At 69.3% G+C, this 57,671-nt stretch carries 50 protein-coding genes, 1 pseudogene and 1 riboswitch (1 of these 52 running past the window's edge); of the genes and pseudogenes, 36 read left to right on the top strand and 15 right to left on the bottom strand.

Translation table 11 applies throughout. The annotated features are described in order from the left end of the window. The 4 genes in view from G3I56_RS37675 to G3I56_RS37660 are tightly spaced (each overlapping or abutting the next) and all read left to right on the top strand, a layout consistent with a single transcriptional unit that may run on beyond the window. Positions 1–707 carry the 3' portion of an LLM class flavin-dependent oxidoreductase gene (locus G3I56_RS37675; RefSeq protein WP_164417129.1) on the top strand. Its footprint begins 394 nt before the window's first position, so the window shows 707 of its 1,101 coding nt (coding positions 395–1,101); its start codon lies off the left edge, out of view; it ends in the stop codon at positions 705–707. Beyond that, entirely contained in the window at positions 707–1,993 is a 1,287-nt protein-coding gene (locus G3I56_RS37670; protein ID WP_164417127.1) for an MFS transporter, read from the top strand. The genes G3I56_RS37675 and G3I56_RS37670 overlap by 1 nt, the downstream gene beginning before the upstream one ends. Then, a complete protein-coding gene (locus G3I56_RS37665) occupies positions 1,990–2,526 on the top strand; it encodes a flavin reductase family protein (protein ID WP_343240175.1) in 537 nt (178 codons plus the stop codon). The genes G3I56_RS37670 and G3I56_RS37665 overlap by 4 nt, the downstream gene beginning before the upstream one ends. Further along, complete coding sequence (locus G3I56_RS37660; protein WP_164417125.1) at positions 2,523–3,518, top strand: NAD(P)-dependent oxidoreductase; 996 nt, start codon at positions 2,523–2,525, stop codon at positions 3,516–3,518. Before G3I56_RS37665 ends, G3I56_RS37660 begins: the two co-directional genes overlap by 4 nt. A 127-nt stretch (positions 3,519–3,645) precedes the next feature. Here the strand turns inward: G3I56_RS37660 and G3I56_RS44895 are convergent, their stop codons facing one another. Further along, entirely contained in the window at positions 3,646–3,771 is a 126-nt protein-coding gene (locus tag G3I56_RS44895) for a hypothetical protein (protein WP_275406943.1), read from the bottom strand. Positions 3,772–4,035: 264 nt separating this feature from the next. On the opposite strand from G3I56_RS44895, the gene G3I56_RS37655 reads away from it, so the two are divergent. The 4 genes from G3I56_RS37655 to G3I56_RS37640 all read left to right on the top strand — a co-directional run bounded on the left by G3I56_RS37655 (position 4,036) and on the right by G3I56_RS37640 (position 9,751). Beyond that, on the top strand, positions 4,036–7,137 hold the full coding sequence (locus tag G3I56_RS37655) for a bacterial transcriptional activator domain-containing protein (RefSeq protein ID WP_164417123.1): 3,102 nt from the start codon (positions 4,036–4,038) through the stop codon (positions 7,135–7,137). Between the two features lie 10 nt (positions 7,138–7,147). Beyond that, entirely contained in the window at positions 7,148–7,981 is an 834-nt protein-coding gene (locus tag G3I56_RS37650; protein ID WP_164417120.1) for an A24 family peptidase, read from the top strand. A gap of 112 nt (positions 7,982–8,093) precedes the next feature. Then, positions 8,094–9,287, top strand: coding sequence for a cyclic dehypoxanthinyl futalosine synthase (mqnC, locus tag G3I56_RS37645; RefSeq protein WP_164417173.1), 1,194 nt, complete (start codon positions 8,094–8,096; stop codon positions 9,285–9,287). Between the two features lie 17 nt (positions 9,288–9,304). Next, positions 9,305–9,751: a hypothetical protein gene (locus G3I56_RS37640; protein WP_164417118.1), complete on the top strand. Its 447-nt coding sequence runs from the start codon at positions 9,305–9,307 to the stop codon at positions 9,749–9,751. 97 nt (positions 9,752–9,848) lie between these two features. On the opposite strand, the gene G3I56_RS37635 is transcribed toward G3I56_RS37640, so the two are convergent. Next, the gene (locus G3I56_RS37635) at positions 9,849–10,910 is read right to left on the bottom strand and encodes a chitinase (RefSeq protein ID WP_164417116.1); all 1,062 of its coding nucleotides are present in this window, start codon (positions 10,908–10,910) and stop codon (positions 9,849–9,851) included. A 366-nt stretch (positions 10,911–11,276) separates the two neighbouring features. Between G3I56_RS37635 and G3I56_RS37630 the strand changes: the two genes are divergently transcribed. The 4 genes from G3I56_RS37630 (at position 11,277) to G3I56_RS37615 (ending at position 16,350) form a co-directional block, all read left to right on the top strand. After that, positions 11,277–11,732: a hypothetical protein gene (locus G3I56_RS37630; RefSeq protein WP_164417114.1), complete on the top strand. Its 456-nt coding sequence runs from the start codon at positions 11,277–11,279 to the stop codon at positions 11,730–11,732. An 18-nt stretch (positions 11,733–11,750) separates the two neighbouring features. Next, entirely contained in the window at positions 11,751–14,216 is a 2,466-nt protein-coding gene (locus G3I56_RS37625; protein ID WP_164417112.1) for a bifunctional polysaccharide deacetylase/glycosyltransferase family 2 protein, read from the top strand. Then, positions 14,213–15,550: an acyltransferase gene (locus tag G3I56_RS37620; protein WP_164417110.1), complete on the top strand. Its 1,338-nt coding sequence runs from the start codon at positions 14,213–14,215 to the stop codon at positions 15,548–15,550. The genes G3I56_RS37625 and G3I56_RS37620 overlap by 4 nt, the downstream gene beginning before the upstream one ends. 104 nt (positions 15,551–15,654) lie before the next feature. Then, positions 15,655–16,350, top strand: a complete 696-nt coding sequence (locus G3I56_RS37615) for a demethylmenaquinone methyltransferase (protein ID WP_164313565.1) — start codon at positions 15,655–15,657, stop codon at positions 16,348–16,350. A 47-nt stretch (positions 16,351–16,397) separates the two neighbouring features. On the opposite strand, the gene G3I56_RS37610 is transcribed toward G3I56_RS37615, so the two are convergent. Both G3I56_RS37610 and G3I56_RS37605 read right to left on the bottom strand, forming a co-directional pair. Then, the gene (locus G3I56_RS37610; protein ID WP_164417108.1) at positions 16,398–16,736 is read right to left on the bottom strand and encodes a PASTA domain-containing protein; all 339 of its coding nucleotides are present in this window, start codon (positions 16,734–16,736) and stop codon (positions 16,398–16,400) included. Positions 16,737–16,906: 170 nt separating this feature from the next. After that, the gene (locus tag G3I56_RS37605) at positions 16,907–17,413 is read right to left on the bottom strand and encodes a GNAT family N-acetyltransferase (protein WP_164417106.1); all 507 of its coding nucleotides are present in this window, start codon (positions 17,411–17,413) and stop codon (positions 16,907–16,909) included. Between the two features lie 99 nt (positions 17,414–17,512). On the opposite strand from G3I56_RS37605, the gene G3I56_RS37600 reads away from it, so the two are divergent. Further along, positions 17,513–18,796: a geranylgeranyl reductase family protein gene (locus tag G3I56_RS37600; RefSeq protein ID WP_164417104.1), complete on the top strand. Its 1,284-nt coding sequence runs from the start codon at positions 17,513–17,515 to the stop codon at positions 18,794–18,796. A 175-nt stretch (positions 18,797–18,971) separates the two neighbouring features. Here the strand turns inward: G3I56_RS37600 and G3I56_RS37595 are convergent, their stop codons facing one another. Then, a complete protein-coding gene (locus G3I56_RS37595; RefSeq protein WP_164417102.1) occupies positions 18,972–19,838 on the bottom strand; it encodes a C40 family peptidase in 867 nt (288 codons plus the stop codon). Positions 19,839–20,559: 721 nt separating this feature from the next. Here G3I56_RS37595 and G3I56_RS37590 point away from each other — a divergent pair. Genes G3I56_RS37590 through nuoN form a run of 14 tightly spaced genes read left to right on the top strand, consistent with a single transcriptional unit; the run spans position 20,560 to position 36,547 of the window. Continuing rightward, entirely contained in the window at positions 20,560–20,919 is a 360-nt protein-coding gene (locus G3I56_RS37590) for an NADH-quinone oxidoreductase subunit A (protein WP_005476348.1), read from the top strand. Between the two features lie 14 nt (positions 20,920–20,933). Beyond that, complete coding sequence (locus G3I56_RS37585) at positions 20,934–21,488, top strand: NADH-quinone oxidoreductase subunit B (protein ID WP_006382209.1); 555 nt, start codon at positions 20,934–20,936, stop codon at positions 21,486–21,488. After that, complete coding sequence (locus G3I56_RS37580) at positions 21,485–22,246, top strand: NADH-quinone oxidoreductase subunit C (protein WP_164417100.1); 762 nt, start codon at positions 21,485–21,487, stop codon at positions 22,244–22,246. Before G3I56_RS37585 ends, G3I56_RS37580 begins: the two co-directional genes overlap by 4 nt. Then, positions 22,243–23,565, top strand: a complete 1,323-nt coding sequence (locus tag G3I56_RS37575) for an NADH-quinone oxidoreductase subunit D (protein WP_164417098.1) — start codon at positions 22,243–22,245, stop codon at positions 23,563–23,565. Before G3I56_RS37580 ends, G3I56_RS37575 begins: the two co-directional genes overlap by 4 nt. A 29-nt stretch (positions 23,566–23,594) precedes the next feature. Then, positions 23,595–24,413 carry an NADH-quinone oxidoreductase subunit NuoE gene (gene nuoE / locus G3I56_RS37570; RefSeq protein WP_164417171.1) on the top strand — a complete coding sequence of 273 codons (819 nt, stop codon included), beginning with the start codon at positions 23,595–23,597 and terminating at the stop codon, positions 24,411–24,413. Then, positions 24,410–25,759 carry an NADH-quinone oxidoreductase subunit NuoF gene (gene nuoF / locus G3I56_RS37565; protein WP_343240174.1) on the top strand — a complete coding sequence of 450 codons (1,350 nt, stop codon included), beginning with the start codon at positions 24,410–24,412 and terminating at the stop codon, positions 25,757–25,759. Before nuoE ends, nuoF begins: the two co-directional genes overlap by 4 nt. Continuing rightward, complete coding sequence (locus G3I56_RS37560; RefSeq protein WP_164417094.1) at positions 25,756–28,260, top strand: NADH-quinone oxidoreductase subunit G; 2,505 nt, start codon at positions 25,756–25,758, stop codon at positions 28,258–28,260. Before nuoF ends, G3I56_RS37560 begins: the two co-directional genes overlap by 4 nt. Next, complete coding sequence (gene nuoH, locus G3I56_RS37555) at positions 28,257–29,621, top strand: NADH-quinone oxidoreductase subunit NuoH (RefSeq protein ID WP_164417092.1); 1,365 nt, start codon at positions 28,257–28,259, stop codon at positions 29,619–29,621. Before G3I56_RS37560 ends, nuoH begins: the two co-directional genes overlap by 4 nt. Further along, positions 29,614–30,225: an NADH-quinone oxidoreductase subunit NuoI gene (gene nuoI / locus G3I56_RS37550; RefSeq protein WP_164417090.1), complete on the top strand. Its 612-nt coding sequence runs from the start codon at positions 29,614–29,616 to the stop codon at positions 30,223–30,225. The genes nuoH and nuoI overlap by 8 nt, the downstream gene beginning before the upstream one ends. Beyond that, a complete protein-coding gene (locus tag G3I56_RS37545) occupies positions 30,222–31,088 on the top strand; it encodes an NADH-quinone oxidoreductase subunit J (protein ID WP_164417088.1) in 867 nt (288 codons plus the stop codon). Before nuoI ends, G3I56_RS37545 begins: the two co-directional genes overlap by 4 nt. After that, a complete protein-coding gene (nuoK, locus tag G3I56_RS37540; protein WP_046585936.1) occupies positions 31,085–31,384 on the top strand; it encodes an NADH-quinone oxidoreductase subunit NuoK in 300 nt (99 codons plus the stop codon). The genes G3I56_RS37545 and nuoK overlap by 4 nt, the downstream gene beginning before the upstream one ends. Before the next feature lie 14 nt (positions 31,385–31,398). Next, a complete protein-coding gene (gene nuoL, locus G3I56_RS37535) occupies positions 31,399–33,300 on the top strand; it encodes an NADH-quinone oxidoreductase subunit L (RefSeq protein ID WP_164417086.1) in 1,902 nt (633 codons plus the stop codon). A gap of 5 nt (positions 33,301–33,305) precedes the next feature. Then, positions 33,306–34,901 (top strand): NADH-quinone oxidoreductase subunit M, encoded by a 1,596-nt coding sequence (locus G3I56_RS37530; RefSeq protein ID WP_164417084.1) that lies wholly within the window; start codon positions 33,306–33,308, stop codon positions 34,899–34,901. Then, positions 34,898–36,547, top strand: coding sequence for an NADH-quinone oxidoreductase subunit NuoN (nuoN, locus tag G3I56_RS37525; protein WP_164417082.1), 1,650 nt, complete (start codon positions 34,898–34,900; stop codon positions 36,545–36,547). Before G3I56_RS37530 ends, nuoN begins: the two co-directional genes overlap by 4 nt. A gap of 63 nt (positions 36,548–36,610) precedes the next feature. Here nuoN and G3I56_RS37520 read toward each other — a convergent pair whose 3' ends face one another. Then, on the bottom strand, positions 36,611–37,252 hold the full coding sequence (locus G3I56_RS37520; protein ID WP_164417080.1) for a hypothetical protein: 642 nt from the start codon (positions 37,250–37,252) through the stop codon (positions 36,611–36,613). Between the two features lie 312 nt (positions 37,253–37,564). Between G3I56_RS37520 and recQ the strand changes: the two genes are divergently transcribed. Beyond that, positions 37,565–39,607 (top strand): DNA helicase RecQ, encoded by a 2,043-nt coding sequence (recQ, locus tag G3I56_RS37515; RefSeq protein WP_164417169.1) that lies wholly within the window; start codon positions 37,565–37,567, stop codon positions 39,605–39,607. Positions 39,608–39,728: 121 nt separating this feature from the next. Here recQ and fahA read toward each other — a convergent pair whose 3' ends face one another. Continuing rightward, a complete protein-coding gene (gene fahA / locus G3I56_RS37510; RefSeq protein ID WP_164417078.1) occupies positions 39,729–40,943 on the bottom strand; it encodes a fumarylacetoacetase in 1,215 nt (404 codons plus the stop codon). A 229-nt stretch (positions 40,944–41,172) separates the two neighbouring features. On the opposite strand from fahA, the gene G3I56_RS37505 reads away from it, so the two are divergent. The 3 genes from G3I56_RS37505 (at position 41,173) to G3I56_RS37495 (ending at position 44,928) form a co-directional block, all read left to right on the top strand. Next, a complete protein-coding gene (locus tag G3I56_RS37505) occupies positions 41,173–42,405 on the top strand; it encodes an ATP-grasp domain-containing protein (protein WP_164417076.1) in 1,233 nt (410 codons plus the stop codon). Between the two features lie 59 nt (positions 42,406–42,464). Continuing rightward, positions 42,465–43,823 (top strand): FAD-dependent oxidoreductase, encoded by a 1,359-nt coding sequence (locus tag G3I56_RS37500; protein WP_164417074.1) that lies wholly within the window; start codon positions 42,465–42,467, stop codon positions 43,821–43,823. A gap of 283 nt (positions 43,824–44,106) precedes the next feature. Then, the gene (locus tag G3I56_RS37495; protein WP_164417073.1) at positions 44,107–44,928 is read left to right on the top strand and encodes an HAD family hydrolase; all 822 of its coding nucleotides are present in this window, start codon (positions 44,107–44,109) and stop codon (positions 44,926–44,928) included. Between the two features lie 32 nt (positions 44,929–44,960). On the opposite strand, the gene G3I56_RS37490 is transcribed toward G3I56_RS37495, so the two are convergent. Next, positions 44,961–45,452 carry a transglycosylase SLT domain-containing protein gene (locus tag G3I56_RS37490; protein WP_164417071.1) on the bottom strand — a complete coding sequence of 164 codons (492 nt, stop codon included), beginning with the start codon at positions 45,450–45,452 and terminating at the stop codon, positions 44,961–44,963. 3 nt (positions 45,453–45,455) lie between these two features. Continuing rightward, a riboswitch (cyclic di-AMP (ydaO/yuaA leader) is annotated at positions 45,456–45,622 on the bottom strand. A 561-nt stretch (positions 45,623–46,183) separates the two neighbouring features. Here G3I56_RS37490 and G3I56_RS37485 point away from each other — a divergent pair. The 4 genes from G3I56_RS37485 to G3I56_RS37470 all read left to right on the top strand — a co-directional run bounded on the left by G3I56_RS37485 (position 46,184) and on the right by G3I56_RS37470 (position 50,798). Beyond that, on the top strand, positions 46,184–47,194 hold the full coding sequence (locus tag G3I56_RS37485) for a polyprenyl synthetase family protein (protein ID WP_164417069.1): 1,011 nt from the start codon (positions 46,184–46,186) through the stop codon (positions 47,192–47,194). 332 nt (positions 47,195–47,526) lie between these two features. Beyond that, complete coding sequence (locus G3I56_RS37480) at positions 47,527–48,861, top strand: outer membrane lipoprotein carrier protein LolA (protein ID WP_164417067.1); 1,335 nt, start codon at positions 47,527–47,529, stop codon at positions 48,859–48,861. 46 nt (positions 48,862–48,907) lie between these two features. After that, complete coding sequence (locus tag G3I56_RS37475; protein ID WP_164417064.1) at positions 48,908–49,900, top strand: ABC transporter ATP-binding protein; 993 nt, start codon at positions 48,908–48,910, stop codon at positions 49,898–49,900. Continuing rightward, positions 49,887–50,798, top strand: a complete 912-nt coding sequence (locus G3I56_RS37470) for an ABC transporter permease (protein WP_164417062.1) — start codon at positions 49,887–49,889, stop codon at positions 50,796–50,798. The genes G3I56_RS37475 and G3I56_RS37470 overlap by 14 nt, the downstream gene beginning before the upstream one ends. Here G3I56_RS37470 and G3I56_RS37465 read toward each other — a convergent pair. From G3I56_RS37465 to G3I56_RS37440, 6 genes are all read right to left on the bottom strand, one after another. After that, the gene (locus G3I56_RS37465; RefSeq protein ID WP_164417060.1) at positions 50,788–51,354 is read right to left on the bottom strand and encodes an NAD(P)H-dependent oxidoreductase; all 567 of its coding nucleotides are present in this window, start codon (positions 51,352–51,354) and stop codon (positions 50,788–50,790) included. The genes G3I56_RS37470 and G3I56_RS37465 overlap by 11 nt on opposite strands. 179 nt (positions 51,355–51,533) lie before the next feature. After that, positions 51,534–52,760 (bottom strand): amidase, encoded by a 1,227-nt coding sequence (locus G3I56_RS37460; RefSeq protein ID WP_164417058.1) that lies wholly within the window; start codon positions 52,758–52,760, stop codon positions 51,534–51,536. Between the two features lie 178 nt (positions 52,761–52,938). Beyond that, the gene (locus tag G3I56_RS37455; protein WP_164417056.1) at positions 52,939–53,913 is read right to left on the bottom strand and encodes a M28 family metallopeptidase; all 975 of its coding nucleotides are present in this window, start codon (positions 53,911–53,913) and stop codon (positions 52,939–52,941) included. Positions 53,914–54,076: 163 nt separating this feature from the next. Beyond that, entirely contained in the window at positions 54,077–54,580 is a 504-nt protein-coding gene (locus G3I56_RS37450) for a VOC family protein (protein ID WP_164417054.1), read from the bottom strand. 62 nt (positions 54,581–54,642) lie between these two features. Then, complete coding sequence (gene rarD / locus G3I56_RS37445; protein ID WP_164417052.1) at positions 54,643–55,611, bottom strand: EamA family transporter RarD; 969 nt, start codon at positions 55,609–55,611, stop codon at positions 54,643–54,645. A gap of 168 nt (positions 55,612–55,779) precedes the next feature. Then, complete coding sequence (locus tag G3I56_RS37440) at positions 55,780–56,631, bottom strand: NAD(P)H-binding protein (protein WP_164417050.1); 852 nt, start codon at positions 56,629–56,631, stop codon at positions 55,780–55,782. Between the two features lie 222 nt (positions 56,632–56,853). Between G3I56_RS37440 and G3I56_RS37435 the strand changes: the two genes are divergently transcribed. After that, positions 56,854–57,210, top strand: coding sequence for a helix-turn-helix domain-containing protein (locus G3I56_RS37435; protein ID WP_203691584.1), 357 nt, complete (start codon positions 56,854–56,856; stop codon positions 57,208–57,210). Between the two features lie 26 nt (positions 57,211–57,236). On the opposite strand, the pseudogene G3I56_RS37430 reads toward G3I56_RS37435, so the two are convergent. After that, positions 57,237–57,671: pseudogene (locus tag G3I56_RS37430) on the bottom strand (2-oxoacid:ferredoxin oxidoreductase subunit beta); the annotation flags it as partial.

The raw sequence follows: 57,671 nt of genomic DNA, 5'->3' as shown, positions 1-57,671 counted from the left end.
GCGCCGCCGAGTTCCTGGAGATCGCCCACCGCTTCTGGCGGGACCCGGCCACCCCCTTCGACTACGAAGGCGCCCACTACCAGCTGAAACAGGCCCAGTTGGGCCTGGGGTACCACGAGGGCGGCCGTCCGGAGATCTACGTCAGCGGTGCCTCGGCCGTCGCCCAGGCCAACGCCGTCAGATACGGGGACTGCTGGTTCCGCTATGCCGACGTCCCCGCGGCGATCGCGAAATCGGCCGAGCCCGTCCTCGCGCAGGGCTGCCGGGTCGGCCTGCGTATGCAGGTGCTGGCCCGCGAGACCCGCGAGGAGGCCCTGGCCGACCTGGCCGCGGTCGTCGCCGGCGGCGACGAGAAGCACCGTGAGTGGGTCGCCGAGTTCGTGGAACAGGGCGACTCCCAGGCCGTGAAGAACTCCTTCCGTCTTGCCGAGGAGGCCGGCCACGGCTGGCTCGACCCGGTGCTGTACTCGGGCGTCGTCGCCTACCGCGGCGGCCCGGCGCTGTGTCTGACCGGCAGCTACGAGGAGGTCGCCGAGGCCCTTCTCGCGTACAAGGCCGCCGGTGTCGGCGAGTTCATCCTCTCCGGCTGGCCCGCCCGTGACGAGATGCGGCGCTTCTTCACCCGCGTCCTGCCCCTGGTGCGCGCACTCGAACAGCGGGAACAGCGGGAGCCGACCGGGGCCGCGTCCGAACGGCAGACGGTCTGATGGCAGGCGAACGGGCCCGGCGTTCGCTGTTCTCGGGCGGCGTGCTGATCGGGCTCATGGCCCAGCAGATCGTGCTGTTCGCCGTCCCGCTGATCATCTACCGCGACACCGGCGAGGTCGCCGCGCTGGGACTGGCCTACGCGCTGGAATGGCTGCCCAACCTGGTGGCCTACCCCTTCGCCGGGGTGCTCGCCGACCGCGACGGCGGGGTACGGCTGTTCTCCCGGGCCAACCTCGGCCGGGCCGCGCTGCTCGGCATCGCGGTGGTGCTCTGTCTGGCCCTGCCCGGCTGGTCCACGCCGGTGCTCCTGGTCAACGGCGCCCTGCTCTCCACGCTGATGGCGGGCGTCCACATGTCCGTGGAGAAGGTCGTCCCGCAGATCGCCGAGGGCGAGAACCTGGCGAAGACGCAGTCCCTGGTGCAGAACATGGAACTGCTCGCCATGGCGCTCGGTCCGGGCCTGGCGGTCGTCGCCGTCCTCGTCCTGGGCAAGGTGGGGCTGCTGGGTCTGGCCGGCGCCATGTTCGCCACCGCCGCGGCCTGCTGGCTGCCGCTGCCCTGGCAGCGCCCCGAGCCGGTTCCTCGGCCCGCTACCGAAAGCTCCGGCGCCCTGCGGGACTCCGTGGCCGAGATACGACAGGGCTGGCGGCTGCTGGTCGGCAACCGGCCCGTGCTGATGCTCGCGGGCTTCAACTTCCTTATCAACCTGGTGGCTTCGGTGGCCCTGGCCACCAACGTGGCCGTCGTCACCGGTGTGTTCGAGGCCCCCGAGTCGACCTTCGCCCTGCTCAACACCTGTGTCGGCGTGATGGGCCTGATCAACCTCCTGCTCATCCCGCTGCTGCTGCGCCGATTCCAGATCAGTGCGCTGGGCGTGATCGGCTTCACCGGACTGTGCGGCGCGCTGCTGCTCCTCGGTTTCGCGTCGTCCCTCGCCGTCTACGCGGTGGCGTTCGTCGGGATGTGGGTCGCCGCCGCGTACTTCAACGTCTACAACCGCACCCAGCGGGTGAAGGCCATCCCCCGGGAGCATCTGGGCAAGGTCACGGGCTCGTTCTTCATCATCAACGACCTGGCCTTTCCGCTCGCCGGAGTACTCGTCGCGGTCGGCGGCGACGCGATCGGGCCGCAGCGGCTCACCGCCGTACTGACTCTGCCGCTGGCGCTGTTCGGGGTGGTGTTCCTGCCCCTCACCATCCGCGGTTTCCAACGGGCCCTGGCGGACCGCCCGACCGGCGCTGAGCCGGCTGCCACCACGACGGCCGTGACGGGAGGGCAGGCGTGAGCGCGCCGGTCCGCCGCCTGGCGGCACCTCTGGACGCGGACACGTTCCGCGAGGCCATGTCCCACCTGGCCACGGCCGTGTCCATCGTCACCACCACCGACGACCGGGGGCGTCGCCGGGGTTTCACCGCGGGCTCCGTCGTCTCCGTCTCCCTCGACCCGCCGCTGCTGCTGGTCGGCGTTGACAACCGCTCCAGCTGTCTGAACGCACTGACCGGCTCCCGCGAGTTCGCCGTCAACGTCCTGGGGGAGAGCCACCGCGGCCTCGCCGCCCTCTTCGCCCGGCACGGCGCCGACCGCTTCGACACCGCCGACGCCCACGAGTTCGCCCCCTGGCCCGGCTCTCAGGACGGCCCGCCGCTGCTCGCGGGGACCAACGCCGCCTACCGCTGCACGACCGTGAACAGCGTGCCGGCCGGCGACCACCACCTCGTCATCGGTCGGCTGACCGGCGTCGTCATGAACGAGCACGCCGAGCCGCCACTCGTCTGGTACCGCAGAGCCTTCGTCGCCACGGGAGATCCCCACCAGTGAACACCCCCGCACCCGCCCGAGACTTGCGCCGGATCGTCGTCACCGGTGCTCCCTTCCCCGAGCCCTCGGTCCGCGCACTGCACGCCGCCGGCTTCGAGGTCACCACTGCCCCCGGCGACCTCGACGAGGAGGGAGTGATCCAAGCACTCGACGGCGCCTGGGGTTACGTCCTCGGTGGCAGCGAGCAGGTGTCCGCCAAGGCCTGGGACAGGCTGCCGGACCTGGCCGTCGCCTGCTTCCTCGGCACCGGATACGCCTCCTTCATGGAGCTGCCCGCGGGCCCCTCGCCCATCCGCTTCGCCTACACCCCGCACGCCAACGCGGTCGCGGTCGCCGAGATGTCCCTCGCCCACATCCTCGACCTCGTCCGGGCTGTCACCCGCACCGCCACCGAGGTCGCCGAGGGCCGGTGGAGCGAGCGGTCCACTCCCTCCCTGGCCGGGGCCCGCCTGGGCATCGCGGGCATGGGCCACATCGGCCGCGAGCTGGCCCGGATGGCGCACGCCGCCTTCGGCACGGAGATCCTGTACTGGAACCGCACACCCCGGCCCGAGCTGGCGGCACTGCCCTACAAGGCGGTCGCGTCCCTCACCGACCTCTTCCACTCCGCCGACGTGGTGAGCCTCAACCTCGCCCACGAACCCGGCGTGAACGACGGAGTCGTCACCGCCGAACACCTGGGTGCGCTGGGGCCCTCCGGTTACCTCGTCAACTGTTCGCGCGCCGCACTGGTCGACCCGGCGGCCCTGCGGTCCGCCCTCGCCGAGGGCACCATCGCGGGCGCGTCCATCGACGGCTACTACACCGAGCCCACCCCCTCGCCCGCCGACGACCCCCACGGCCTGCTCGCCTTCGCCCCGACCCGCCTCCTTGTCACACCCCACAGCGGCTTCCACAGCACGCAGGCGATGACCAGGATGGCCGACATGGCGGTGGAGAACCTCCTGGCCGTACGACGCGGATCGACTCCGCCGCACGCCGTACCGGTGTAACCGGCTTCCATTCCCGCTGCCGGGACAGCGAGTTCAGGCGGTGTACGCGGTGTCCACCCTGTTGCCCTCGGCGCCGCCGGAGAAGGTGGACTTCCGGCAGTTGGGGGACTGGGCCATGGTGGGCGCCTCACAGTGCCTTCGACAGCCGGTGGATGAGGTCTCGGGACGCGGTGGGATCCAGCGTTGCCTCCCCACCCTCCGGAAAGCACGAACGGATCTCCCGGACGGCGATGTCCTGCGCCGTCTCGGACATGTCTGCCGCCGGACGACCGTGTGGGGACCGTGAAGAGTGTGTCGTGGCGGTTGTGAACGATCCGGATGCGGAGTGGCATTGGCCCTCTTTGTCTCCCCCGGCTCAGACCTGGTGGGCGGTATCCGACGAGTTCCGTACGCCCGGACACCTCCTCCTCGTCTCGGCCCTCCACCGCCCCCTACACCCGAAATAAGTTCCCGATAGGCTCAGCGCACCCCCATATCTCCCTCCCACCCCACACGACACGAACCCAGGACACCCGCCATGCCGCGACGCAGCACTTCAAGCCGGACGGGAAGCTCGTCGGGAGACCCGTCGGGAGATCCGTCGGGGCCCAGGAACCGCACGCCGCAGCCCCTGCCGAGGCGGCGGCGCAGCTTCGGTGACTTCGTCAAGGCGTTTCTCGCGTTCGTCGCCCTCGCCGGCCTGCTCGTGGGCGTGCCCTACGCGCTCGCCGTGGTCATCGGCTGGCCGTTCCCGGACGGATCGCCGTCCCTGGACTGGCTGCAGGAAGAGATCACGGTCAAGACGTTCACCGGTGTCCTCGGGGTCATCGTGTGGATCGCCTGGGCCCAGTTCACCGCGTGCGTGCTCGTCGAGGTGAAGGCCGCGCTGTCCGGGGTCGGGATGCCGGGACGGGTGCCCGGGGCCGGGCCGAGTCAGCTGCTCGCGCGGCAGCTGGTCGCCGCGCTGCTGCTCGTGGGTGCCACGGCGGCCTCCCTCACGCCGGGGCTTTCGCAGCTCGGACACAGCATGGACGGGAACCAGCAGGGCACCGTGGCGTCCGCCCAGGCCACGCCCGGCGGTTCGCTGACCGGGATGTTCGCGCAGCAGCAGGAACAGGCGGCCAGTACCGCAGCCGCGCTCGGCCGGCAGGCCGCCGATGCCGCGAGTCACGCGGAGGTCGGGGGGCCGTCGGTCAAAACCGGTGATACGAAGTACTACCGGATCCAGCCTCCCGAGGGCCGGCACCACGACTCCCTGTGGGAGATAGCGCAGCGCCACCTCGGCGACGGGCGCCGGTACGGCGAGATCTACCAGCTCAACAAGGACCGTGTGCAGCCCGACGGTTCGCGGCTCTCCGAGGCCAGTCTGATCCGCCCCGGCTGGATCATGGAGATGCCCGGCGACGCCCGCGGCGGCGACCTCGTCGAGATGCCCAGCACCGGCACCACAGCTTCCGGGGTCAGCACCACCGCTCCCGGCACCGACACCAGTGCCCCCGACGCCGGTTCCACTGTCGCCCCGCAGGTCGCGCAGCAGATCAACCAGTACGCGCAGACCGGCGACCACGCTCAACGAGCAGGCGGCGGCCGACAGGGCGGCACCGCCTCCCTCGACACCGACACCACCCGCATCAGCCTCACCGACCGGCGCGCCGCAACCGGCTCCCAGGCCACCCCCGCCGCACAGCAGGAGCAGCACGCCGAAGCCGCGACCGCAGCCTCCGCCGAGTCCGCCGAATCCGGCGCCGGCTTCTCCTTCGGTCTCCCCGAAGCCCTCGTCGGCGCCCCCCTTCTCGCCGCCGGTCTCCTCGGCGCCCTCGGACGTCGGCGCCGGCAGGCCCTGTGGCAGTCGGCGATCGGTGCGGTCGGCGGGCGGCGCGGTATGGAGCCGCCCACGCCGACCGGTGCCGCCGCCGACGCCCAGGACGCGCTCCTCATCGGCGCCGACCCCGAAGGCGTACGCCTGCTGGACCGCTCGCTGCGCGGCCTCGCCGCCTCCCTCGCCGGAGAGTCCCGCCCGCTCCCCACCGTCTACGCCGCCTGGCTCAGCAACGGTGACCTGCATCTCCAGCTCGCCCAGCCCGCCGGGAAGCCCCCGGCCCCGTGGCAGCTCGGGCAGGACCAGACCTTCTGGCTGCTGTCCCGGACCGATGCCGAGCGGTACGAGGATGTCGACACCGCCGCTCCCTACCCGGGCCTCGTCAGCCTCGGGACCATGGACGACTCACGCCTGCTGCTCAACCTGGAGTCCGTGCCGGGCATCGTCTCGCTGAGCGGGAGCGAGTCCGACCGGGCCGCCGTGTTCGCCTCCGTCGCCGCCGAGTTGGCCACCAACGGCTGGTCGGACCGGATGACCATCACCCTCGTCGGATTCGGCCAGGACCTCACCGCCCTCGCCCCCAACCGGCTGCGCCACCTCGACGACATCGAGGCCCTCGTCGAGACGATGGAGGCCGAGACCAGGCAGCGGCGCGGTGCGCTCGGTGCCGCCGGTCACGACTCGGTCCTCACCGGCCGCACCGGGCCCGCCCAGCACACCCGTTGGGCCCCGCACCTCGTCCTCCTCGCGGCCGAACCCTCCGCCGACGACGCCGTCAAGCTCGCCGAACTCGCCGCCGAGGCGAGCAGGTTGGGCATCGGATACCTCGTCGGCACCGACAGCGGTGATCTGCCCGGCGCCGCCTGGGAGTTGGAGATCACCGGCGAGGGCAAGCTCCTCGCGCCCCTCCTCGGGCTCGAACTCGACGCTCAGTTGCTGCCCGTTGCCCAACAGCGGGCGATCGTCGAGCTGTTCGTCGGCGCCGACCCCGAACACGCTCCGGACGGACCGGCGACCACGCCCCCCTTCCTCGTCGACATCAGCGAGCAGGGGCGGCCGGCGGTGTACGCCCGGCTCGTGGGCCCGTACGAGATCATCGGCCTCGACACCCCCGACGGGGAGCGCAGCCCGCTCCAACACGAGGCGCTCGCACTGCTGTTGCTGCACCGCGAAGGTGTGCACCCGCGTGTACTGGCCTCTGCGCTCTGGCCGCGCGGTGTCACCGACGACGTACGCGAGGCGCTCCTCGAGCGGCTGCGTGTCTGGCTCGGCACCGACCCCGACGGCGCCCCCCGACTCGCCACCGACGCGGGCGGGCGGCTCACGCTCGCCAAGTCGGTCGTGTCCGACCTGGATGTGCTGCGCTCCCTCTACCACGAGGCCACGCAGGGCAAGGGCGTCGACAGCCGCGTCGTACGCGGCAGGCTCCTCACCGACGCGCTCGTGCTGGTGCGCGGGCCACTCCTCGCCGACCGTCCCGAGGGCCGTTACGGCTGGCTCACGCACGAGATCATCGACGCCCAACTCCCGCTGCTGGTCGCGGACATCGGGCTCGCGCTCGCCGAGTTCCACCTCGTGAAGAACCGGGCGGAAAGGGCCATCGAGGCGCTCAACGCCGCCCTCAACTCCGCCCCCGGCGACGAGCGACTGTGGCACGAACTCCTGCGCGCCACGCACTCCACCGGCGACACGGACAAGCTCCAGCAGGTCGCCGTCGATCTGATCCGCCGCAGCGGCGCACGCGGGCTGCCGCCCCGCACCGAGGCGCTCCTCGACGAACTGCTGCCGACGTGGCGCGACGACACGGCGGCTGCGGGATGAGCGCTGCGGGATGAGCATCGACCAACTGCTCGTGGTGGTCGCCGCGCTGTGGGGCGCGGCGGCCGGAACGCTCGTACCCCGCGCCGCCCACCGGTTCTCCGTCCCGCCCGAGGAGCCCTGGCGGGACAGCTGTCCCCAGGGCCATCCCCTGGGCGGCCGGTTGGGCGGCTGGCTGGGCCTGGCCCGGTGCACGACCTGCGCCGGTCCGGGCACCAAGGGCCGGCCGGACGCCGGGCACGTGACAGCGAACGCGGCCGACACCTCGTCCGATGGAAGCCGGTCGTCCGACGCAAGCGCGTCGTACGGGCCCAGCACTCCACTCCTCGCCCTCGCCACCGGGCTCGTCTGTGCCGCGCTCGCCACTGCGACCGGTACCCGGCCCGAGCTCGGGGCCTGGCTGCTGCTGGCGCCCGTAGGGGTGCTGCTCGCGGTCGTGGACTTCCGGGTGCAGCGGCTGCCCGACCCGCTGACCCTGCCGCTGGCCGCCGCCGCCCTCGTCCTGCTGGGCGTGGCCGCGCTGCTGCCCGAGCACGCCGGCGACTGGCCCACCGCCCTGCTGGGCGCTCTGGTGCTCGCGGGCGTGTACTTCGTGCTCTTCCTCATCAGCCCCGACGGCATGGGCTTCGGCGATGTGAAGCTCGCCCTCGGCCTCGGGGCGGTGCTGGGCTGGTACGGCTGGGGGAGTGTCGTGCTCGGCACCTTCGCCGGGTTTCTGTTCGGCGGGGTGTACGGGATCCCGCTCGTCATCGCGCGGCGGATCGGTCGCCGTACGTCCATCCCGTTCGGGCCGTTCCTGATCGCGGGCGCGTTCGTCGGGCTGCTGATCGGGGCTTACGCGGCCTGAGGTGAGGCGTGACAGGACGCTGACGTGAGGCGCGGCAGGGCACTGACGTAGGCTGGAACGGTCCGCCCCACGCCTTCCGAAAGGACGCCCGGTGACCGAGAACGCCGACCATATGTCGTTTGATGTCACAGCCGTCCTCGAACGTGCCGCGGCGGGCGGGCGGATCACCCCCGAAGAGGCGCTCCACCTCTACCGCGACGCCCCGCTGCACGCCCTCGGCTCGGCCGCCGACGCCGTACGCCGCCGCCGTTACGCGGGTACGGAGCACATCGCGACGTACATCATCGAGCGCAACATCAACTACACGAACGTGTGCGTCACGGCGTGCAAGTTCTGCGCCTTCTACGCCGCCCCCAAGGATACGGCCAAGGGCTGGACCCGCGACCTCGACGACATCCTGCGCCGGTGCGCGGAGACCGTCGAACTCGGCGGTACACAGATCATGTTCCAGGGCGGCCACCACCCGGACTACGGCGTCGAGTACTACGAGAAGCACTTCGCCGCGATCAAGGCCGACTTCCCGCAGCTCGTCATCCACAGCCTGGGGGCGAGCGAGGTCGAGCACATGGCCCGGATCTCGAAGGTGTCGGTCGAGGAGGCGATCACCCGTATCCACGAGGCCGGTCTCGACTCCTTCGCCGGCGCCGGCGCGGAACTCCTTCCCGAGCGTCCCCGCAAGGCCATCGCGCCCCTCAAGGAGTCCGGCGAACGCTGGCTGGAGATCATGGAGACCGCGCACGGGCTGGGCGTCGAATCGACGTCCACCATGCTCATGGGCACCGGCGAGACCAACGCCGAGCGCATCGAGCACCTGCGGATGATCCGTGACGTACAGGACCGGACGGGCGGCTTCCGCGCCTTCATCCCGTACACCTACCAGCCCGAGAACAACCACCTCAAGGGCCGTACGCAGGCCACGATCTTCGAGTACCTGCGCATGATCGCCATCGCCCGCCTGTTCATGGACAACATCGCCCACATCCAGGGCTCGTGGCTCACCACGGGCAAGGAGGCCGGCCAGCTGTCCCTGCACTACGGCGCGGACGACCTCGGCTCGATCATGCTGGAGGAGAACGTCGTCTCCGCCGCGGGCGCCAAGCACCGCTCCAACCGTATGGAGATCATCGACCTGATCCGCAGGGCGGGCCGCGTCCCCGCCCAGCGGACCACGACGTACGAGCACATCGTCGTCCACGACGACCCGGCGAACGACCCGGTCGACGAGCGCGTCATGTCCCACATCTCGTCCACCGCGATCGAGGGCGGCACGGCTCACCCCGAGCTCAAGCTCCTGGCTTCCAACTAGCAAGCACAGCACAGACCGTGCTGACGATTCACGCCGCCGACGAGGTCCGGGTCGGCTGGGACGCCGAGCCCCTGAAGGACGGTGCCGTCGCGGTCGACGGCAACCGCGTCGCCGCCCTGGGCTCACTCGCTGAACTGGCGGAACTGTTCCCGGGGGCGAGGGTGCGGCAATGGCCGGGCGCCCTGGGCCCCGGCCTCGTCCACGAAGGCCCGCTCCCGGACGCCCCGAGCCCACGCGAACGCGTGCACGCCGTGCTGAAGGGGGGAGCGGTGGCGGTACTGGAGGAGTACGTCACCTCACCCGACCTACGATCAGCGGCGGCTCGTAACGACGTCGCCGTACTGATGCGGACACGGATTCCGGCGATCGTCCAGGGCGGGCGGGCGGACCTGGCGGTATTCGACGAAGGCGGGGCGTGCTTGGCGACGGTATGCGCAGGACGCCTAATCCACAGACGCCGGTGAGGTGTCGCTTTTAGGGGCGCGGGGCTGTGACATTGTGCGGCTCCGCCGCGTGGGCGCGAAAAGCACCCACGGCCCCGCATCCGACAAACGACCCTTCTCACCCCGAAAACGCCACCCCAAAAGCCCCCGCATCCTGAGAAACCCCACTGCAATTGGTTGCCGCATCATCGGACGAGGAAACATCATCCTCACACTCCTGGTCCCGAAACGTCGACCACATGGACACCCAGGCAACCCCCTTCTCCTCCGCGAACGCCCGCACCTCCGCCGCGTCCGCCAGAGAGAACGTCTCATTGGCGACGTCATTCACACCGATCATCGACGTCAACGCCATCCCCTGCCAGGCCCCCTCCTCCGACAGCCCGAAGATGTCGGCGAGCTGGTCATGTGTCGCCGCGGCCGACGTGAGCGCGTACTCGCCCATGTCGTCCTTGTAGTCGCTGCCGTAGTTCATCGTCATGATGTTGACGGTGGACACCTGTACGGAGTTGTTGTTGGCCGAGTCGAGCAGGGCCACGCTGTCGTCGTCGAGGCCGGTCGGCATGACTGGCAGGGTGAAGGAGACGCTCAGGTCGGTGCGCTCCTTCTGCAGCAGGGCGATCGCCTTCGAACGCAGCTCGACGGAGGCGGAGTCGGTGAGGGTGTCGCCCTCGACGTCGAAGTCGGCCTGGGTCGAACCGGCGGCGTCCAGGGCCGCGCCGTAGGCCTTGGCCAGCGCGGACGCACTGTCGCAGACCTCGGCCAGCTCCTTGCCGGACGCGCCGCCGAAGGAGACCCGGACCGAGCCGCCGGTCGCCGCGAGCTTCGCTGTGCGGGACTTGACGGCCGAGTCGCCGATGGCCGTCGTACCGTTCCACTTCGGCGTACAGGTCGTACCGTCCGAGATCACGAACGCCAGGTTGTACGCCGTCGGTGAGCCCGCGCTGTCGTTGTCGTTCGCGTCGGTGGCGCTGACGTACGGGGCGAACTCGGTCGTCGAGGCGGTGCTCGCCGAGGGGGAGGCGCTCGCCTGGGCCTGTTCGGAAGGGGTCGCGGACGCGGCGCCGGAGCCGCTGCCCGTGTCGCCGTTCGTGTCGCTGTCCGAGCCGGATGTGCACCCGGCGCAGGTCAGCGCCACCAGACATGTGAATCCGGCGGCCGACCCAAGGAAACGCCTCATCGCGCATGCACCCGCTCTCGTGATTTCTGTCTCAGTTATGTGTTGGTGATGTCCGAGTGATATCCGTCTCAGGACGGAAACAAAGTGCGTTTCCGAAGTGGATCCCGAGTGGATCCGGAGTGGAAAGGTCTCACACGAGACTGTCCTTCATGAGGGCGGTGAACACACAGCGAGCTCATGGACAGCGCACCGTGAAGGGCGCGAATGGGGCAAGCAAGCGGGACAATCGGCTCCTTTCCATCGAGGGCGGGTTGCGCAGGCTTCCGGGGAGACTCTCAGGAGATGCACAGGTTAAGGAGTTTCTCATGGGCGTCTCACATGAGAATCAGAGTTTCGGTCACATAAAGCCCTCCTAATGTCCGGGGAATGCATTCCGAGCCTGACATCGAAAACCGTGCCGCCGGCCGCGGCCGGCGCCGTAAGAGCGGCAAGGGGTCCGACGGGTCCGTGGACGGTCCCGTGTTCGTCGACAACTCCGGCCGCCGGGCGAGACTGCTGCGCCGGTTCGGCACCTTCCTCGGTGTCGCCTGTCTTGGGTATGCCGTCGTGCTCGGCATGGCCTTCATGGGCTGGGGCACGTCGCTCACTCCGTCGTCGCTGCTGCCTTTCGGAGGCGGGGGCCGGGTCGGCAACCAGGGGCCGGGCAGCAACCAGCAGCCGCAGGGCGGCTTCGGAGCAGCCCGGTCGGGCGCTCCCACCGGAGCCGTCACCCCGCCCGTCAGGCCCTCCGGCGCCCCGCCGGCGGGCATCGCCACGGGCGAGCCGCCCGCTTCGGCACCGACCGCGACCGCCACCGCGTCCGCCTCCGCGGACGCCAACTGACCGGAACGCAGCCACCATATGACTACGACGACCACCTCACGACGCGGCCGCAGGCGCGCTCCCTCGAAGGTGCAGCGGGCCGCAGGCAAGGCCGCGGCGCTGCAGAAACCGCGAGTCATCCTCGCCATGCTGCTCCTGCTCGCGCTGACCAGCGTGATGCTGCTCGACGGCTATCTGCGCGCGGAGGTCGGCGGCGACCAGCGCGTACGCACCGGGGCCAGCTCCAGCGACGTACCCGACAAGGTCATCGACGGCGGGCCGATAGTCAGCTTCCGCAACGGGCAGGCCGTGACCCGGTCCGTGCCGGAGAAGACCATCGCGCTCACCTTCGACGACGGTCCGAACCCCACCTGGACGCCCCAGGTCCTCAAGATCCTTGAGGAGTGCGACGTCCCCGGCACGTTCTTCGTGGTCGGCTCGATGGTGTCGCGCTACCCGGACATCGTGGAGACGGCGGTCGAACAGGGCAACGAGATCGGCATCCACACCTTCACGCACGTCGACCTCTCCTACCAGAGCGACGCCCGCGTCAACCGCGAGATGCAGCAGACGCAGCTCGCGCTGGCGGGCGCGGCCGGCATCACGACGACGCTGTTCCGGGCGCCGTACTCGTCGGAGGCGGACGCCATCGACAACTACAGCTGGCCCGTCTACAAGAAGCTCGGCGAGGAGGGCTACACCAGCGTCTTCGTGGACACGGACAGCGACGACTGGAAGCGGCCCGGTGTCTCGAAGATCATCAAGTGGGCCACGCCGGAGGACGGCAAGGGCGCCTCGGTGCTCTTCCACGACGCCGGCGGCGAGCGCTCACAGACGATCAAGGCACTGCCGACGTACATCAAGAAGATGAAGGCGGCCGGCTACACCTTCACCACCATCAGCGGCGCGATCCAGCAGCAGGCGTCGAGCGCGCAGCAGACGGCCACCGGTACGGGTACGGCGGCAGGTTCGGGTACGGGGGCCACCGCGGGCTCGGGTACGGGCACAGACGCGGCCACGGGTGCTCCGGGCACCGCCGAGGGCCAGCAGCCCGGCGGCGCGCCGACCGGCCAACCGGGCAACGGGCAGCAGGGCAACGGCCAGTTCGGCAACGGACAGGCAGGCAACGGACAGACGGGCAACGGCCCGGGAGGCACGGGCACATCGAGCCTCCAGGCCGCCCACCGCACCGCCACCGGCGCGACCCTCTACGAGGGCAAGGCCCTCATCGCGGCCGTGGCGGTCGCCGAATGGGCCGTACCGGGGTTGGCGACCGGACTCGCGGTCGTCGGCTTCGCCGTCATGGGCCGGTTCGGGATGATGCTGATCCTCGCCCGCCGCCACTACCGCCAACGCAACCGGAAGCGTGGCAAGGGCGGCAAGGGCGGCAAGTTCAGCTGGGGACCGACGGTCACCAGGCCGGTGACCGTGATCGTGCCCGCGTACAACGAGAAGGAGTGCATCGCCAACACCCTTGAGTCGCTGGCGAAGAGCACCCACCCGATCGAGATCATCGTCGTCGACGACGGTTCTGACGACAACACGTCCCAGATCGCACGCGACGCGGCCCTCTCCTTCGGCATGACGAACGTCCGGGTTATCCGCCAGGAGAACGCGGGCAAGCCGGCCGCCCTCAACAACGGTGTACGCAGCGCCAGTTACGACATCGTCGTGATGATGGACGGCGACACCGTCTTCGAACCGGACGCCGTGCACCAGCTCGTGCAGCCCTTCGCCGACCCCGAGGTCGGCGCGGTCGCGGGCAACGCCAAGGTCGGCAACCGCAACACGATCATCGGCGCCTGGCAGCACATCGAGTACGTGATGGGCTTCAACCTCGACCGTCGTATGTACGACCTGCTGCGCTGTATGCCGACCATCCCCGGCGCGATCGGCGCGTTCCGTCGAGACGCGGTCATCGAGGTCGGCGGCATGAGCGAGGACACGCTCGCCGAGGACACCGACATCACCATCGCGATGCACCGTGCGGGCTGGCGGGTCGTCTACCAGGAGCACGCCAGGGCCTGGACGGAGGCGCCCGCCTCGCTCAAGCAGCTGTGGTCGCAGCGCTACCGATGGTCGTACGGCACCATGCAGGCCCTCTGGAAGCACCGCAAGTCCCTGACGGACAAGGGTCCTTCGGGCCGCTTCGGCCGCGTGGGCATGCCATTGGTGGTCATCTTCCAGATCGTCACGCCGGTCTTCGCACCGCTGATCGACGTCTTCACGGCCTACTCGATGATTTTCATCGACTTCCAGGCGGCCCTGCTGGCGTGGCTCGCGGTCCTGGGCATCCAACTCGTCTGCGCCGCCTACGCGTTCCGCCTGGACCGCGAGAAGTACCGCTACCTGCTGATGATGCCGCTGCAGCAACTGGCCTACCGCCAGATGATGTACCTCGTCCTCATCCACTCCTGCATCACCGCCCTCACCGGCGGTCGACTGCGCTGGCAGAAACTGAAGCGCACGGGCGAGGTCGGCACCCCGGCGGGGGCGAACCGATGAGCTGGGGGACGGATCAACAGGGCTACGGCCACAACCAGAACCATGCCTACGGCAACAACTACGGCTACGGAAACGAGCACGGGCAACAGCCGTATCCCGCCCAGCAGCCGTACCCGCAGGAGCCTTACCCCCAGCAGTACGTCGACTACGGCCAGGTCGACTACGGCCAAGTCTCCTACGAGCAGCAGGAGTACGCCCCCGAGCACGTGGAGGAGCAGGTGGCGGAGCCGGACGCCGCCTCCACCGACACCAGCTTCACCGACACCAAGGAGACCGAGCTCCCGCCGAAGGCGAGGAAACCGGCGGACCGCGACCGCTACTTCGACACCCTCCGAGCCGTCGCCCTGGTCCGCGTCGTCACCTACCACACCTTCGGGTGGGCCTGGGCCGGCATGGTGTTCCCCTCCATGGGGATCATGTTCGCCCTGGCCGGCACGCTGATGGCGAAGTCCCTGGAACGCCCCGCGCTCAAGGTGATCAGAAGCCGGGTCCGCCGGCTCCTGCCCCCCTTCTGGTTCTGGGGTTTCTTCGTGATCGTCGCGATGATGGTCCACGACTGGATGCCGGGCTGGCAGATCGTCTTCTGGGTGGTGCCACTGGGCGACCCGCCGGGCAACGCCTGGGGCCAGCAGGCCTGGGAGATCCTCTGGTACCTGCGCACATACCTCTGGTTCGTCCTCCTCTCGCCGCTCCTGCTGCGGACGTTCCGCCTGGCCCCGGTGGCCGTACTCCTCCTCTCCCTGGCCCCGATCGTGGTGCTCCACAACTTCTGGGAGCCCCCGGACAACCGCTTCGGCAGTGGCCTCACCGACCTGGCGACCTTCCTCTTCTGCTGGGTCCTCGGCTTCGCGCACCGCGAGGGCGTCCTGCAGCGCCTCAAGCCGGCGCTGGTGGTCCTCCTCTCCCTGGCCGCCATCGGCTTCGGCGGCTGGTACGCCTTCACCCACCAGGCCGAGACGGGCTCCTACGACCTCGACGACATCCCGCTCGCGCAGGCGTTCTGGTCGGCGGGCTTCGTGACGCTGCTGATGTACGCGAAGGCGCACTTCGAGATCGACTTCGCGGGGCTGACCCGCTACAAGCGGCTCGACCGGATCGTGACGATCTTCAACGCGCGCGCCGTCACGCTCTACCTCTGGCACGAGATCGCGCTGATCCTGGCCGTCCCGCTGATCGACCAGTTCTGGAACGTCCCCGCCTTCGAGAAGTACCTGCCGCTGGAGAGCCAGTGGTTCATGTTCGGCATCGGCTGGATCCTGATCGCCGTGTTCATCCTGCTGTGCGGCTGGGTGGAGGACGTCGCCGCCAAGAAGAAACCGAAACTGCTGCCGTAGGCGGCCGGCCGAGTGGTGCGGCGAGGGGCCGGGCGCTTCAGGTACGCCCGGCCCGCGCCCGTGCCGCCGGGATACCGTGACGTACGTACTGCCACAATGGGCACGTGACCCGCGCATCCCTGAACAAGCAGCCGCATGAAGTCGCCTCGATGTTCGACGACGTGGCGGAACGGTACGACCTCACGAACGACGTGCTGTCGCTCGGCCAGGACCGCGTGTGGCGCAAGGAGGTTGCCAAGGCGGTCGACGCCCGCCCGGCGCAGAAGATCCTCGACCTGGCCGCCGGTACGGCCACGTCCTCCCTCCCCTTCGCCCGCACGGGTGCGTATGTCGTCCCCTGCGACTTCTCGCTCGGCATGCTCAGGGTCGGCAAGCGGAACCACCCCTGGCTGCCCTTCACGGCGGGCGACGCCACCAAGCTGCCCTTCAAGGACGACACCTTCGACGCGGTGACGATCTCCTTCGGGCTGCGCAACGTCCAGGACACGGGCGCGGCGCTGCGTGAGCTGTACCGGGTCACGCGCCCCGGCGGACGGGTCGTGATCTGCGAGTTCTCACACCCGACCTGGGCACCCTTCCGCACGGTGTACACGGAGTACCTGATGCGCGCCCTGCCTCCGGTCGCCCGCGCGGTCTCCTCGAACCCCGACGCGTACGTCTACCTCGCCGAGTCCATCCGCGCCTGGCCCGACCAGCCGGCCCTGGCCGAACTGCTGCGCGAAGCAGGCTGGTCGAAGACGGCCTGGCGCAACCTCACGGGCGGTGTCGTGGCCCTGCACCGAGGCTTCAAGCAGCCGTAGCTGTCGCGGCCCTCTCCCTGTTTGTCTGTTGCCCTGTTCCCTGCCGGTCACCTGATCATCTCGAACGCGTCCCCCGGCCGGTCCAGTTCACGCTCCAGTCCGCCCCTGGGCGGCTTCGGCAGCCGGGGCTCGCGCACCCCCGCGCCCCCGCCGCCTTCTCCCTCCCCGAAGTCGAACCACACGGTGACGACGGCACCGCGTGGTATCGCGACGCCGGGCGGCGGATACTGCCGTACGACGTGGTCGACGACGGTGAGCTGGAATTCGGGCCGGTCGGGCGCGGCGAGGAGCACCCCGTGTGCTCTGGCCCTCTCGCGCGCGTCCATGGCCATCAGGCCGACGAGTTTCGGTACGCGCACATCGGGTGTGTTGGGTGTTCTGTGCACAGACGGTCACCCCCAGCGGTACGGGCAGGGTAACCCCGGCCGCGTACCGCCCGGAAGCGCTAAGTGTTTTTCCGCGCCAAATTACTACCGTCTGTAATTGGTTGTGGTCGCAGACCAAGCTGGTCGCAGACCAAGCTGATCGCAGATCGAGTGGTTACGGATCAACCTGGTTACAGATCAAGCCGATAGCAGTGCCCCTCCTGCTCCAGCGTCGGCGTCGTGAAGATGTCGGTGAGCCGCATGCCCAGCCGCCGGGTGACCGCGATGGACCGCTCGTTGCGGGAGAGGACCATCGCGACCACGCTGGACACCCCCGCCGAACGCACTCGCTCCAGCGTCAACTCGGCCGCCGCGGTGGCGTACCCCTGGCCCCAGTGGGCCCGGCCGAGCCGCCAGCCGATCTCGATCTCGCCCTTGGGCCCCCAGTCCTGTGGCCACGGTTGGGCACCCGTGAAGCCGATGACCTGGTCCGACTCGTCAAGCATGGTCCACAGGCAGAACCCGTACTCGGCGTCGTGCCGGCGCTGGCGGGCGGTGAGTTCCTCGTAGACGGAAAGTTCCGCCGACCTGCCCCCGTGGAACTCCATGACATCGGGGTCGTCGAAGACCCGGTGCCAGGCGAAGGCGTCCTCGTCGGTGGGAACACGGAGGCGTACTGCGGGGAGCGCTCGGTTCACGGGGCAGCCCTTCAGCCGGGTGATCAGTGCTGCTGAATAGACTGCCCATGTCCAGTGCCTGTCGGCACACAGATTTGAGAGTCTTGGGGAGAACCCGTCGTGACCGAGCCCCTCTCCGAAAACACCGCCGATGTGATCGTCGTCGGGGCCGGGCCAGCCGGTTCCACCACCGCCTACTACCTGGCGAAGGCCGGACTCGACGTACTGCTGCTGGAGAAGACCAGCTTCCCGCGCGAAAAGGTCTGCGGCGACGGCCTCACGCCGCGGGCGACCAAGCAGCTCGTCTCGATGGGCATCGACATCTCCGAGGAGGCCGGCTGGCTCCGGAACAAGGGCCTCCGCATCATCGGCGGCGGTGTCCGCCTCCAGCTCGACTGGCCGGAACTCGCCTCCTTCCCCGACTACGGCCTCGTCCGCAAACGCGACGACTTCGACGAACAGCTCGCCCATCAGGCCCAGAAGGCGGGCGCGCGACTGTACGAACGCTGCAACGTCGGCGCCCCGATCACCGACGACCGCACCGGCCGTATCACCGGCGTGCACGCGAAACTCGGTGAGGACAAGCGCGAGGTCACCTTCCACGCCCCGCTGGTGGTCGCGGCCGACGGCAACTCCACCCGCCTTTCCCTGGCGATGGGCCTGCACCGCCGCGAGGACCGCCCGATGGGCGTCGCGGTCCGTACGTACTTCACCTCTCCGCGCCACGAGGACGACTACCTGGAGTCCTGGCTGGAACTCTGGGACCGGCGAGGGGCCGAGGACCGCCTGCTCCCGGGCTACGGCTGGATCTTCGGCATGGGCGACGGCACCTCGAACGTCGGTCTCGGGGTGCTCAACACCTCGGACTCCTTCAAGGAACTCGACTGGCGCGAGGTGCTGAAGGCCTGGTGCGCGTCGATGCCGGAGGACTGGGGTTACACCCCCGACAACATGACCGGCCCGATCCGCGGCGCCGCCCTCCCCATGGCCTTCAACCGGCAGCCCCACTACACGAAGGGCCTGCTGCTCGTCGGTGACGCCGGCGGCATGGTGAACCCCTTCAACGGCGAGGGCATCGCCTACGCCATGGAATCCGGCCAGATCGCCGCCGACGTCATCGTCCAGGCCCACGCGCGGGCCACACCGGCCCAGCGGGAGGTCGCGCTCCAGCGCTACCCGCGCGTGCTCAAGGACACCTACGGCGGCTACTACACGCTGGGCCGCGCCTTCGTGAAGCTCATCGGCAACCCGAAGGTCATGAAGATCGCGGCCGAACGCGGTCTGACCCACCCCCTGCTGATGAAGTTCACCCTGAAGATGCTGGCCAACCTGACCGACCCGACGGGCGGCGACGCGATGGACCGGATCATCAACGGCCTGAGCAAGGTGGCGCCGAAGGCGTGATAGGCGGAAGCCCTCTCTGAAGGCGAGGCCCCCTCAGGGGGTCAGGGCCCCGTAGGGGCGGAGAGCGCGAAAAGGTGGGGGAGGGGGCGGAGAAGGACCGAGGGCGGAGAAGGGGTGAGGGTCGCTGCCCACCAGCGGCAACGACCCTCACACGTGAACCCCTGCAACTGCCCGCTCAGAGAACGCGCACCGCGCCCGACGCCGGGTATCCGGAGAGGTCCTGGACGACGACGCCCTTGGACGGGTTGGCCGCGTCCAGGTACTGGCCGTTCCCCACGTACACCGCTACGTGGTACGCCGAACCCTTCGCACCCCAGTACAGGATGTCGCCGACCTCGAGGTTCGACAGGGAGACCTCGGTGCCCTGCATCGACTGGTCCTGCGAGACCCGGGGAAGATCCACGCCGACCTGCTTGAACGCGGCCTGGACCAGGGCGGAGCAGTCCCACGCGTTGGGGCCCGTGGCGCCCATGACGTAGGCGTCGCCCAACTGCGCGTTGAGGAAGGCGATGACGGTCGCGACGCTGCCACTGGAGGGCGCGGCCACCTGCGTCGTCCCCGAGCTGGAGGCGGAGGTGGAAGTGGAAGTGGAGGCGGCCAGCGTGGCGCGCTCGGCGGAGCGGGAGACGGCGGCCTCCGCAGCGGCCTTGCGAGCGGCCTCGGCCTTCTCCTTGGCCTCCGCCTTCTGCTTGGCCTCCGCGAGGTCCTTCCTGGCCTCCTGAGCCGCCTTGGAGGCCGCGGCGTCACGCTCGGCCGCGAGCTCGTAGTTCGCGGCGGCCAGCTGCGTGGCGTCCGCGGACTCGGCGATCTGAGTGGCCAGGTCGGCCGTGAGGGTGGGCAGTTCGATGGTCTGCGGCCCGGACTCGGCGGCGTACGCCGCACCGGACGCACCCGCCACTGCCAGGGTGCTGAGAACGCCACCGGCGACTCCGGCGCGCATCGCCAGCGACGAGGTGCCGGCACGCCGGGGCTTCCGGTGGCTTCGTATGTGAGCGGTAGCGGTGTGGGACATGGGTACTAGCGGTACCAGCGACTCCTCCATACCTTCAAGAAACGTGTGGTGCGCCACAGTTGTTCAATGGAGCCCCCAAATTCACGGACTGTCACTCTTTATTGACGCCGTAACGGGCATTGCGGACATGGGTGATCACGCCTGTGATCATGCACTTTCATCGGTACGCCCCAATTGCCCGCTGCCTACCATTGGTTGCGGTCGGTGGCCAACCCCCGATCTTCACAGACCTTCACGGGTGTGGCACAGGTCACGGAACGGTCACCGGTCGGGGTGCGTCCCGTGAGGGAATCGCCGATCGCCGCCGCTCGTGAATGCGTGCACGCACATCCGTCCGTCCACATTCGCTACGCGGCTCCCCCTCATGTGTGAACGCGCTCCACTATCAAGCCACCCTGTCCATCTCCAATTTGCATGCAAGAGAAGTCTCTTGATATTGAGATGCCGCCCGTGACCAGCGATGACCGGAGAAAATGTCACCACTGGTGATCACGTGGACGCTTCGGGTGCGAAGATCACCGCTCATCCGTCTTCATGATCCTTCGTCGGGTGGTGGAGATCACAAAGGTTCGGTAATGCCCCGTGTCGCAGATCACAGACGGTCGGGCATAGGATGCGGGGCAGTTGGGCTTGTGACCTGCTTCACATGTTCGCGATCTTCGTCTGGACGGGCGGGGTTGGCGGGCGGACGGGGCGGCGCGGGCCCATGCAATCGCCAGCAGTCAGTGCCGACTGAGAGGAGCGAGGAGCGGTGAACGCGTATGCGCCCATCCTCGTACTGGGAGCCCTCGGGGCAGGCTTTGCGATCTTCTCCGTGATCATGGCTTCGCTCATCGGCCCGAAGCGGTACAACCGGGCCAAACTCGAAGCTTATGAATGCGGGATCGAGCCGACACCCACGCCGGCCGGCGGTGGGCGATTCCCCATCAAGTACTACCTGACGGCGATGCTCTTCATCGTCTTCGACATCGAGATCGTCTTCCTCTACCCCTGGGCCGTCACCTTCGACGCCCTGGGTGTTTTCGGGCTCGTGGAGATGTTGCTCTTCGTGCTCACCGTCTTCGTGGCGTACGCGTACGTATGGCGGCGCGGCGGCCTGGAATGGGACTGAGGGGCCTCTAAGACATGGGACTCGAAGAAAAACTGCCGAGCGGATTCCTGCTGACCACCGTCGAGCAGGCCGCGGGCTGGGTGCGCAAGGCGTCCGTCTTCCCCGCCACGTTCGGACTCGCCTGCTGTGCCATCGAGATGATGACCACCGGCGCGGGCCGCTACGACCTGGCGCGCTTCGGCATGGAGGTCTTCCGCGGCTCACCCCGCCAGGCGGACCTGATGATCGTGGCCGGCCGGGTCAGCCAGAAGATGGCGCCGGTACTGCGGCAGGTCTACGACCAGATGCCCAACCCCAAGTGGGTGATCTCCATGGGGGTCTGCGCCTCGTCGGGCGGCATGTTCAACAACTACGCCATCGTGCAGGGCGTCGACCACATCGTCCCGGTCGACATCTATCTGCCCGGTTGCCCGCCACGGCCCGAGATGCTGATCGACGCGATCCTCAAGCTCCACCAGAAGATCCAGAGCTCCAAGCTCGGCGTGAACGCCGAGGAGGCGGCCCGCGAGGCGGAGGAGGCCGCGCTCAAGGCACTCCCCACGATCGAGATGAAGGGGCTGCTGCGATGAGCGACGCGAACGGCACCGGAGCAGGCAGGCCGGCCGAGGGGGTCAACCCCGAGAAGGACCTCGCCGCCTCCAACCTCCCCGGCCAGCGCGGCGACGGCGGCGAGGAGATCCGCGTCCAGCGCGGCATGTTCGGCGCCAACAACGGTGGCGACACGTCCGGTTACGGCGGCCTGGTCCGCTCGGTCCGGCTCCCGGGAGCCTCGGCGCGGCCGTACGGCGGCTGGTTCGACGAGGTCGCCGACGAACTCGAGGGCGCCCTGGAGGAACAGGGACTGGTCCCCGAGAACGTGATCGAGAAGACGGTCGTCGACCGCGACGAGCTGACGTTCCACGTCGAACGCGCGTACCTGCTCGGTGTCGCCCAGACCCTGCGCGACGACCCTGCCCTGCGCTTCGAACTCTGCACGGGCGTGAGCGGAGTCCACTACCTGCAGGACAAGGGCCGCGAGCTGCACGCCGTCTACCACCTGCGCTCGATCACCCACAACAGGCTGATCCGCCTCGAAGTCAGCGCCCCGGACAGCGACCCGCACGTCCCGTCCCTGGTCTCCGTCTATCCGACGAACGACTGGCACGAACGCGAGACCTACGACTTCTTCGGGATCATCTTCGACGGCCACCCGGCCCTCACGCGGATCATGATGCCGGACGACTGGCCGGGTCACCCGCAGCGCAAGGACTATCCCCTCGGCGGCATCCCCGTCGAGTACAAGGGCGCCCAGATCCCGGCTCCGGACCAGCGGAGGTCGTACTCATGAGCACGCAGCACGCAACTCCGCGCGAGACCACCGAGGGCACCGTCTACACGGTCACCGGTGGCGACTGGGACGAGGTCGTCCAGTCCGCGGCCCGTGCCGACGACGAGCGCATCGTCGTCAACATGGGCCCGCAGCACCCGTCCACCCACGGCGTGCTCCGCCTCATCCTGGAGATCGACGGCGAGACGGTCACCGAGGCCCGCTGCGGCATCGGCTATCTGCACACCGGCATCGAGAAGAACCTCGAGTTCCGCACGTGGACGCAGGGCACGACCTTCGTCACGCGCATGGACTACCTGACGTCCTTCTTCAACGAGACCGCCTACTGTCTCGCCGTCGAGAAGCTCCTCGGCATCGAGGACCAGATTCCCGACCGCGCCACCCTCATCCGCGTGCTCCTGATGGAGCTCAACCGGCTGTCCTCGCACCTCGTGTGCATCGCCACCGGCGGTATGGAACTCGGCGCGACCACGATCATGATCTACGGATTCCGTGATCGTGAAATGATTCTCGACATCTACGAGCTCATCACGGGCCTGCGGATGAACCACGCGTACATCCGCCCCGGCGGACTCGCCCAGGACCTGCCGCCAGGCGCGGTGGACCACATCCGCGAGTTCGTGAAGAAGATGAGGAAGAACCTTCCCGAGTACGACAAGCTCGCCACCGGGAACCCCATCTTCAAGGCCCGTATGCAGGACGTCGGTTACCTCGACCTGGCCGGCTGCATGGCCCTCGGCGCCACCGGCCCGGTCCTGCGCTCCACCGGCCTCCCGCACGACCTGCGCAAGTCCCAGCCGTACTGCGGCTACGAGACGTTCGACTTCGACATCCCCACCGCCGACTCCTGCGACTCCTACGGACGCTTCCTGATCCGCCTGGAGGAGATGCGCCAGTCGCTCAGGATCGTCGAACAGTGCCTGGACCGGCTGCGGCCCGGCCCGGTCATGGTCACCGACAAGAAGATCGCCTGGCCCGCCCAGCTCGCTCTGGGACCGGACGGCCTGGGGAACTCCCTGGACCACATCAAGAAGATCATGGGCACCTCCATGGAGGCCCTGATCCACCACTTCAAGCTGGTGACCGAGGGTTTCCGCGTCCCGCCGGGACAGGCGTACGCGGCCGTCGAGTCACCCAAGGGCGAACTCGGGGTGCACGCCGTCTCCGACGGAGGCACCCGCCCCTACCGGGTCCACTTCCGGGACCCGTCCTTCACCAACCTGCAGGCGATGGCGGCGATGTGCGAGGGCGGCCAGGTCGCCGACGTCATCGTCGCCGTCGCGTCCATCGACCCCGTGATGGGAGGCGTCGACCGGTGACCACCACCCCCGAGGGCGTCAGCCTGGGCATGCCCCAACTGCCCGCGCCCGCTTACCCGGACGACGTTCGAGCCAGGCTCGAAGCGGACTCCCGCGAGGTCATCGCCCGCTACCCGGACTCCCGGTCCGCCCTCCTGCCGTTGCTGCATCTCGTGCAGTCGGAGGAGGGCCATGTCACGCGCACCGGGATGCGGTTCTGCGCGGACATCCTGGGTCTGACCACGGCCGAGGTCACCGCGGTCGCCACCTTCTACTCCATGTACCGCCGGGGCCCCTCCGGCGACTACCAGGTGGGCGTCTGCACCAACACCCTGTGCGCGGTGCTGGGCGGCGACGCCATCTTCGAGACCCTCCAGGAGCACCTCGGCGTCGCCAACGGCGGTACCACCGAGGACGGCAAGGTCACCCTGGAGCACATCGAGTGCAACGCGGCCTGCGACTTCGCGCCCGTCGTGATGGTCAACTGGGAGTTCTTCGACAACCAGACCCCGGCCAGCGCCAAGCGTCTCGTCGACGACCTGCGCGCGGGGGTGCAGGTGGAACCCACGCGCGGTGCCCCCCTGTGCACGTTCAAGGACACCGCCCGCATCCTGGCGGGCTTCCCCGACACCCGGGACGGGGCCGTCGAGGCGAGCGGCAGCTCCGGCCCCGCCTCGCTGATCGGGCTCCGGCTGGCCAAGGGCGAGAGCCCCGCGCGTGTGGTGCACCCCAGGGGTGGTTCCTCCAAGGCCGCGCCGCCGCACGACCCGTCGTCCGCCGAGCACCTCAGTTCGCACGACGCGCCGCAGGACACGGCGGCTTCCGACCCCTCCCACCCGGCGGGGCCCGTCACCGAGGAGGGGGAGTGATGACATTGGCACCCGAGATCAACGACACCAGCCCCGAGAAGCTGCTCGCACCCGTGCTGTCGGCCTTCTGGGACGAGGACCGGTCCTGGAGCCTCGACGTCTACCGGCGGCACGAAGGGTACGAGGGACTCCGCAAGGCCCTCGCGATGACTCCGGACGACCTCATCGCGTATGTCAAGGAGTCCGGTCTGCGTGGCCGTGGTGGTGCGGGATTCCCCACAGGAATGAAATGGCAGTTCATTCCGCAGGGCGATGGAAAACCACACTATCTAGTTGTCAACGCCGACGAATCGGAGCCGGGAACCTGTAAGGACATCCCGCTCCTCTTCGCGAACCCGCACAGCCTCATCGAGGGCATTGTGATCGCGTGTTATGCCATCAGGTCTTCGCATGCGTTCATCTATCTGCGTGGTGAAGTCGTGCCAGTGCTGCGGCGGTTGCACGAGGCCGTACGTGAGGCCTACGCGGCGGGCTACCTCGGCAAGGACGCACTCGGCAGCGGACTCGACCTCGAACTCACCGTGCACGCGGGCGCGGGCGCGTACATCTGTGGTGAAGAGACCGCACTGCTCGACTCGCTCGAAGGCCGCCGGGGTCAACCGCGGCTCCGTCCCCCCTTTCCTGCCGTCGCAGGGCTCTATGCGTGCCCAACTGTTGTAAATAACGTCGAGTCGATCGCGTCGGTTCCCGCGATTCTGCAAAAGGGAAAAGAATGGTTCCGGTCGATGGGAAGCGAGAAGTCCCCGGGCTTCACGCTCTACTCGCTCAGCGGCCATGTCACCAGTCCGGGCCAGTACGAGGCCCCGCTCGGCATCACGCTCCGCCAACTCCTCGACATGAGCGGCGGGATGCGCTCCGGCCACCGGCTGAAGTTCTGGACACCGGGCGGCTCCTCGACACCGATGTTCACCGACGAGCACCTCGACGTCCCTCTTGACTACGAAGGAGTGGGCGCCGCGGGTTCCATGCTCGGCACAAAAGCACTCCAGTGCTTCGACGAGACCACCTGCGTCGTCCGGGCGGTCACCCGCTGGACCGAGTTCTACGCCCACGAGTCCTGCGGCAAGTGCACGCCCTGCCGTGAAGGGACGTACTGGCTCGTGCAGTTGCTGCGCGACATCGAGGCCGGCAAGGGCGTCATGTCCGACCTCGACAAGCTGAACGACATCGCCGACAACATCAACGGCAAGTCCTTCTGCGCTCTCGGGGACGGCGCCGCCTCGCCGATCTTCTCCTCCCTCAAGTACTTCCGCGAGGAGTACGAGGACCACATCACGGGCCGGGGCTGCCCCTTCGACCCGGCCAAGTCCACGGCCTGGGCCGACCGCACGGAGGTGAACGCATGACGGTGACCACGAGCGCTCCCTCCGGAGGGGGCGACGCGGCGGTCCCGCCGGAAGATCTCGTCTCGCTGAAGATCGACGGCATCGACATCAGCGTGCCCAAGGGCACCCTGGTGATCCGCGCCGCCGAACAGCTCGGCATCGAGATCCCGCGCTTCTGCGACCACCCCCTCCTCGACCCGGCCGGCGCCTGCCGCCAGTGCATCGTCGAGGTCGAGGGCCAGCGCAAGCCCATGGCGTCCTGCACGATCACCTGTACGGACGGGATGGTCGTCAAGACTCACCTCACCTCGCCGGTGGCCGAAAAGGCCCAGCACGGTGTGATGGAGCTGCTCCTCATCAACCACCCGCTCGACTGCCCGGTCTGCGACAAGGGCGGCGAGTGCCCCCTGCAGAACCAGGCCATGTCGCACGGACAGTCGGAGTCCCGCTTCGAGGGCAAGAAGCGGACCTACGAGAAGCCCGTACCGATCTCCACACAGGTGCTGCTCGACCGCGAGCGGTGCGTGCTGTGCGCCCGCTGCACCCGCTTCTCCAACCAGATCGCGGGCGACCCGATGATCGAGCTGATCGAGCGCGGCGCGCTCCAGCAGGTCGGCACCGGTGAGGGAGACCCCTTCGAGTCGTACTTCTCCGGGAACACGATCCAGATCTGCCCGGTCGGCGCGCTGACCTCGGCGGCGTATCGCTTCCGCTCCCGCCCCTTCGACCTCGTCTCCTCGCCCTCGGTGTGCGAGCACTGCTCCGGCGGCTGCGCCACCCGCACCGACCACCGGCGCGGCAAGGTCATGCGGCGCCTGGCGGCCAACGAGCCAGAGGTCAACGAGGACTGGATCTGCGACAAGGGACGCTTCGGCTTCCGCTACGCGCAGAAGCCCGACCGGCTCCAGACGCCCCTCGTCCGCAACGCCGACGGCGTCCTGGAGCCCGCCTCCTGGCCCGAGGCGCTGGAGGCGGCGGCACAGGGACTCCTCGCGGCCCGCAGCCGTACGGGCGTTCTCACCGGCGGCCGGCTCACCGTCGAGGACGCCTACGCGTACAGCAAGTTCGCGCGCGTGGCCCTCGACACCAACGACATCGACTTCCGCGCGCGCGTGCACAGCGCCGAGGAGGCCGACTTCCTGGCCGCCCGGGTCGGCGGACGCGGACGCGACCTCGACGGTACGGGTGTCACGTACACCTCCCTGGAGAAGGCGCCCGCGGTCCTGCTCGTCGGGTTCGAGTCCGAGGAGGAGGCGCCCGGTGTCTTCCTGCGGCTGCGCAAGGCCTGGCGGGGACACGGACAGAAGGTCTTCTCGCTCGCCACGCACGCGACGCGCGGCCTGGAGAAGGCCGGCGGCACGCTGCTCCCCGCCGCCCCCGGCACCGAGACCGAGTGGCTTGACGCGCTCGGGAGCGGGTTCGGGCTGGAGGAGAGCGGGGTGACCGCCGCCGAGGCGCTGCGCACCGAGGGCGCGGTGATCGTCGTGGGAGAGCGGCTGGCCGCTGTGGCGGGCGGTCTCACCGCCGCCGTACGGGCGGCTTCCACGACCGGCGCCCAGCTGGTGTGGATCCCGCGCCGGGCGGGGGAGCGCGGGGCCGTCGAGGCCGGCGCGCTGCCGTCCCTGCTGCCGGGCGGGCGTCCGGCGACCGACCCGCGCGCGAGGGACGAGGTCGCCGTCGCCTGGGGCGTGGCCGAGCTTCCGCACCGCTTCGGCCGTGACACCGGCCAGATCGTCGAGGCCGCCGCCGGAGGCGAGTTGCAGGCCCTGGTGGTCGCCGGCGTCGAGGTCGCCGACCTGCCGGATCCGCCGCGCGCGCGTGAAGCGCTTCGTGAGGTGGGCTTCCTGGTGTCGCTGGAACTGCGGCCCAGCGAGGTCACCGAGAACGCCGACGTCGTACTCCCGGTCGCCGCGGTCGCCGAGAAGGCGGGCACCTTCCTCAACTGGGAGGGCCGGGGCCGTCCCTTCGAGGCCGCGCTCAAGCCCGACCAGATGACCCGGCGTGTCGCGCCGTCCGACGCCCGTGTGCTCCAGATGCTGGCCGACGCCATGGACGTACACCTGGGACTGCCGGATCTGCGGACCGCGCGGGCCGAACTGGACCGACTCGGGTCCTGGGACGGGACGCGGGCCACCAACCCCCTGGAGATCGGTGCCCAGTTGCCACGTCCGGCCGTAGGAGAAGCGGTCCTCGCCGGGCACCGGCTGCTGCTCGACCAGGGGCGTCTCCAGGAGGGCGACGACGCGCTCGCCGGGACGCGGCACGCCGCACACGCGCGCGTGTCGGCCGCCACGGCGGCCGAAGCCGGGGTCAAGGAGGGCGATCTGCTCGCCGTGACCGGTGCCACCGGGACGGTCGAACTCCCCCTCAGGGTCACCGAGATGCCCGACCGCGTGGTCTGGCTGCCGCTGAACTCCACCGGAGGCGGCGTCGCCTCCGACACCGGGGCGCTGCCCGGCGCACTCGTCCGCATCGGCCCGGCGACCCTCGCCTCCGACGCACCCAAGGAGGTGGAGGCATGAGCCCGTACCTCGCCGCTGAAGACCTTTCCCTGTTCGGCACCGACCCGTGGTGGCTGGTCGTCGTCAAGGCGGTCTTCTGCTTCGCCTTCCTGATGATCACCGTGCTGTTCTCCATCGTGTGGGAACGCAAGGTCGTCGCCTGGATGCAGCTGCGCATCGGCCCCAACCGGCACGGCCCCTGGGGCATGCTCCAGTCGCTCGCCGACGGCGTGAAACTGATGCTCAAGGAAGACCTGATCGTCAAGCGCGCGGACAAGGTCGTCTACATCATCGCGCCGGTCATCGCGGCCATCCCGGCCTTCATGGCGATCGCGGTCATCCCCTTCGGACCGGCCGGCAACGAGGTCTCGATCTTCGGCACCCGTACGACGATGCAGCTCACCGACCTGCCGATCGCGATGCTCTACATCCTCGCGGTCGCCTCGGTCGGCATCTACGGCATCGTGCTCGCGGGCTGGAGTTCCGGATCCACCTACCCCCTGCTGGGCGGTCTGCGGTCCTGCGCCCAGATGATCTCGTACGAGATCGCCATGGGCGCCGCCTTCGCCTCGGTGTTCCTCTACTCCGGGTCGATGTCGACCTCGACCATCGTCGAACAGCAGCACGACCGCTGGTACATCGTCCTGCTGCCGGTCTCCTTCCTCATCTACGTCGTGACGATGATCGGCGAGACCAACCGCGCCCCCTTCGACATGCCGGAGTCCGAGGGCGACCTGGTCGGCGGCTTCAACACCGAGTACTCGTCGATCAAGTTCGCGCTGTTCATGCTCGCCGAGTACGTCAACATGGTGACCGTCTCGGCCGTGTCGGTGACGCTCTTCCTGGGCGGCTGGCGGGCTCCCTACCCCATCAGCACCTTCTGGGAGGGCGCCAACCACGGCTGGTGGCCGATGCTCTGGTTCGTCATCAAGGTGCAGCTGCTGCTGTTCTTCTTCATCTGGCTGCGCGGCACCCTCCCGCGCGTGCGCTACGACCAGCTGATGAAGCTCGGCTGGAAGGTCCTGATCCCGGTCTCGCTGGTCTGGCTGATGCTCGTCGCGACCGTACGGACCCTGCGCAACGAGAACTACGACTTCGCCGACATCGCCCTCTACGTCGGCGGCGGTGTCCTCGCCCTGCTGCTGCTCTCCTTCGTGGTCGACATCTTCCGCGACCGGGGCAAGGCGGAGCAGGCAGCCGCTGCCGAACCCGTCGCCTTCGACCCGATGGCGGGCGGATTCCCCGTACCGCCACTGCCGGGACAGGAGGCGCCGGCGGTGCCACGCAGGCGCCCGCGCCGTGAGCGCGAGTTGATTGTCAGTGGTGGGCCCGATACTGGCAGTGACGGATCTCTGGATGGAAAGGAGGCGTCCGATGGCTGAGGAGCCAAAGGAGACCGGGCAGTCGAAGCCCGGCTTCCAGAACCCCGTGGCCGGCTTCGGCGTGACCTTCAAGGCCATGTTCAAGAAGCGGCTGACCGAGCAGTACCCCGAGCAGGAGAAGACCACCGCTCCCCGGTTCCACGGACGGCACCAGCTCAACCGCCATCCGGACGGCCTGGAGAAGTGCGTCGGCTGCGAACTGTGCGCCTGGGCCTGCCCCGCGGACGCCATCTATGTGGAGGGCGCCGACAACACCGACGAGGAGCGCTACTCGCCGGGTGAGCGGTACGGCGCGGTCTACCAGATCAACTACGCCCGCTGCATCCTGTGCGGGCTGTGCATCGAGGCGTGCCCCACGCGCGCGTTGACGATGACGAACGAGTTCGAGCTGGCCGACAGCAGCCGCGCCAACCTCATCTACACCAAGGAACAGCTGCTCGCCGGACTCGACGAGGGCATGGTCGAATCGCCCCACTCGATCTTCCCGGGCACCGACGAGCAGGACTACTACCAGGGGCTGGTCACCGAGGCCGCCCCCGGCACGGTGCGTCAGGTAGCCGTCTCCAGGGGCGAGAAGCCCGAGGAAGAGGGGGTGGGAGCATGAGCGCGCAGCTCGCCGCCGCAGCCACTCTTTCTGCCGGCACCTCCACGGGTGAGGCCTTCCAGTTCTGGGTGCTCGGCACCGTAGCCGTAGCCGGCGCCCTGTGCACCGTCTTCATGAGGCGGGCCGTGCACAGCGCGCTCTGTCTCGCCGCAACCATGATCATCCTGGCGGTGTTCTACCTGGCCAACGGCGCCTACTTCCTGGGCGTCGTCCAGATCGTCGTCTACACCGGCGCGATCATGATGCTGTTCCTCTTCGTGGTCATGCTCGTCGGTGTCACCGCCGCGGACTCCCTCAAGGAGACCATCAAGGGCCAGCGCTGGCTGGCCCTGCTGTGCGGGCTCGGCTTCGGCGTCCTCCTGGTCGCGGGCATCGGAAACGCCTCCCTGAAGGAGTTCGCCGGCCTCGGCCAGGCCAACGCGAACGGCAACGTGGAGGGCCTGGCCGCCCTCATCTTCACGAAGTACGTGTTCGCCTTCGAGATCACCGGTGCCCTGCTGATCACGGCCGCCGTCGGCGCCATGGTGCTCACGCACCGCGAGCGCACCGAGCGCGCCAAGACCCAGCGCGAGATGTCGGAAGAGCGCGTGCGGGGCAAGCACCTGCCACCGCTGCCCGCCCCCGGTGTGTACGCCCGGCACAACGCGGTGGACGTCGCGGGCCTGCTGCCCGACGGCACCCCGGCCGAACTGTCGGTCATGCAGACGCTGCGTCAGCGCGGCCAGATCCGTGATGTGTCCGCCGAGGCCATCAACGACCTCAAGGCCCTGGAACAGCGCGCCGAGGACCGTCTGGAGCGCACCAACATCGGACCGGCCAGTAGTGCAGCCGGTCGCTCGGACAGCGGGGAGGCGTCGAAGTGAACCCGGTCAACTACCTGTATCTCGCCGCCCTGTTGTTCACGATCGGCGCCACCGGTGTCCTGATCAGGCGCAACGCGATCGTCGTCTTCATGTGCATCGAGCTGATGCTCAACGCCTGCAACCTCGCGTTCGTCACCTTCTCCCGGATGCACGGCAATCTCGACGGGCAGGTCATCGCCTTCTTCACGATGGTCGTCGCCGCCGCGGAGGTCGTCGTCGGGCTCGCGATCATCGTGTCCCTGTTCCGTTCCCGCCACTCGGCCTCGGTCGACGACGCCAGCCTGATGAAGCTGTAAGGGGTCGCTGAACCGTGAACGCTGAGAATCTGATTGCGCTGCTGGTGGCGGCGCCTCTGCTCGGAGCGGCCGTACTGCTGTGCGGCGGCCGGCGGCTGGACGCCGTCGGCCACTGGATCGGCACGGCGCTGGCCGCCGGCTCCTTCGTGATCGGCGTGGTCCTCTTCGTCGACATGCTGGGCAAGGACGCCGAGCACCGCGCCCTGATGCAGCACCTGTTCAGCTGGGTCCCTGTCGAGGGCTTCCAGGCCGACGTCGCCTTCCAGCTCGACCAACTGTCGATGACGTTCGTCCTGCTGATCACCGGCGTCGGCTCGCTGATCCACGTGTACTCGATCGGGTACATGGAGCACGACGAGCGGCGCCGCCGCTTCTTCGGCTATCTGAACCTGTTCCTCGCGGCGATGCTGCTGCTCGTCCTCGCCGACAACTACCTGCTGCTGTACGTCGGCTGGGAGGGCGTCGGCCTCGCCTCGTTCCTCCTGATCGGCTTCTGGCAGCACAAGCCCAGCGCCGCGACCGCCGCGAAGAAGGCGTTCCTGGTCAACCGTGTCGGCGACATGGGCCTGTCGATCGCCATCATGCTGATGTTCACCACCTTCGGGACCTTCACCTTCGGGCCGGTCCTCGAAGCCACCGGTGAGACGGGTGAGGGCAAGCTCACCGCCATCGCCCTGATGCTGCTGCTCGCAGCCTGCGGCAAGTCCGCCCAGGTGCCGCTGCAGTCCTGGCTCGGGGACGCGATGGAGGGCCCGACCCCGGTCTCGGCCCTCATCCACGCGGCGACGATGGTGACCGCGGGCGTGTACCTGATCGTCCGGTCCGGGGAGATCTTCAACGCGGCGCCCGACGCCCAGTTGGTGGTCACCGTGGTCGGTGCCGTCACGCTCCTCTTCGGTGCGATCGTCGGTTGCGCGAAGGACGACATCAAGAAGGCGCTGGCCGGCTCGACCATGTCGCAGATCGGCTACATGATCCTCGCGTCCGGCCTCGGCCCCATCGGCTACGTCTTCGCGATCATGCACCTGGTGACCCACGGCTTCTTCAAGGCCGGACTGTTCCTCGGCGCCGGCTCGGTCATGCACGGCATGAACGACGAGGTCGACATGAGGAAGTACGGCGGCCTGCGCAAGCACATGCCCGTCACCTTCGTGACCTTCGGCCTCGGCTACCTCGCCATCATCGGCTTCCCGGGTCTGTCCGGCTTCTTCTCCAAGGACAAGATCATCGAGGCGGCGTTCGCCAAGGGTGGCACCGAGGGCTGGATCCTCGGCGGCGTGGCTCTGCTCGGCGCGGCCATCACCGCGTACTACATGACGCGAGTGATGCTGATGACGTTCTTCGGCGAGAAGCGCTGGCAGCCCGACGAGAATGGCAACGAGCCGCACCCGCACGAGTCCCCGAAGTCCATGACGATCCCCATGATCGTGCTGGCCTTCGGGTCGGTCTTCGCGGGCGGGATCTTCGGCATCGGCGACCGCTTCCTGAACTGGCTGGAGCCCGTCACCGAGCACGCGCACGGACACCCGCCGATCAGCGCCCTCACGGTCACGCTGGCCACCATGGTCGTGCTCGTCATCGGCGTCGGTACCGCGTACGCCCAGTACGGGCGCCGTCCGGTCCCGGTCGTCGCTCCGCGCGGATCGCTGCTCACCCGGGCCGCCCGGCGCGACCTCCTCCAGGACGACTTCAACCACGTCGTCCTCGTACGCGGCGGAGAGCACCTCACACGCTCCCTGGTGTACGTCGACCACACCCTGGTCGACGGGGTCGTCAACGGCACGGCGGCCTCCATGGGCGGCCTCTCCGGACGGCTCCGCAAGCTGCAGAACGGCTACGCGCGCTCGTACGCGGTCTCGATGTTCGGGGGTGCGGCGATCCTCATCGCCGCGACCCTGCTGATGAGGGCGGTCTGATACCGATGTCCTTTCCCCTCCTGACAGCGACGGCGGCGCTCCCGGCCCTCGGGGCGATCGCCACGGCGGCCGTACCGGCCGCGCGGCGCACCGCCGCCAAGTGGCTGGCGCTGCTCGTCTCGCTCGCCACGCTGGTGCTCGCCGCGGTCGTCCTGGTGCGCTTCGACCCGGGCGGCGACCGCTACCAGCTCACCGAATCCCGCGCCTGGATCAAGGACTTCGGGGTGCGGTACGAGCTGGGTGTGGACGGCATCGCCGTGGTGCTCATCGCGCTGACCGCACTGCTGATCCCGTTCGTGATCCTGGCCGGCTGGCACGACGCCGACCCCCTGGAGACCGGGGACGCATCTCTTAGCAGCTTCGCTGCGGGGCGCTGGCGGCCAACCCAGGGCTTCTTCGCGCTGATCCTGGCCGTCGAGGCGATGGTGATCATCTCCTTCGAGGCCACCGACGTCTTCCTCTTCTACATCTTCTTCGAAGCCATGCTCATCCCGATGTACTTCCTCATCGGCGGCTTCGGGGACCGTGCCCACGAGCACGGCGAGGAGACGGCGTCCACCCAACGCTCGTATGCGGCCGTGAAGTTCCTCCTCTACAACCTCGTCGGCGGCCTGATCATGCTGGCTGCGGTGATCGGCCTCTATGTGGTGGCCGGGAACTTCTCGCTCACGCAGATCGCCGCCGCACGGGCCGACGGCTCGTTGCACATGGCGACGAACACCGAACGCTGGCTGTTCCTGGGCTTCTTCTTCGCCTTCGCGGTGAAGGCGCCGCTGTGGCCGCTGCACACCTGGCTGCCCAACGCCATGGGGGAGGCCACCACGCCGGTCGCCGTGCTGATCACGGCGGTCGTCGACAAGGTGGGCACCTTCGCGATGCTCCGCTTCTGCCTCCAGCTGTTCCCGGAGGCGTCGAAGTGGGCGACGCCCGTCATCCTCGTACTGGCGCTGATCAGCATCATCTACGGGGCGCTGCTCGCGGTCGGGCAGCGGGACATCAAGCGGCTGGTCGCGTACGCGTCGATCTCGCACTTCGGGTTCATCGTCCTGGGCATCTTCGCGATGACCAGCCAGGGCCAGTCGGGCGCGACGCTGTACATGGTCAACCACGGGATCTCGACGGCCGCGTTGATGCTGGTGGCCGGCTTCCTGATCTCGCGGCGCGGCTCGCGGCTCATCGCCGACTACGGAGGCGTCCAGAAGGTCGCCCCGGTGCTCGCCGGCACGTTCCTGATCGGTGGGCTCGCGACCCTGTCGCTCCCGGGCCTCGCGCCCTTCGTGAGCGAGTTCCTGGTCCTGGTCGGCACGTTCGCGCGCTACCCGGTGGTCGGCATCATCGCCACCTTCGGCATCGTCCTCGCCGCGCTCTACACCCTCGTCCTCTACCAGAGGACGATGACGGGCCCGGTGAAGGCGGAGGTCGCCGAGATGCCGGATCTCAGGCTGCGTGAACTCGTGGTCGTGACGCCACTGATCGTCCTGCTGATCTTCCTGGGCGTCTATCCGAAGCCCTTGACGGACATCGTCAACCCGGCGGTCAAGCAGACCATGTCCGACGTCCAGAAGAAGGACCCCCAGCCCGAGGTGGAGGCGGCCAAGTGAGCGCAGCAGCCGTCCACAGCCTGTGGACAACGGCGGCCGATCCGATTTCCAAGATCGACGCGCCGAAGATCGAATACGGGCAGTTGTCGCCCACCCTGATCGTCATCGGTGCGGCGATCGTCGGGATCCTGGTCGAGGCGTTCGTGCCCCGCAAATCCCGCTACTACGTACAGCTGTTCGTGTCCGTCGTCGCCCTCGCCGCCGCGTTCGCCGCGGTCGTGGGGCTCGCGACGAGCGGGTACGGCACCACCAAGGCCGGCATCGCGGCCATGGGCGCGATCGCAGTCGACGGGCCCGCACTGTTCCTGCAGGGCACGATCCTGCTCGCGGGACTCGTCGGACTGTTCACCTTCGCCGAACGGCGCCTCGACCCCGAGGCCCACGGCAACCGCGTCGACTCGTTCGCGGCGCAGGGCGCGTCCGTGCCGGGCAGCGACAGCGAACAGGCCGCGGTGAAAGCCGGGTTCACCACCACCGAGGTGTTCCCGCTGCTGCTGTTCGCGATCGGCGGCATGCTGGTCTTCCCCTCGGCCAACGACCTGCTGACCCTGTTCGTGGCCCTGGAAGTCTTCTCGCTCCCGCTGTACCTGCTGTGCGCCCTGGCCCGCCGCAAGCGGCTCATGTCGCAGGAGGCCGCGGTCAAGTACTTCCTGCTCGGCGCCTTCGCCTCCGCGTTCACCCTGTTCGGCATCGCCCTGCTGTACGGCTACGCGGGCTCGGTGTCGTACGGAACGATCGCCCAGGTCGTCGACGGCACCATCAAGAACGTCGACCCGGCACTCGCCGACACCATGGGCAACGACGCGCTGCTGCTCATCGGCGCCGCGATGATCGTCATGGGTCTGCTGTTCAAGGTCGGCGCCGTGCCGTTCCACATGTGGACGCCGGACGTGTACCAGGGCGCGCCCACCCCGGTGACGGGCTTCATGGCGGCGGCGACGAAGGTGGCGGCGTTCGGCGCGCTGCTGCGGCTGCTGTACGTCGTGCTGCCGGGCCTGCGCTGGGACTGGCGGCCGGTCATGATGGGCGTCGCGGTCGTCACCATGCTGGGCGGCGCGATCGTCGCGATCACCCAGACCGACATCAAGCGGCTGCTGGCCTACTCGTCCATCGCGCACGCCGGGTTCATCCTCGCGGGTGTCATCGCGATGACACCGGACGGGGTCTCCTCCGTCCTGTTCTATCTGGGCGCGTACTCGTTCGTCACGATCGGGGCGTTCGCCGTGGTCACCCTGGTGCGGGACGCCGGGGGAGAGGCGACCCACCTGTCCAAGTGGGCGGGGCTGGGACGCCGTTCGCCGCTGGTGGCCGCCGTGTTCGCGGTGTTCCTGCTGGCTTTCGCCGGAATTCCGCTGACCTCCGGCTTCGCCGGGAAGTTCGCCGTGTTCAAGGCGGCGGCCGAGGGCGGCGCGGGATCGCTGGTGGTGGTCGGTGTGATCTCGTCGGCGATCGCCGCGTTCTTCTACATCAGGGTGATCGTGCTGATGTTCTTCAGCGAGCCCCGGCCCGACGGCCCCACCGTCGCCGTGCCGTCGCCGCTGACCATGACGGCGATCGGGGTGGGGGTGGCGGTCACCGTGGTGCTGGGTGTGGCGCCGCAGTACTTCCTCGACCTGGCGAACCAGGCGGGCGTCTTCGTGCGCTGAGCAGCGGTTTCGCGGATTGCGCAGGGCCCCGGTCTCCTTGTGGGACCGGGGCCCTGCGCGTGTTCATGGCGTCGGGCACGTCACCGTGGGATTCCAGCGGGCGAACGTGCCGCTGGGGTTGTTCTTCCAGACCCAGGCGTGCAGGTCGTAGTGGATCGGCATGCCGGGCGCGTGGCCGAGCATCGGACCGTCGAAGGGGACACCGAACATGCTGGGCCGGTCGTCGTCGGTCGCCAGATCCTGGTCCTTGTCCACCACGATCCACTCCGCGGCGACGAGCCTGCGCGAGTCGGCGTCGGCGCTCGGGGTGCCGACAGGCGGAGTGCCCCCGTCCGGCGTGTCGAGGCCGTCGACCCAGCTCGCGTCGGACGCCTCGTCCATCCAGTCCTCGTTGGCCCTGTCCTCGTACAGCAGAGCGGCCGGCTTCGCTGGATCGAGTGAACCGTAGAGCTTCTCGTTGATGTAGTGGAAGCCCATCCCACCCAGTGTCGGGTGGGCTCCGCAGAAGACGGGCTTGTAGCCGTCCGCGACCGCGGACGGGGCGTACTGGTACTTCGCGGTGCCTTCGAGCGTCTTTGCCGACTCGGTCCAGACCGTGGGGTCGGCGGGGTCGACCGGCGCGGAGTGCGCGGGGGCGACGGCCAGGGAGAGGGATGCGGCGGCCGTGGCGAGGGCGACGGCGACCTTGAGCTGGCGGCGGGGCATGTGGGCACTCCTTGAGCGGGAGAGGCGCACGGGAGGGCGCCGGTCCGAGAGGCGCACACGGGGCGCCGGTCCGTTCGGCGGGCCTCCCCTTGTCCCGCCCGAGCAGCATGTCCCGGGGCCTTCGGAGGCGCCACGCGAAGGGGCCCGATGGGCTGAACACCCCGGCCCGGGGGAGAGGCCCGGTGCAACGGGACAGGGGTGCGGCAGGGCTGCCTGTGGATAACTCCGGGGCTGTCGGTGCGGGCCCCTATGGTGGACGCAGTGGTCGAGGCGCGACGTACGGGGGACACGACGATGAGCGCGATGAGCGTGATGGGCGGGTCGGGTGTGATGACGGAAGCCGGAGAGGGTCCGGGAGCGGTCGGGGCGGAGGGCAGCGAGGCGCTGGCCACGCTGCACCGGGTCTTCGGGTACGACTCCTTCCGCGGCGAGCAGGCAGCCGTCATCGAGCATGTGGTGGCGGGCGGCGACGCCGTCGTCCTGATGCCGACCGGTGGCGGCAAGTCGCTCTGCTACCAGATTCCGTCCCTGGTCAGACCGGGTACGGGGATCGTCGTCTCGCCGCTCATCGCGCTGATGCAGGACCAGGTGGACGCACTGCGGGCGCTCGGTGTGCGGGCCGGGTTCATGAACTCCACGCAGGACTTCGACGAGCGGCGGGTCGTGGAGGCCGAGTTCCTGGCCGGAGAGCTGGACCTCCTGTACCTGGCTCCGGAGCGGCTGCGTCTGGAGTCGTCACTGGACCTGCTCTCACGCGGGAAGATCGCTGTTTTCGCCATCGACGAGGCACACTGCGTCTCGTCGTGGGGGCACGACTTCCGGCCCGACTACCTGGCGCTGTCGTTGCTGGGCGAGCGCTGGCCGGACGTCCCGCGGATCGCGCTCACGGCGACGGCCACGCACGCCACGCACCAGGAGATCACCCAGCGGCTGGGCATGCCGGACGCCCGTCACTTCGTGGCGAGTTTCGACCGGCCCAACATCCAGTACCGGATCGTTCCCAAGGCCGACCCCAAGAAGCAGCTGCTGTCCTTCCTGAAGGAGGAGCACGCGGGCGACGCCGGCATCGTCTACTGCCTCTCGCGGAACTCCGTGGAGCGCACGGCGGAGTTCCTGTCCGCCAACGGCGTGCGGGCGGTGCCGTACCACGCGGGACTGGACGCGGGCACGCGTGCGGCTCACCAGTCACGCTTCCTGCGGGAGGACGGTCTCGTCGTCGTGGCGACCATCGCCTTCGGCATGGGCATCGACAAACCCGATGTCCGGTTCGTCGCCCACTACGACCTGCCCAAGTCCGTCGAGGGCTACTACCAGGAGACGGGCCGCGCGGGACGCGACGGACTGCCGTCCACCGCCTGGATGGCGTACGGACTGAACGACGTCATACAGCAACGGAAACTGATCCAGGGCGGGGACGGCGACGAGGCGCACCGGCGCAGGTCCGCCGCCCACCTGGACGCGATGCTGGCCCTGTGCGAGACGGTGCAGTGCCGACGCAGTCAGCTGCTGGCCTACTTCGGGCAGGACCCGGAGCCGGGTGGTTGCGGCAACTGCGACACGTGCCTGGTGCCACCGGAGACATGGGACGGCACGGTCGCCGCGCAGAAGGTGCTGTCGACGGTGTGGCGGCTGGAGCGTGAGCGGCGGCAGAAGTTCGGCGCGGTGCAGATCGTGGACATTCTGCTGGGTCGGCGGACCGCCAAGGTGATCCAGTTCGACCACGACCAGCTCTCCGTGTTCGGCATCGGCGAGGAACTGGCCGAGGGCGAATGGCGCGGCGTCGTACGGCAGATGCTGGCGCAGGGACTCCTCGCGGTCGAGGGGGAGTACGGGACGCTGGTGCTGACCGAGGAGAGCGGGTCGGTGCTGCGGCGCGAGCGGGACGTGCCCTTGCGGAAGGAACCGAAGAAGGCGGCGACCGCGCGGTCGGCCGGCGGCCGGGGCGAGCGGAAGGCGAAGGCAGCGGCAGCGGCGGCCGAGCTGTCCGCGGAGCTGCAGCCGGCGTTCGAGGCACTGCGGACCTGGCGTGGTGAACAGGCCCGTGAGCAGGGGGTTCCGGCGTACGTCATCTTCCACGATGCCACGCTCAGGGAGATCGTCAGTGTCTGGCCCGAGTCGGTCGCTGAGCTGGGCGGAATCAGCGGGGTGGGCGAGAAGAAGCTCGCCACCTACGGGGAGGGTGTGCTGAAGGCGCTCGCGGCGCTGGGCGGGGCGCCGGCGTCCGGGGCGGGGACCGCGCCCGGCTCCACGGGCAGCGCGGGCGAGGGCGCGAGATCCGGGCCGGCACCGGACCGGGCGGGGCCCGACGACTGGCCCGAGATGGACATGGAGCCCGAGCCGGAGGACTGGATGTAGAGGGTGGAGGGGGCTGGTTATCGGGGGAGTGCGCGGGGCGGGGCCGAAGGCGCGCCCGTTTCCCTCTCCCGGTGCCGGATCGCCTGCCCCGCCCACTGCTCCCTGCTGCCACGGCGTTCGCTCAGCTCGGCGGAGTGATGTGGCCCGTCACCTCGCCCAGGCCTACGCGGGTGCCGTTCGGACCCGGGGCCCAGGCGGTCAGGGTGACCTGGTCGCCGTCCTCCAGGAAGGTGCGCTTGCCGGTGGGGAGGTCGAGGGGGGCGGTGCCGTTCCAGGTGAGTTCGAGGAGGGAGCCGCGTTCTCGTTCGGTGGGGCCGCTGACCGTGCCCGAGCCGTAGAGGTCGCCGGTGCGCAGGGAGGCACCGTTGACGGTCATGTGGGCGAGTTGCTGTGCGGCCGTCCAGTACATGGTGGAGAAGGGGGGCTCGGAGATGGTGTGGCCGTTCACGGCGACGGAGATACGCAGGTCGTAGCCGCCGGGCTCCTCCTCGGCGTCGTCGAGGTAGGGAAGCAGAGGGTGGGTGCGGGCAGGCGGGGCGATACGGGCATCCTCCAGGGCGTCCAGCGGTGTGATCCACGCCGAGACGGACGTGGCGAAGGACTTGCCGAGAAACGGGCCCAGCGGGACGTACTCCCAGGCCTGGATGTCGCGGGCGGACCAGTCGTTCAGGAGGCAGAGGCCGAAGACGTGGTCCCGGAACGCTGACAGTGCCACGGGGCTGCCCATGGACGACGGTGTCCCCACCACGAAGCCGACCTCCGCCTCGATGTCCAGGCGGACCGACGGGCCGAAGAGCGGGGCCGGGTCGGTGGGGGCCTTGCGCTGGCCCGACGGGCGTACGACCTCCGTGCCGGACACCACGACCGTGCCCGAGCGGCCGTGGTAACCGATCGGCAGATGCTTCCAGTTGGGGGTCAGGGAGTCCGCGGCGTCGGGGCGGAAGATCTGGCCGACGTTCCGGGCGTGGTTCTCGGAGGCGTAGAAGTCGACGTAGTCCGCGACCTCGAAGGGAAGGTGCAGCGTCACCGACGAGAGGGGGTGCAGGAGGGGGGCGACGGCGTCCTGGTGGGACGGCACCGTGACCCAGGCCGTGAGAGCGCGGCGGATGTCGGACCAGGTGGTGCGGCCCGCGGCGAGAAGGGGGTTGAGGGTCGGGCGGGCCAGTACGGAGACGTAGGGGGAGCCGAGTGCGGCGGCTGCCGCGCCCGCGTCCAGGACATGGTCGCCGAGACGGACGCCGACCCGGCGGTCCGTGGAGCCGGCCGGGGAGAACACACCGTAAGGGAGGTTGTGCGGGCCGAAGGGGTCGCCCTCGGGGACATCGAAGGGGGGCATGGGGTGCTGCCTCGCTCTCGTGTGCCGTGTGCTCAAGTGGTCGCGCCACAGGTTACGGGTGAGTTGCGGGCTCAGGGCAGTGTCCCCAGTGTCTAAAGAGTTCGTAATGTCCGGATAAGCCTTGTCCGGAGCCTGTGATTCCGGCTTAGCGTCCTTTGGGGGACATGGACGGGGTGGGGCCGGTCCGTAGGGGGGACACGTGGGGGGACCCGTGGCCAGGAACAGCAGTGTGCCGTTTTCGGCCGACCATGCAGTGCCGGCGCTGATCGTGAAGTTCGGTGACTATCCACTGCACCACGGAGGCGTCGGGGCGATTCGCAGCCTGGGGCGGCTGGGCGTTCCGATGTACGCGATCACCGAGGACCCTTACACGCCTGCGGCCTCGTCACGCTATCTGCGGCGCGCGTTCGTCTGGCCGACCACCGGAACCGAGGAACCGGAGCGGCTCGTCGAGGGGTTGCTGCGGATCGGGAAGCGGATCGGGCGCCCCGCGGTCCTCGTTCCCACGGACGAGGAGGCGGCCGTACTGATCGCCGAGCGTCAGAAGGAACTCGGCGACGCGTTTCTCTTCCCGCGCGTGGAAGCGGGACTGCCGCGCCGGCTCGCCAGCAAACAGGGGCTGCACGAGTTGTGCGTGGAGCACGGCATACCGACTCCGGCAGCCTCCTTTCCGCGGTCGTACGACGACATCGAGCGGTTCGCGCGGACGGCACGGTTCCCGGTGGTGGCCAAGAACCGGGAGGCGTTCGTTCGGCGCGCCCGGCCCGCTGTCAACGGCACTACCCGCATCGGGAGTCGGGACGCGCTGCTGTCCCTGGCGCGCGACTGGGGTGAGTGTCCCGGCGTGATCCTTCAGGAGTACCTGCCCCGGGAGGAGGCCGAGGACTGGATCGTGCACGCCTACTTCGACGCGGACTCGAACCCGCGGGCGTTGTTCACGGGCGTGAAGGTCCGTTCCTGGCCGCCGCACGCAGGAATGACGGCAAATGCATACGTCGTCGACAATCCGGAACTCGCGGACATCGCCGAGCGTTTCATCAAACAGATCGGCTTCACCGGAATCATCGACCTCGACCTGCGCTTCGACCGGCGCGACGGACAGTACAAGCTCCTCGACTTCAACCCGCGGATGGGCGCCCAGTTCCGGCTCTTCGAGAGCGAGTCGGGCGTGGACGTCGTCCGGGCCATGCATCTCGATCTGACCGGGCGCACCGTTCCGGAGGGGGAACAGCGCGCCGGGCACCGGTACATCGTGGAGAACATCGACCTGCCCGCCCTCCTCGCCTATCGGCGCAGCGGCTACACGACGCCGCACGCGCCGACCCGGGCGAGCGGGACGGAACTGGCCTGGCTCGCGGGTGACGACCCGCTGCCGTTCGTCACGATGCTCGCCCGCTTCGTGCGGCCGGGCGCGAAGCATCTGTATCAGCTGTGGCGGACCAGCCGTCGTGGCGGTGGCTGACGACAGGGAAACAACAGAGCAGCACGAAGTGGCGAAGCAGCGTCCTGGGGAGGGACTTCGTGAATCATCCGGTAGCGGTTATCGGCGCGGGACCGTTCGGCCTGTCCACCGCCGCGCATCTGCGGGCCCGGGGCATTCCGGTGAGAGTGTTCGGCGAGCCCATGGTGAGCTGGCGGGACCACATGCCCGCCGGGATGCTCCTGAAGTCGACGCCTGCGGCCTCCAGCATCGATGCCCCGCAACGTGGTCACACCCTGGCGGACTACTGCGACGCGGCGGGGGTGCCCCGGCTGGTCACGGACGAGGACATCATCCCGGTGGAGACCTTCATCGCGTACGGCGAGTGGTTCCAGCAGCGGCTGGTGCCCGAGCTGGAGCGGGTGCGGGTGGTGTCCGTGGACCGGCGACACAAGGGCACCGACAGCCATGGCGCGAGCAGTCCCGGCAGCGGTGGTGGCTTCGAACTCAAGCTGGAATCAGGCGAGTTGTTCTCCGCGCGGGCGGTCGTGGTGGCGACAGGCCTGTCCGGGCTCGCGCATCTGCCCCCGGAGCTGGCCGACGCCGCGCCGGACGGGCCCTCGCCCACGGGACCGGTGTCCCACAGTTCGCAGCACCACGACCTGAGCCGGTTCGCGGGCAGAGAGCTGATCGTCGTAGGCGCGGGCCAGTCCGCGCTGGAGACGGCGGCGCTGGCGGCGGAGGCGGGGGCACAGGTAAGGGTGGTGTCGCGGGGGAGCGGTCGCGTCGCCTTCGGCGCGCCCCCGTGGCGGCAGCCCAGGCTGCGGCCCGAGTCGCCGTTCGGCAACGCGTGGTCGCTCTGGGCCCTCACCTACTACCCGCACCCCTACCGCTACCTCCCGGCCCGGGCCCGCCACTACCTGGTCCGCCGGGTCCTCGGACCGCTCGGGGCGTGGTGGCTGCGCGACCGGTTCGAGGGGAAGGTGCAGGTGAGTGAGGTCGCGCGGATAGTCCGGGCGGGGGTTACGGGGGCTGCAGGGGATATGGCGGCTCCGAGGGCGGCCCAGGCGCAGGGCGTGAAGGGTGCGAAGGGCGCCGGCGGTGCGGCGGAGGCGAACGGCTCGGGGAGCGGGGTGGGCTTCGTCGGCGGGCGGCCGGTGTTGACCGTGCGGGAACTGGGCGGCCGTACACGGGAGTTGTCGGCCGACCATGTCATAGCCGCGACCGGCTACCGCGTCGACATCGCCGCGATGGACTTCCTCGGGCATGAGCTGCGTACCGAGCTGGCGGTGAGCCGGGGGACGCCGAGGCTCGGTACCGGGTATGTGTCCTCGGTACCCGGGTTGTACTTCACGGGGTTGCCGGCGGCCGCTTCGTACGGGCCGGTGATGCGGTTCGTGTGCGGTACGGAGTTCGCGTCACCGCGGTTGGCGGGGCATCTGGCGGCGGCGCACGGGTAGGGCGCGGGTGGGGTGGAGGTGGGGCACGGTTCTGGCCGCCTGGTCCGCCTGGTCGGTCAACGTGTACCGCGCTCGATCTTGTGAACCAAGGGCTCGCCGCACCGTGTCGTCGGGCCGCTCGTGTCGTCCTGCACCAGTCCCCGCACCAGCCCCTGCACCAGCCCCTGCACCAGCGCCTGTGGCAGGAACTGGCGTAGGTGCCGGGGCTGTTGCTGCCGAGAGAGCGAACGTCGTCCGGTTCGGACGGAGACCGATGGGTCGAACGATCCGTATTCTCTGGATCATGGCCGCTCCCACCGCATACGCACTGATCGCCACGGACCTGGACGGAACGCTCCTGCGTGCCGACGACACGCTCTCCGACCGGTCGCGGGCCGCGCTGGCGCGCGCCACGGCCGCGGGCGCCCGGCATCTGGTCGTGACAGGGCGGCCGGCTCCGAGAGTCCGGCCGCTGCTCGACGACCTCGGCGCCGGGGGGCTCGCGGTGTGCGGGCAGGGAGCGCAGGTGTACGACGCCGGCGCGGACCGTCTGCTCTGGTCGGTGACCCTGGACCAGGAGCTGGCGGAGACCGCGCTCGGCAAGATCGAGGCCGAGGTCGGGCAGGTGTATGCCGCCGTCGACCAGGACGGTGTCGACGGGCTCACGCTCATCGAACCCGGGTATCTGATGCCGCACCCGACGCTGCCCGCCGTACGGGTGCCGCACCGGGACGACTTGTGGACCGCGCCCATCAGCAAGGTACTGCTGCGCCACCCGTCCCTGTCCGACGACGAGTTGGCGTCGGCGGCGCGCGGAGCGGTCGGTTCCCTCGCGACGGTCACCATGTCGGGGCCGGGCACCGTCGAACTCCAGCCATGCGGGATCACCAAGGCGACGGGGCTCGCGCTGGCCGCCGAGTATCTCGGACTGACCGCGTCCGCCACCATCGCCTTCGGCGACATGCCCAACGACATCCCGATGTTCGACTGGGCGGCCCACGGAGTCGCCATGGCCAACGCCCATCCCGAACTCAGGGCCGTGGCCGACGAGGTCACCCTCTCGAACGAGGACGACGGGATCGCGGTGGTGCTGGAGCGGCTGTTCGGGGGCGGGTCGGGCCGGTAGGAGGCCTGGGCCGCATACCGACCCTGGTCCGCCTAGTAGGCCCCGAACACGTTGTCGATCGATCCGTAGCGCGCCGCCGCGTAGTTGCAGGCCGCGGTGATGTTCGCGATCGGGTCGTAGGGGTCGTACGAGGTGCCGGCGACGTGGTACGCGGCGAAGGTGGGGTCGATGACCTGGAGGAGGCCCTTGGAGGGGGTGCCGGCTGCCGCGTTCGAGTCCCAGTTGTTGATGGCGTACGGGTTGCCGGACGACTCGCGTATGACGTTGCGGTAGATGCCGTCGTACGTTCCGGGGATTCCGTTCTGCGCCATGATGTCGAGCGACTCGCGGATCCAGCCGTCCAGGTTGTTCGCGTAGTACGTCGTCGTCGATGACGTGACGGACGGGGCGGCTGATGCCGTCGTCGCGGTCAGGAAGGGGATCGCCAAGGCTGCGGCGGCCGTTGTGGTGATGGCGAGTGTGCGTGTGAGTGCGAGCGGGCGGCGAGGGGTTCTCGCGCGGTGGTGCCGGGCTCGTACGGGCATGGTGGGTCCTCTCCGGCGCCTGCGAGGTGAGCTGTCGGGTTCGGGCGGGAGATGCCCGGCCGTGCGCGCTGTCGGCGTACGGCTTCACCCCTAGCCGCTCCGGCGCGAATGTCCGGACCGGCGGCCTACCTGGGTCCCCCGCTCCTGCCTGCGTGAGTCATGTGTGGGTGGGTGGGTTTTCTGCTCTGCGGGCGGTGGCAGGATTCGGCGGTCCGCCCGGCGTGGCGCGAAACGTATGCGAGAGCACACGGATGGAACAAGGGGCAGAAATGCAGGACTTGCTCATTTAGAACGCCCATTGGGGATAAAACGGGCAATAGGTAAAAGGTGGGTGGGGGGTAACTTGCCTTTTGCGAATGGGGAGTTTGAAAGGTGGGGATGGAGGGGGTGGCTTGTGGGCGTGACTCGAATCACGGAGTGGGGGTAGTGGTGACCCAGACGTAGTGGGCGGAGGTTTTGGGGTGTTTGGTGCTGCTTGCGCGCTTGTGTCCGTTGCTGAGGTGAGGTGATGTATGCGCGTCCGAGCCCGTCGGGCGGGTCGGGATGTTTATAAATGTCCATGCTTTGGGCTGATCAAAAACATTCCGGCCGTGATCCGATACCGCCTGGCCTGGACGGGCGGGCGCTCGCGGTGATCGAAACGTGACCGGATACGCTGACTTGAGTGATGGCAGCGATCTATCGACACACCGTGTGACCGCCAGTAGACACCAGCAGACAGGAGATCCCTCGTGACCGTCGTCGGGCCGTTCGGGCTGAGCGTGCGGGACCAGGCTCTCGAAGCCGATGTCCAGGCCGGATTGGCGGCTGTCGAGGAAGGGTTGCTCGAAGCCACCAAGAGCGAGGTCCCCTTCATCACGGAGGCCGCGCAGCATCTCGTACGGGCCGGCGGGAAGCGGTTCCGGCCACTGCTCGTGATGCTCGCCGCGCAGTTCGGGGACCGGCATGCGCCGGGGATCGTGCCGTCCGCGGTGGTGGTGGAGCTGACCCACCTCGCGACGCTGTATCACGACGATGTCATGGACGAGGCCGAGGTGCGGCGCGGGGTGCCCAGCGCCAACACGCGCTGGGGGAACTCCGTCGCGGTCCTCACCGGTGACTTCCTGTTCGCGCGCGCCTCGCACATCCTCGCCGACCTCGGGCCCGAGGCGGTCCGGGTGCAGGCCGAGGCGTTCGAACGGCTGGTGACCGGGCAGATCCTGGAGACGGCGGGGCCTTCGGACGGCCGGGATCCCGTCGAGCACTATCTGGACGTGCTCGGTGGCAAGACCGGTTCGCTGGTGGCCGTGGCCTGCCGGTTCGGGGCGATGATGTCCGGGGCCGACGACAGTGTCGTGGACGTGCTCACCCAGTACGGGGAGCGGCTCGGAGTCGCCTTCCAGCTCGCCGACGACGTGCTCGACATCGCGTCCGACTCGCACGAGTCGGGGAAGACGCCGGGCACTGATCTGCGGGAGGGCATTCCCACGATGCCCGTGCTGCGGCTGCGGGAGCGAGTGGCACGGCTGGGGCTGGCCGAGGATGTCGCGTTGTGCGAGTTGCTGGACTCCGACCTGAGTGACGACGCCCGGCACGCGGAGGCGCTGGCCCGGCTGCGGGCGCATCCGGCGTTGGAGCAGGCCCGGCGGGACACCGTGCGGTACGCGGAGGAGGCGCGGGCCGCGCTGGCGCCGTTGGTGGAGTGCGATGCGAAGGCCGCGTTGCGGGAGATGTGCGATGCGGTGGTGCATCGGGCGGGGTGAGGGGTTTCGCCCCGGCCGCCCTTACCCGTCCCGACCCGTCCCCTCCCTGGGGGCTGCGCCCCCAGACCCCCCTTTCGCGCTGAACGCGCTCGTCCTCAAACGCCGGACGGGCTGAATGGTGCCGGAGGTGACCCCTACGGGTCGGGGGAGGTTTCGGCTCCGCATGTCATCCCGTAGCAGTACACGGAGTTGAGCCCAAGGTCTGACGATTCCCCCGCGCCGATTTGGTGAGATGGAAACCACCACTCCTCACCGGTTCGGGTGAGAATGGCGGCTCAGGGTGGACAGGTGTGGGACTGACAGCCGCCGCCGACGACGGAGGTAAGGCACACATGGCACCGTACGAAGAGGCCAAGGCCGGGAACCGGATCGAGGCCGAGATCCAGGCCGAGGACATGCCGTCCCGGCGCCGCAAGGCCGCGCGGTACGCCGCCCCGGCTGTGGTGATCGGTCTGACGGTCGCGACGATCGGGCTGGTACCGGCGTTCGCCGGCTCCGGTGACCCCGATCTGCCGAAGATCAGCGCGCAGGAACTCATCGAGAAGATCGCAGCGTCGGACGTACAGCAACTGTCCGGCACAGTGAAGATCAGCACGGATCTGGGACTGCCCGACCTCGGCGGTCTGGAGAGCGGACTCCTGTCCGGCGGACTCGGCGGGAGCTCCGGCGACTCGGGGTCGGCCGCCGATCCGAGCGCCAAGCTCCTGGAGCTGGCCACCGGCACGCACACGGTGCGGGTCGCGCTCGACGGCCCCGACAAGCAGAAGCTGTCGCTGCTGGAGAAGGCCGCCGAGTACAGCGTCATCCACAACGGCGACGAGGTGTGGGCGTACGACAGTGCGTCGAACGAGGCGTACCACGCGACGGCCCCCGCGTCCGAGAGCGGCAAGGACAAGGGCGGGGACAAGGGCAAGGACCGGATCCTGCCCGGCGACGACACGACCGCCACGCCCGGCCAGCTCGCCGAGGAGGCCCTGAAGGCGGTCGACGACACGACCTCCGTGACCGTCGACGGCACCGCCCAGGTCGCCGGCCGGGACGCGTACAAGCTGGTCATCAAGCCGAAGGCGGCCGGATCCACGGTCGGGGCGATCAGTATCGCGGTCGACTCGAAGACCGGGACGCCCCTGAAGTTCACGCTCACCCCGGCGAGCGGCGGTGCCGCCGTCGTGGACGCCGGTTTCGTCGACGTCGACTTCGGCAAGCCCGCCGCCTCGACCTTCGACTTCACCCCGCCGAAGGGTACGAAGGTCACCGAGGAGGGCGCGGGCCAGGCCGAGGAGGAGCCCGGCAAGGTGCCCGACAAGGACTTCGGCAAGGAGTTCGAGGACGACTTCGAGGGACCCGATGGCCACGGGTGGGCGAAGGGCGCCGAGGGTGACAGCGCCGACGACGGCGTCAAGGTCATCGGCGAGGGCTGGAACTCCATCGCCACGTTCGACTCGGGGACCGAGGGCGGCGGTCTGCCGTCGGCCGACAGCTCGTCCGACGCCGGTGCGTTCGGCGGGTTCCTGGACTCCTTCGGCGACAAGGTCTCCGGCGAATTCGGTTCCGGCACGGTCTTCAAGACCCGCCTGATCAACGCCCTGATGACGGACGACGGCAAGCTCTACGTCGGCGCCGTCACGAAGGACGCCCTGGTCAAGGCGGCCGACGCAGCCAAGTAACTCCCGTAAGGGAACCGTCGTACACGCATGACGATTGAGGGAGCCCATGGAGGAACCGTCCGCCGCGGAGCCGCAGAAGGTGGACCGGGATGACGACGACGCGGTCATCGTCACCCGGGCCCTCACCAAGCGCTACCGCGGCGGACAGCTCGCCGTCGACGCTCTCGACCTGACCGTCCCGGCGGGCAGCGTCTTCGGCTTCCTCGGGCCCAACGGCTCCGGCAAGACGACGACCATCCGCATGCTGATGGGCCTGATCGAGCCGACGTCGGGCACGGCGCGGGTGCTGGGGCGGCCGATGCCCCGCGCCACCCGCGCCGTCCTGCCCCACGTCGGCGCGCTCATCGAGGGCCCCGCGCTGTACGGCTTCCTCTCGGGCCGCGACAACCTCGCACGGTACGACGCCGCCGACCCGACCGCCGATCCGCGCACCCGGCGCACACGCGTCGCGACGGCGCTGGACCGGGTGGGCCTGACGGCCGCCGCCGGCAAGAAGGCGAAGGCGTACTCGCTGGGCATGAAACAACGGCTCGGCCTCGCGGCGGCTCTGCTCCAGCCCCGCCGACTGCTCGTCCTCGATGAGCCGACCAACGGGCTCGATCCACAGGGGATGCGCGAAATCCGTTCCCTGGTCCGGGAGTTGGCATTGGACGGCACGACCGTCTTCCTCTCCTCCCACCTCCTCGACGAGATCGAGCAGGTCTGTACGCACGCCGCCGTGATGGCGCAGGGACGGCTGATCACCCAGGGCCCGGTCGCCGAGTTGGCCGCCGGAGCCCGCGGCCGGCTGGTCGTGACGACGCCCGACCCGGCGGACGCGGCCCGCGTGCTCAAGGAACAAGGTGTCGGCGACGTGGTCGTGACCGAGGACCGCGACCGGGTGACCGGCGAGGTGCCGGACGGCGACCGCGAACTGGCCGATCTGAATGCCGCGTTGGTCGGCGCGGGCGTCCGCGTCCGGGGCTTCGGCGTCGAACGGGCTTCCCTGGAGGACGCGTTCGTGGCGCTGACGGGGGAGGGCTTCGATGTCGCAGGCTGAGACGAGCGCCCCCAAGGGGCGCGGGGAACTGCGCGACAAGCCACAACCAACCGTCAGCCACCGAACGACCTTCCTCGGCACGCTCTTCCGCAACGAACTTCTCACCACCTTCCGTCGCTGGCGCACCCTCGCACTGCTCGGCGTACTGGCGGCGGTACCGATCCTCGTCGGCATAGCGGTCAAGATCGAGACAGACGACGGTTCCTCGGCCGGCCCCGCCGGAGGCGGCCCCGCGTTCATCTCGCAGATCAGCAACAACGGTCTGTTCCTGGTGTTCACGGCGCTGGCCGCGACCCTCCCCTTCTTCCTCCCGATGGCCATCGGCGTCATCGCGGGCGACGCGATCGCCGGCGAGTCGAGCGCGGGCACGCTCCGCTATCTGCTGGTCGCCCCGGCCGGCCGCACCCGCCTGCTCCTCACCAAGTACGCGACCACGCTGACGTTCTGCCTGGTGGCGACCCTGGTGGTGGCGATATCGGCACTCACCGTCGGCGCGTTCCTCTTCCCGCTCGGCGACCTGATGACGATCTCCGGTACGAGCATCAGCTTCACGGAGGGCCTCGGGCGGGCGCTGCTGATCGCGCTGGTCGTCGCCGCGTCACTGATCGGCGTGGCGGCGCTCGGCCTGTTCATCTCCACCCTGACGAGCAGCGGCATCGCCGCGATGGCGACGACGGTCGGTCTGCTCATCACCGTCCAGATCCTCGACCAGATTCCCCAACTGCACGCGCTCCAGCCGTACTTCTTCTCCCACTACTGGCTGTCCTTCGCCGACCTGATGCGCGAACCGGTCTACTGGGACGACCTGGTGAAGAACCTCGGCATCCAGGCCCTGTACGCGGTGGTGTTCGGCTCGGCGGCCTGGGCCCGCTTCACGACGAAGGACATCACTGCCTGAACCCCGGACCCGCGTCGAAGAACGTCTTCGCGCGGGTGAGCGCGTCGGTGTCGTTCAGTACGTCACCGGGCTTGCTCCCGTTGCCGAGCAGCACCCCGCCGAACCGCATCTCCATGTAGGCGGCCGAGTTGCTGAGCGTACCGACCAGCGGGTCGGCGTACGCCTGCTCCGTGGCCGCGAGGACGGTGACACCCCACAGGGTGCGCCCGGCGAGGGTGTCCTTGAAGTCCAGGCCGGGCGTGCGCAGCCAGCCCGACCAGTGGTCGAGGTAGCGCTTCACGGAGGCGGACACCGAGTACCAGTACAGCGGCGAGGCGATCACGATGTCCGTGGCCGCGAGCGTGGCGTCGAGCAGGAGAGCCGCGTTGTCCCCGCTGGGCCGGACGTGGTCCGTGTCGTGGCGCAGGTCCTCGAAGTCGGGCAGCGGGTGCTCGGTGAGACTCAGCCAACGCTGCTCGACATCGGCGGGCAGCTGTTCGGCGGCCCTGCGGGCGAGCGCCTCGGTGTTGCCGTCGCTGCGGCTGCTGCCCAGCAGGAAGAGAAAGCTGCGGCTCATGGTCGGCCCCCTGTGTGGTCGGCGTACGGCGGGTGCGCGTAGGGATTGTGTGCGCGCGAGTTTTACATGCGTGCACAGTATATGCGCGTGCATTAATATCTGGCCACTCCTCCTGGCCACTCCTCCTTGGCCGCTCTCCTTGCTCGGCCCTCCCCGGCCACCCCCCCGGTCAGCCCTCGCTACCGTGCCAGGGGTGCCCGTAGTCCCGCCCGTTCCTCCGCCTCTGCCATGACCCGGAGCAGCGTCTCCTCCTCACCGTGGCGGGCCACCACCTGGAGTCCGACCGGGCAGCCGTCCGGGCCGAAGCCTGCGGGGATGCTCGCCGCCGGGTGCCCGCTGAGGTTGAACGCCCAGGTGAGCGCGGTCGAGTACCGGTCACGCGGGCCCTCGTGGCCGTGCGGCGGGTTCGGCGTGGTGGGGGTCAGCAGCAGGTCGGCCCGGCTGAACAGGTCCGCCAGTCGCCGGTCGTTGACTGTGCGCAGCCGGTACGCCGCCGCCGTGTCGCCGGGTGAACCGTCGCGCGTCTCCGGCGCCCGCAGCGCCAGCCAGGCCGGCCCCGGGTCGTCGAGGCGCACGGGGGCATCGCCCGGCGGCAGCAGCCGTACGACCCCGGCACCGTCGAGCCGCAGCGCGGCGCCGTGCGCGACGAGGGCGGGCCCGGGATCGGTGCGGGCGAAACCGAGGGAGTCGGACCAGACGGCGGTGAGGGGGCGTCGCGCGTCCTCCTGGTCGCCGCCGCTCGGCGTGCCGCCTGCCGTATCCACCGCGCGCCCGTCACCTCCGGCCACGCACTGCCAGTACGCGCGCAGGTCCGCAGCCCGCCGGGCGACGGCCCCGGCCGTGCTCAGCCCCGTCCGGTCGGGATGCGGCAGGCGCCCGTTCGTCGACTTGAGGCCGAACACCCCGCACCAGGCGGCCGGGATACGGACGGACCCGGCCCCGTCCGCGCCGGTCGCCAGCGGTACCAGGCCCGTTGCCACCGCCGCCGCGGCCCCGGCCGACGAACCGCCCGGCACCCGGTCCGCCCGCCACGGGTTGACCGTCCGTCCGCCGGACCCAAGTCCCCATGTCTGCCAGGGAGTTCCAGACCCGGGCGCCGGTACGGACGTGGCGCCCAACGCCACACATCCGGCGGCGGTCAGCCGTACCGCGTCCGCCGCGCGCTCCCCGTACCGCCCCTTCACCGCGAACGGAACGCCCGCGAGCGGCAACCGCACACCCGCGGCGACCTGTTCGTCGACCTCGCGCGCCCGCCGTACCGCCGCCTCGCCCCACACCTCCGTGAACGCGCACAACTCCGGTTCCACGACGGCGATCCGCGCGAGCGCGGCCGTGACGACATCGACGGCCATCACCTCCCGTGCCCGTACGGCGGCGGCGATTTCCGAGATCAGGAGATCCGTCATGCCGCATTCTCCTGTTCCAGGCCGAAGCCGAAGCCGAAGCCGAAGCCGAAGCCGAAGCCGAAGCCGTGGCAGGCGGCGGGGACGGCCAACTCGGCCGACGTGCCGACCGGTTGACCGTCCCCTGTGGAACCTGTGGAACCTGTGGTGCTCGCGGTGCCTGTGGCAGGTGTGCGCGTGGTTACTCCGACAGCTTCCACACGGCGTACGCGGCGGCGTCGCTGTTGCGGTCGAGGGCGGTGTCGTTGATGTTGGCCGTGGTGTCGCAGGACGAGTGGTAGCAACGGTCGAACGCCAGGCCCGACGTACCGCCCCACTTGGTCGCCTGCGCGGCCGTCTTGATGTAGTCGGCGCCGCTGAACAGACCGCCGACAGGGACGCCCACGTTCTTGAAGGGCGCGTGGTCGGAGCGGCCGTCGCCCTCGGTCTCGATCTCGGTCGCCACGCCGATGCCGGCGTAGTAGTCCTTGAAGGTCTGCTCGATGGTCGGGTCGTCGTCGTAGACGAAGTAGCCGGGGTTCGGCGAGCCGATCATGTCGAAGTTCAGATAGCCCTTGATGCGTGAACGGTTCGTGGAGGAGAGGTTGTTGACGTAGTACTTGGACCCCACCATGCCCAGCTCCTCCGCTCCCCACCAGCCGAATCTCAGATGCTTTGTGGGCTGGTACTGGGCGCGGGAGACGGCGAGCGCGATCTCCAGGACGGCGGCCGAGCCACTGCCGTTGTCGTTGATGCCGGCGCCGGCGGTCACGCTGTCGAGGTGCGAGCCCGCCATGATCACCTGGTTGGTGTCGCCGCCGGGCCAGTCGGCGATCAGGTTGTAGCCGGTACGGCTGGACGCGGTGAACTGCTGGATGGTCGTGGTGAATCCGGCCGCGTCCAGCTTGGCCTTCACGTAGTCGAGCGAGGCACGGTAGCCGGTTCTGCCGTGCGCCCGGTTGCCGCCGTTGGCGGTGGCTATGGACTGCAACTGGGTCAGGTGCGCCTTGACGTTGGCCAGGGGCAGGTCGGGAGCGGCGGCGAGCGTGACGGCCGGCGCGGAGTCGGGGGCAGGGGCCGCGCCGGCTGCCGTGCCCGTGGTGAGGAGCGCGGTGGAGGCGAGCACGGTGACGGCCACAGCGGTGGCTGCGGCGCGTCCGGGAACCGAGAGCTTCATGTGGGGGCTCCGAATTCCTTGGGAATCGCAGGGATTCCACAGTGGATAGGTGCCTGGATGGTGAAGCTCTGGCTAACGGTTCGTCAAGAGCGCTATATGGACAGGCAGTTCGCATACCGGACGAACATGGACATGACCAGTGGCGTGTGCATCCAGTAAGTGCCTAGTGCACGCAGTATTCGTTCCCCTCCGGGTCGGTCATCACCACCCACTCGCCGCCCGCCTCCCGCACCGCCCGCAGCACACTCGCCCCCAGCCCCGTCAGCCGCTCGACCTCGGCCGCGCGCCGGTCCGGCCCCGGGTGCAGATCGAGGTGGAGCCGGTTCTTGCCTGTCTTCGGCTCCGGTACGCGCTGGAAGAGCAGCCGCCGCCCGAGCCCGGTCCCGCTCTCCTCCTGGTACGGGTCACCGGGATGCCGTACGGCGGCCAGGTCCCGCCAGGCGCGGCGTCCGTGCGACTCGACGGTCAGCTCGGCCGGTACGGCCCCGAGGCCCAGCAGGCGGTCGACCAGCGCGCTGTGGTCCTCGACCGTGTACGCGAGCGCGGCGGCCCAGAAGTCGGCCTGCGCGTGCGGATCCGCGCAGTCGATGACCAGCTTCCAATGGACGGGGACGGGGACGGGGACGGGGACGGGGGTCGGGGCGTCTTGGGCGGGCGTCTGTGTCATGAAGACCACTTATAACGCGTCGCACTGACAGTGCCTTGCTGTACACCGCTGCGCGCCCGCTGTCAGTGGCGTACGTCCTGCGCGGCCTCCATCACCGGCGGTACGAGGACCGGGTCGGCGGCCGTCCTGAGTGCCCGCGCTCCCCGCCGGGCCGCCCGCAGCGCGTCCCACGTCAGCAGGGCCAGGGCCAGCCACACCAGCGCGAACCCTGCCCAGCGCTCCGGCGGCATGGCCTCGTGGAAGTAGAAGATGCCCAGGAGGAACTGGAAGACCGGGGCCAGGTACTGGAGCAGGCCCAGCGTCGACAGCGGCACCCGTATCGCCGCCGCGCCGAAGCAGACCAGCGGGAGCGCGGTCACGATGCCGGTCGCCGCGAGCAGGGCCGTGTGCCCGGCGCCGTGCGCGCCGAAGGTCGCCTCGCCCCGGCCGCCCAGCCAGAGCAGATATGCCAGCGCGGGCAGGAACAGAACCGCGGTCTCGGCGGCCAGCGACTCCACCCCGCCCATGTTGACCTTCTTCTTCAGCAGGCCGTACGTGGCGAAGGAGAAGGCCAGGCAGAGGGAGATCCAGGGCGGCCGGCCGTATCCGATCGTCAGGACGAGCACGGCGGCCAGACAGACGCCGACCGCCGTCCACTGCACTGGCCGCAGCCGTTCCTTCAGCAGGAGCACGCCCATGGCGATGGTGACGAGCGGGTTGATGAAGTAGCCGAGGGAGGCCTCGACCACGTGTCCGGTGTTCACCGCCCAGATGTAGACGCCCCAGTTGACCGTGATGAGCGCTGCCGCGACCGTGATCAGCGCCAGTCGGCGCGGTTGCCGCAGCAACTCGCCCGCCCAGGCCCAGCGGCGCAGCGCCAGCAGGGCGATGCCGACGACGGCGAGGGACCACACCATCCGGTGGGCCAGGATCTCGACCGCCCCGGACGGCTTCAGCAGCGGCCAGAAGAGCGGGACGATGCCCCACATCCCGTACGCCGCGAAGCCGTTCAGCAGACCTGTGCGCCGCTCGCTCGTCGGCTTGCCGGCCACCGGCGTCTCCCCTCGTACCAGCACATGAACATATGGACGTGCGTTCACGACGGTAACGCCGAGCGCCCCCGGCTGTCATGTTCGTATCGGCATACGGTCATGACAGTCGGGGGCGGGCATCCTCAGGGGCGCCACGGGGGAGTACGCGCCCCTGAGGGGTATCGGGGGTCAGGCCTTGAGCGCGGCGGCGATCGACTCGGCGATCGGCGTGGTCGGGCGGCCGGTCAGGCGGGACAGATCGCCCGGGGTACCGGCCAGCTCGCCCTGCGCGATGGACGCGTCCACGCCGGCGAGGATCGTGGCGAGGCCCTCGGGCAGGCCGACGCCGGTCAGGATGCCGATGAGGACCTCGACGGAGACGGCGTTGTAGGCGACGTCCTTGCCGGACTGCTTGGACACCTCGGCCGCGTACTCGGCGAAGCTCCAGTTGGTGTCGCCGCTGAGCTCGTACGTCGAGTTCTCGTGGCCCTCGCCGGTCAGCACCGCGACAGCGGCGGCGGCGTAGTCGGCGCGCGCGGCGGAGGCGACCCGGCCCTCGCCGGCGGCCTGGGTGACACCGTGCTCGAGGGCGACGGCGAGCTGCTCGGTGTAGTTCTCGTTGTACCAGCCGTTGCGCAGCAGCGAGTAGGTGATGCCGGACTCGAGGATCGCCGCCTCGGTGCCCTTGTGGTCGTCGGCGAGCGCGGCCGTCAGGGTGCCCGGGGCGCTGGTGTACGCGAGCAGCGCGGCGCCCGCGGCCTTGGCGGCGTCGAGGACGATCTTGTGCTGGCCGACGCGGCCCTTGTCGAACTCGTTGCCGGAGATGAGCAGCACCTTGTCACCGGCGGCTATGACACCGTCGAAGGTCTCGGGCTCGTTGTAGTTGGCGACCGCGATCTTCACACCGCGGGCCGCGAAGCCGGAGGCCTTGTCCGCGTCGCGCACGACGGCGGTGATCTGGTCGGCCGGAACCTTCTCCAGCAGCTGCTCGACTACGTGACGACCGAGGTGGCCGGTGGCTCCGGTGACGACGATGCTCATTGCGTATCTCCTTGTGGGGTGCGGGCTGGCACTAACCCTAGGGGAAGCGCTAACTTCAGGAAAGTACCCACTTTCAAGTAAGGTACTTACATGGAAGTAAGTGGGGCAACGAGTAAAACGAGTAAAGCGGCGAGTGAAGCAGTGAGTACGTCAACAGGCGGCGAGACCGAAGTCATCGCCAAGCAGGGTGCGGGCAAGTACGAGACGGTCGACGCAGAGGGCATGTGTCCGCACCGCCTGGTCCTGGAGCACGTCACCAGCCGGTGGGGTGTGCTCGTCCTCATGGAGCTGCTGGAGCGCCCGTACCGCTTCAGCGAGCTGCGCCGGGCCATCGGCAGGGTCAGCGAGAAGATGCTGACGCAGACCCTCCAGACGCTGGAGCGCGACGGCCTGGTCCACCGGGACGCGAAGCCGGTCATCCCGCCCCGCGTCGACTACTCGCTCACCGACCTCGGTCGCGAGGCCGCCGCCCAGGTCAAGGCACTGGCCGCCTGGACGGCGGAGCGCATGCCGGACGTGGACGAGGCCCGCCGGACCTACGACGAGGCCCGGGCCGAAAGGACGACCCGGGCCCAGTAGCCACTCGTACCGCCTGTCCGGTCCGTCTATCCGACGACGGTCCAGGTGTCGCCGCCGGCGAGGAGGGCGCTGAGGTCGCCTTTGCCGTTCTGGACGATCGCGGTGTCGAGTTGTTCGGCCATCTGTGTGTCGTAGACGGGTCGGTCGACGGAGCGCAAGACGCCGATGGGTGTGTGGTGCAGGGTGTCGGGGTCGGCGAGGCGGGAGAGTGCGAAGGCATTGGTCGGGGACGTGGTGTGTGTGTCGTGGACGAGCACGTCGTTCTCGTTGTCGGGGGTGACGGCGACGACTTTCAGGTCGCCGGTGGCCGGGTCCCGTACGACGCCTTTGGCGCGGTCGGCTCCGAAGCGGATGGGTTGTCCGTGTTCGAGGCGGATCACGGCTTCCTCGGCCTGTTGGCGGTCTTTGAGGACTTCGAAGGCGCCGTCGTTGAAGATGTTGCAGTTCTGGTAGATCTCGAC

Source organism: Streptomyces sp. SID12488 (assembly GCF_010548275.1).
GTDB lineage: Bacteria > Actinomycetota > Actinomycetes > Streptomycetales > Streptomycetaceae > Streptomyces.
This window is presented reverse-complemented; position numbering and strand designations above follow the sequence as displayed.

Excerpts from the sequence above, each read along its gene's own strand:
- G3I56_RS37670 (WP_164417127.1), top strand. The coding sequence starts at position 707 with ATGGCAGGCGAACGGGCCCGGCGTTCGCTGTTCTCGGGCGGCGTGCTG.
- G3I56_RS44895 (WP_275406943.1), bottom strand. The coding sequence starts at position 3,771 with ATGTCCGAGACGGCGCAGGACATCGCCGTCCGGGAGATCCGTTCGTGC.
- G3I56_RS37655 (WP_164417123.1), top strand. The coding sequence starts at position 4,036 with ATGCCGCGACGCAGCACTTCAAGCCGGACGGGAAGCTCGTCGGGAGAC.
- G3I56_RS37650 (WP_164417120.1), top strand. The coding sequence starts at position 7,148 with ATGAGCATCGACCAACTGCTCGTGGTGGTCGCCGCGCTGTGGGGCGCG.
- mqnC (WP_164417173.1), top strand. The coding sequence starts at position 8,094 with ATGTCGTTTGATGTCACAGCCGTCCTCGAACGTGCCGCGGCGGGCGGG.
- G3I56_RS37635 (WP_164417116.1), bottom strand. The coding sequence starts at position 10,910 with ATGAGGCGTTTCCTTGGGTCGGCCGCCGGATTCACATGTCTGGTGGCG.
- G3I56_RS37630 (WP_164417114.1), top strand. The coding sequence starts at position 11,277 with ATGCATTCCGAGCCTGACATCGAAAACCGTGCCGCCGGCCGCGGCCGG.
- G3I56_RS37625 (WP_164417112.1), top strand. The coding sequence starts at position 11,751 with ATGACTACGACGACCACCTCACGACGCGGCCGCAGGCGCGCTCCCTCG.
- G3I56_RS37620 (WP_164417110.1), top strand. The coding sequence starts at position 14,213 with ATGAGCTGGGGGACGGATCAACAGGGCTACGGCCACAACCAGAACCAT.
- G3I56_RS37595 (WP_164417102.1), bottom strand. The coding sequence starts at position 19,838 with ATGGAGGAGTCGCTGGTACCGCTAGTACCCATGTCCCACACCGCTACC.
- G3I56_RS37585 (WP_006382209.1), top strand. The coding sequence starts at position 20,934 with ATGGGACTCGAAGAAAAACTGCCGAGCGGATTCCTGCTGACCACCGTC.
- G3I56_RS37580 (WP_164417100.1), top strand. The coding sequence starts at position 21,485 with ATGAGCGACGCGAACGGCACCGGAGCAGGCAGGCCGGCCGAGGGGGTC.
- G3I56_RS37575 (WP_164417098.1), top strand. The coding sequence starts at position 22,243 with ATGAGCACGCAGCACGCAACTCCGCGCGAGACCACCGAGGGCACCGTC.
- nuoE (WP_164417171.1), top strand. The coding sequence starts at position 23,595 with ATGCCCCAACTGCCCGCGCCCGCTTACCCGGACGACGTTCGAGCCAGG.
- G3I56_RS37560 (WP_164417094.1), top strand. The coding sequence starts at position 25,756 with ATGACGGTGACCACGAGCGCTCCCTCCGGAGGGGGCGACGCGGCGGTC.
- nuoH (WP_164417092.1), top strand. The coding sequence starts at position 28,257 with ATGAGCCCGTACCTCGCCGCTGAAGACCTTTCCCTGTTCGGCACCGAC.
- nuoI (WP_164417090.1), top strand. The coding sequence starts at position 29,614 with ATGGCTGAGGAGCCAAAGGAGACCGGGCAGTCGAAGCCCGGCTTCCAG.
- G3I56_RS37545 (WP_164417088.1), top strand. The coding sequence starts at position 30,222 with ATGAGCGCGCAGCTCGCCGCCGCAGCCACTCTTTCTGCCGGCACCTCC.
- G3I56_RS37530 (WP_164417084.1), top strand. The coding sequence starts at position 33,306 with ATGTCCTTTCCCCTCCTGACAGCGACGGCGGCGCTCCCGGCCCTCGGG.
- G3I56_RS37520 (WP_164417080.1), bottom strand. The coding sequence starts at position 37,252 with ATGCCCCGCCGCCAGCTCAAGGTCGCCGTCGCCCTCGCCACGGCCGCC.
- recQ (WP_164417169.1), top strand. The coding sequence starts at position 37,565 with ATGGGCGGGTCGGGTGTGATGACGGAAGCCGGAGAGGGTCCGGGAGCG.
- fahA (WP_164417078.1), bottom strand. The coding sequence starts at position 40,943 with ATGCCCCCCTTCGATGTCCCCGAGGGCGACCCCTTCGGCCCGCACAAC.
- G3I56_RS37495 (WP_164417073.1), top strand. The coding sequence starts at position 44,107 with ATGGCCGCTCCCACCGCATACGCACTGATCGCCACGGACCTGGACGGA.
- G3I56_RS37490 (WP_164417071.1), bottom strand. The coding sequence starts at position 45,452 with ATGCCCGTACGAGCCCGGCACCACCGCGCGAGAACCCCTCGCCGCCCG.
- G3I56_RS37480 (WP_164417067.1), top strand. The coding sequence starts at position 47,527 with ATGGCACCGTACGAAGAGGCCAAGGCCGGGAACCGGATCGAGGCCGAG.
- G3I56_RS37475 (WP_164417064.1), top strand. The coding sequence starts at position 48,908 with ATGGAGGAACCGTCCGCCGCGGAGCCGCAGAAGGTGGACCGGGATGAC.
- G3I56_RS37470 (WP_164417062.1), top strand. The coding sequence starts at position 49,887 with ATGTCGCAGGCTGAGACGAGCGCCCCCAAGGGGCGCGGGGAACTGCGC.
- G3I56_RS37465 (WP_164417060.1), bottom strand. The coding sequence starts at position 51,354 with ATGAGCCGCAGCTTTCTCTTCCTGCTGGGCAGCAGCCGCAGCGACGGC.
- G3I56_RS37460 (WP_164417058.1), bottom strand. The coding sequence starts at position 52,760 with ATGACGGATCTCCTGATCTCGGAAATCGCCGCCGCCGTACGGGCACGG.
- G3I56_RS37455 (WP_164417056.1), bottom strand. The coding sequence starts at position 53,913 with ATGAAGCTCTCGGTTCCCGGACGCGCCGCAGCCACCGCTGTGGCCGTC.
- G3I56_RS37450 (WP_164417054.1), bottom strand. The coding sequence starts at position 54,580 with ATGACACAGACGCCCGCCCAAGACGCCCCGACCCCCGTCCCCGTCCCC.
- G3I56_RS37440 (WP_164417050.1), bottom strand. The coding sequence starts at position 56,631 with ATGAGCATCGTCGTCACCGGAGCCACCGGCCACCTCGGTCGTCACGTA.
- G3I56_RS37435 (WP_203691584.1), top strand. The coding sequence starts at position 56,854 with ATGTGTCCGCACCGCCTGGTCCTGGAGCACGTCACCAGCCGGTGGGGT.